We start from the raw sequence: 57671 nt of genomic DNA, 5'->3' as shown, positions 1-57671 counted from the left end.
GGGGATGTCGGAATCGGCCTTCAACGCGCGGGACTTCGAGCGGACCTACCAGTATTCGAGCTTCGGCGTCCCCGACCTCGGGTTGAAGAGGGGCTTGGATAAAAACATCGTCATCGCCCCCTACGCGACGGCGCTGGCCGCGATCTTTGAGCCCGTCAAGGCGGCGCAAAACTTCCGCCGGTTGTGCACGCTCGGGGCGGAGGGCCTCTACGGCTTTTACGAGGCGTTGGATTTCACCCCGAGCCGCCTGCCGGAAAATGAGCGCGTGGCGTTGGTCCGGGCGTATATGGCTCACCACCAGGGAATGAGCCTGGTCTCCTTTTCGAACGTGCTGCAACAGGGGCGCATGCAACGTCGGTTCCATTCCGAGCCGGCCGTGCAGGCGACGGAACTTTTGTTGCAAGAGCGGCTCCCCCGGGAGACTCAGGCGACCCGCGCGCGAGGAGAGGCGGGGGCGGAGACGGACGAGGTCGCGGCTCCCCTCCCCGCGCTGTCTCGCCGGTTTCACACCCCCCATGAAACGCCGCCTCGCACCCAGCTCCTCTCCAACGGGCGCTACAGCGTCATGCTCACCGCCGCCGGGGCCGGATATTCCCAATGGCATGAGCTCGCGGTGACGCGGTGGCGGGAGGACCCGACCCGCGACGCGTACGGAACGTTTGTTTTTCTGCGGGACGTCCGGTCGGGGGAGGTTTGGTCCGTGGGTTATCAGCCGCGAGGCGTCCTCGGGGACAGTTACGCCGTGGATTTCGCGGACGACCGGGCCGTCTTTAAGCGACGGGACGGGGGGCTGGTCACAACCATGGAGGTCGTCGTCTCTCCGGAAGACGACGCGGAAATACGTCGCGTCGAAATAAAAAATGAAAGCGGGGAATCGCGGGAGATCGAAGTGACCTCCTATGCCGAGATCGTTTTGGCCACGCCGGCGGCGGACGCGGCCCACCCGGCCTTTTCAAACTTGTTCGTGCGAACCGAATACGTGCCGGGGGTGAGCGGCCTTTTGTGCTCGCGCCGCCCGCGGTCGCCCGAGGAGCTTCCCCTCTGGGCCGCCCATGTCCTGGCGAGCGAACAACCGTTGGACTCCCCCGTGGAATACGAATCGGACCGGGCCCGTTTCCTGGGGCGGGGGCGCGGTGTCCGCACTCCGATGTGCGTGGTCGATGGCGGGCCGCTCAGCAATACCGCGGGGCCCGTCCTGGACCCCATCGTCAGCCTGCGCCGCCGGCTGCGGGTGGAGCCGGGAGAAACCGCCCGCCTGGCCTACACCACCCTGATTGCGCCCACCCGCGAGGCGGCGCTCGCGTTGGCCGATAAATACCACAACGCGGGCATGTTCGAGCGCACCGCGGCCTTGGCTTGGACCCAGGCCCAAGTCCAGAGATACTACCTGGGCGCCGAACCGGAGGACCTTCACCTTTTCCAGGACCTCGCCGGACGCCTCCTCTATTCCGATCGCGGCCTTCGGGCCTCGGAGGCGGTGTTGGAAGCCAATGCGCGAGGGGCGCCCGGGCTTTGGTCCCATGGCCTCTCGGGGGATTTGCCGATCGTCCTGGTGCGCATCGACGAACCGGAAGACCGGCACATCGTCCGACAGCTGTTGCGCGCCCATGAGTATTGGCGGATGAAAAACCTGGCCGTGGATTTGGTGGTGCTCAATGAGAAAACCGGATCCTACCAACAGGACCTCCAGAAAGCGTTGGAGGATTTGGCCCGCGCCGGGCAACCCGCGTTCCGTCTCGAAACGCACGATCCGCGCGGCGGGATATTCTTGTTGCGGTCGGACCGGCTTTCTCCGGAGGATCGAACGCTCCTCTTGACGGCGGCTCGGGTGGTGCTTTTGAGCCGGCAGGGAACCCTGGCGGACCAGGTGGCCCGCCAAGAGGCCGCCCGCGAGGTCCAAACCCCGCGTTCGACGCCGCCCCGTCCACCGCTTCCCCCCAACAACCCGGAATTGCCGCGCCCCGAGGCGCTTGAATTCTTTAACGGGCTGGGCGGCTTCGCGCGGAACGGCAGGGAATACCGGGTGGCCCTGGGCGCCGGACAATGGACCCCGGCCCCCTGGATCAACGTGATCGCCAACCCCACTTTCGGGTTTCTCGTTTCGGAGTGTGGCGCGGGATATACCTGGGCGGAGAACAGCCGAGAAAACAAATTAACCCCCTGGTCGAACGACCCCGTGAGCGACCCGTCCGGAGAAATCCTCTATGTTCGGGACGAAGACACCGGCGAGGTGTGGACGCCCACGGCGCTCCCCATCCGGGAAGAGGCGAGCCCCTATCGGGCCACTCACGGCCAGGGCTATTCAAGGTTTGAGCACGAATCGCATGGGATCCACCTGGATCTGTTGGCCTTTGTCCCGCTCCACGACCCGGTAAAGATATCCCAGCTGTCCCTGACCAACCGTTCCAACCGTGCCCGGCGGCTGTCCGTGACCGCCTACGTGGAATGGGTCCTGGGCGTCTCTCGGCCCGAATCCGCCCCGCACGTCGTGACGGAGCTGGACGCCGCCACTCGGGCGATTTTCGCCCGCAACCCCTGGAACGCGGATTTCGTCGGGCGGACAGCGTTCGCGGACTTAAGCGGAAAGCAAGCCGCCTGGACCGGCGACCGCCGGGAATTTGTTGGCCGGAACGGAACGCCGGACCATCCCGCGGCCTTGGAACGAGGGAAGGGGCTCTCCGGCCGTCTGGGGGCGGGGCTGGATCCTTGCGCGGCGCTCCAACAGACGGTGTTTCTCCCCGCCGGTGGGAAAGCCGACGTGGTGTTCTTCCTCGGCCAAGCCTCAAGCCGGGAGGAGGCGCGTTCGCTGGTGGGTCGATATCGCCGCGCCGATTTGGAGGCCACCCTCGCGGATGTCCGGGCGCATTGGGACCGGGTTTTCGGCGCCGTCCAGGTTCGCACGCCGGACCGCGCCATGGATATCCTCCTCAACTCCTGGTTGCTCTATCAAACCGTGGCCTGCCGGCTCTGGGCCCGGGCGGGCTTTTATCAGGCCGGCGGAGCCTTCGGCTTCCGCGACCAGCTTCAGGACGTCTTGGCGACGCTCATCTCGCGCCGGGATTGGGCGCGGGAACAAATCCTTCGCGCCGGTTCGCGCCAGTTCCCCGAGGGCGACGTGCAACACTGGTGGCATGCCCCGTCGGGGCGGGGCGTCCGCACCCGTATCTCGGACGATCTTTTCTGGCTGCCTTTTGTTGTGGTCAAGTATCTGGAGGTGACCGCGGACGATTCGGTTTTGAACGAGCCTCTCCCGTTCCTTAGTGGGGGGCCTCTCCCCCCGGGCAAAGACGACGCCTACTTTGCCCCCGGCGCCTCCGGGGAGAGCGCCTCGCTCTTTGAGCATTGCGCCAGGGCGCTCGACCGCGGCCTTGCGGTCGGCGCGCACGGACTTCCGCTGATGGGAAGCGGGGATTGGAATGATGGAATGAATCGCGTCGGCCCTCAGGGAAAGGGGGAGAGCGTTTGGTTGGCCTGGTTCCTTCACACCACGCTTTGGGAATTCGCCAAAATCGCCGAAAAGCGCGGGGAGGCCCAGCGCGCCCAGGCCTGGCGCTTGCACGTCGCCGAGTTGAAGGCGACCGTTGAGCGATCCGGCTGGGATGGGGAATGGTACCGGCGCGCCTTTTTTGACGATGGAACTCCCTTGGGTTCCCGCGAGAACTCGGAATGCAGGATCGACTCGATTGCGCAATCGTGGAGCGTGCTTTCCGGCGCCGCCGACCCCGCGCGGGCCGCGCTCGCCCTTGCGTCCGCCGAAACCCATTTGGTGATGCGCAAGGAAGGCACGGTCCTCTTGTTGGCGCCGCCTTTCGACAAAAGCGATCCGAGCCCCGGTTACATCCAGGGCTATCTGCCGGGGGTGAGAGAGAACGGCGGACAGTATACCCATGCGGCGGTCTGGATGATGATGGCATTCGCCGCTTTGGGCGACGGCGACAAAGCCGGGGATCTCTTCCGCCTGTTGAACCCGATCAACCACGGAAACTCCCGGGCCGGGATCCACCGGTACAAAGTGGAGCCCTACGTCATGGCGGGGGATGTTTACTCCGTGGCGCCGCACAGCGGCCGCGGAGGCTGGACGTGGTACACGGGGTCCGCGGGGTGGATGTATCGAGCGGGGATCGAATCGATCCTCGGGTTTCGCTTGAGGGGCACCACCGCCTTCCTCGATCCCTGCATCCCCAAAAATTGGGTCGGCTTCGATCTCGACTTCCGCTACCACTCGACCCTCTACGAGGTCCGAGTGGCCAACCCCCACCATGTCAGCCGGGGCATCCAATCCGTTCTCTTGGACAACCAACCGGTGCGCGGCGACGCGGCCATTCGCCTGACCGACGACGGCGGAACGCACCGGCTCCAGGTCGTTCTGGGGCCCAGAGGTTAACCCGAAATCCTCATCGTTTTCGTCTTATCGACCCCTGTAAAAATAAGCCCTTGAATACATTCCGAAAAACCAGGAACGGGTTCCCCGGTAAGAAAACCGGACGGATCAAGGGGATACTATCGATGCAGGGGCAAGAACCCAATTGTTCCCGGTTTTAAAGACGGTGAAAGCGCTTGGCCAGGTCTTCGCTCGCCAATTGGAGGAAGGTCGGCCGTCCGTGGGGACACGTCCACGGGTGTTCCACCGACTGCAATTGGACGATCAACCGATCCATCTCGGGAGGGGCCAAGGGGTCCCCCGCTTTGACGGAGCCCCGGCAGGCCGCCCGAACGAGAACCGCGTCCACCCCCCGCGCCAGCCGCCCCTGCAGCATGTCTTCGACCAACCCTTCCAAAACCGGCCGGACCAAGTGTTCGGGCAAGGCCGCCGGCACGGCGCGCACCCGCAGGGCGCCGCCGCCAAAGGGTTCCAGATCAAACCCCAGGGCGTCCCACTCCCCGCGCCGTTCGGTCAACAGGGCGGCCGCTTCCGGCGAGGGTTCCCACACCCAGGGGATCAGCAGGGGTTGCCGCGCCGGGGCGCCGGCCTCGTTGCGACGGCGGAGAGCTTCGTAGAGCACGCGCTCGGCCGCCGCGTGCTGGTCGAAAACGAAACACCGGTCGTCCACGCGGGCGAGGATGTAGGTGGCGTACAACTGGGAAAGGGGCTCGAACCGCGCGGCCTTGAATTCGTCCAGGGGCAAGGGTTCGCCGGAAGCGCGTTCGGCGGCGGGGAGGCCGTCGAGCGAACGGTAAACGCCGCCGAACTCGGCGGCGCGGAACGTCGGCGACGGCGCGACCGCCCTCGGGGGCGGGGTGTCGACGGGCGCGCCGGCCGGGGCCGCCGAAAAGGCGAAGACCGCCCGGGGCGTGGCGCTGTGTTCCAACGCTTCGCGCACCGCGCGGCTCACCAACCCGTGCAATTCCTCTTCGTGCGAAAGGCGCACCTCGCGCTTGGTGGGGTGCACGTTCACGTCCACGAGCGTGGGGTCGATTTCCAAAAAGAGGACCGCCGCCGGGTGTCGGCCCACCAACAGACGGCCGCGGTATCCGTCGTAAAGGGCGTGGAGCAACCGCCGGTTCGTCACCGGCCGATGGTTGATGAACAACCGCTGGTAACGGGCCGTGGCCTGGGGCGAATGGACGTCCGAGACCCAGCCGTGAACGGACGCGTATTTTTGTTCCGCGCGGACGGTTTTGAGGGTGTCGGCCCGCGCCCCGCCCCAAAGGGCGGCCAGCCGGTCCCGGTCCGCGCCCGGGGCGGAGGTCGAAAGGGACCAGACGTCCTTGCCTTCGGCGGAAACGCGCCAGGACACCCCCGGCGCCGCCAGGGCCGCGTCCTCGGCCACGCGCAGCAACTGGCCGCGTTCGGTGGCGTCGGACTTTAGAAATTTAAGCCGCGCCGGGGTGTTGAAAAACAAGTCGGCGACGGTCACGGTGCTCCCCACCGGGGCCCCGGCCGGTCCCTCCGAAACGACGCGGCCCCCGTCCACGGCGATGCGCCAACCGCCGGTGGTTTCCGCGGGGCGGGTCAGCAACTCAAAGCGCGAAACCGCCGCGATGGAGGGCAGCGCCTCGCCGCGGAACCCGTAGGTGCGGACGCGGTCGAGATCGGCCAGTGTCGTGATTTTGGAAGTGGCGTGGCGCTCCAGGGCGAGGCGCGCGTCTTCGGGCGACAGACCGCACCCGTCGTCGGTCACCCGCAGGCGCGTTCGTCCGGCGTCCCGGATTTCAATGTCCAGGCGCGTCGCCCCGGCGTCGAGACTGTTCTCGATGAGTTCTTTGAGGACGGCGGCGGGGCGCTCGACGACCTCGCCCGCGGCGATGCCGCGAACGATGTCCTCGGGAAGTTGATGGACCTTGCCCAAATTAATGTTTGAGTTTAACGGGTTTCGCGCACAGGGAGAAGTAGCCGCACTCCCGGAAACACACGTCTTTGATGCCGAAGGAAAGCTTCAGTTCGCAATCCTGGAAGGCCTCGGCCATGTTGTTGATGCGGTGCAAGGTCTCGTGGGACAAATGATCGAACCGGACCCCGATGGCGGTGGTGTCGCCCTTGGGCTCCGTCCAGGCCACGCGGCCCAGCAGTTCCAAATTCTCCAACCCGTGAATGTCGAGGATCATCTTGAGGCGCGCTTCCCCGGAAACGTGGGCGAACACGACGAGGGACATGCCCCCGCCGGAAAGGTCGGTCAACACCGCCGGCACTTCGCGCGCGGGGTGGTCCATGACGAAGAGATCCACGGGTTCCGCCATGTCCTTCAAAACCGGGAATCGTTTGTGACGCCGCTTTTCCGTTTTCAGCATAATCGCCCCCCCTGTGGTCTTCGACTCATCATAACACAGGCGCGTTGTTCAAAGCAATCGACGGAGTTCCGCCACCAGGGCCAGGGCTTCCAGCGGGGTCAATCGATCGGGATCCACGCCGCGCAGGCGCTCCACCGCCGGGTGCCCGGCGAACAATTCCCCCTGGGCCGACGGAGCGGCCGCCGCGGCGGCCCCCAGGCGCTCCCCGTTTTCCAGCGCCCGCAACAGCGCCCGGGCCCGGGCCACCGCCGCCGCGGGCAGGCCGGCCATTTGAGCCACGTGCACGCCGTAGGACCGGTCCGCCGGCCCGGGCAACACCCGGTGCAAAAACACCAGTTCCGTTTTACCGTCGGGCTTCGTCCATTCGCGCACCGCCGCGTGGACATTGCGCGCCCCGCGGTGCGACGCCGCCAGAGCCGTCAATTCGAAATAGTGGGTCGCGAAGAGGACTTTCGGGGCGGGTTGGTCGGGTCGTCCCAGCAGGTGCTCGGCCACGGCCCAGGCGACCGCCACCCCGTCGTAGGTCGAGGTCCCCCGCCCCACCTCGTCCAGAACGATGAGACTGCGCGCGGTCGCGTTGTTCAGGATGTCCGCCACCTCGCGCATTTCCACCAAAAACGTCGAAGCGCCGCCCGCCAAATTGTCGCCCGCGCCGATACGGGTGAACACCCGGTCCACCAAACCCAAAACCGCTTTTTCCGCGGGCACGTGGGACCCCATTTGCGCGAGGACCGCCGCCAGGGCCGTCTGCCGCAGGAACGTCGATTTGCCACCCATGTTGGGTCCGGTGACGAGCCACAGCCGGTTTTCCCCTCCGTCCAACAACACGTCGTTGGGAACGAAGGGCCCCGCCCCCCGTTCCTCCAGCACCCGTTCCACCACCGGATGCCGGGCTTTTTCCAAAAGGAACCCGTCGCCCGGCACGATTTTGGGGCGCGTCCAGCGGCCCCGTTCGGCCGCCTCCGCGAGGGAAGCCAGCGCGTCCACGCGGCCCAGGGACTCCGCCAACCCCCACAGGGCTTCGCGGTGCGCCACGACCTTGGCGCGGACCTCGGCCAGCAGGTCGCGCTCCAGCGCCTTGGCTTTTTCCTCGGCCCCCAAAATCTTGTCCTCCTGGGCCTTGAGTTCCGGCGTCACGAAACGCTCGGCGTTGGCCAGGGTCTGTTTGCGGATCCATTCCGCGGGGACCTTGGCCAGATTCGCCCGCGACACCTCCAGGTAATACCCGAACACCGACGTAAACCCCACCTTAAGGGAACCGATGCCCGTCCTCCGCCGTTCGTCGGCCTCCAAATCCGACACCCACCCCCGCCCCCGTTTGGCCAGGTCGCGCCATTCGTCCAGGGGCGCCGAATACCCATCGCGGATCACCCCGCCCTCCGAAAGACGGACGGGCGGGTCCTCGGCCAGGGCTATCTCCAGCAATTCCACCAGGGCGGAGGGCGCGGTCAATCCGGCGATCAAGGGGCGCAGGGGGTGTTCGCCGTCCAAGGACGTGGCCCCCCCGAGGATCCGCGCCGCCTCGGGCGTCAAGCGCAGGGTCCGCCGCAGGGCGCCGAGGTCCCGGCCCGTGGCCGTCCCGGCGGAAAGCCGCGCCAGGATCCGTTCCACGTCCGCCGTCCCGCGGCAGAGTTCGCCCAGGGCCCGCCGCTCCCGGCGGGCTTCGAGGAAAAACGCGACCCCCCGTTGCCGTTCCTGAATCGCCGCCGGGTCCATCAACGGGTGCAAAAGCCAATGCTTCAAACGCCGTCCGCCCATGGCCGTCGCCGTGTGGTCCAAGAGGTCCCACAGGCACACCGGTCCGGCCTGCGTCCGGGGCCCCGGCGGCGGCAACAAATCCAACCGTTCAACGGTTTGTTCGTCCAACACCATGAATTCCGCGGCGCGGTGCTCCCGCGGCTCGCGAAAACCCGCGGCCGCCGCGGGCTGGTTGCGTTTCACGTAGGCCAGCACCGCCGCCAGGGCGTCGCCGGCGGCCCGGCGCCCGTTCGTGGACTCCCCGACAAAATATTGCGGCGCCCAGGGGGTGACGGTCTTTTCGATGGCCACGGGGTGGCCTTCGGGCCAGAGGATTTCGCGGGGGTTCAGGCGCCCCAACTCGTCGGCGATTTCCGCCGCGCCCGGGAGCGTCGCCGTCACGAGTTCCCCCGTGGACATGTCCGCCCAGGCCAGTCCCCAGGCTTCCCCGGGGCCGCCGGGGCGGACGGCCGCGAGGAAATTGTTGTCCTTGGCGTTCAACAGTTCGTCTTCCAGGATCGTGCCCGGGGTGACGACCCGCACGACCTCGCGGGTCACCATGCCCTTGGCGGTGGCGGGATCCTCCATTTGTTCGGCGATGGCCACGCGCCATCCGGCGCGGAGCAGTTTCCCGAGGTGGGCGGGCAGGGCGTGGTGCGGCAAGCCGCACATGGGAATTCCCTGCCGTTGCGTCAGGACCAATTCCAAGACAGGGGCCGCCCGGCGGGCGTCGTCCTCAAACAGTTCGTAAAAATCCCCCAGGCGAAAGAACAACAGCGCGTCGGGGTTTTTGGCCTTGAGCGCCGCGTGCTGGCGCATGAGCGGGGTGGGTTCAGCCACGGGCCCTCCCGGCGACCCAGCGCAGACGTTCCTCCGTGCGGTTCACCCGCTCAATCAACGCGCGCGTTTCCGGAAAGGGGATCTTTTCCACGGTCAACGGGCCGGACTTTAACCACTCCCGGGCGTTCTTGGGGCCCGCGTTGTAAGCGGCCAACAAGGCCACACGGTCATCGCCGAATTCGTTTCGCAGAACCGAAAGGTAATAAACGCCGAGACGGATGTTGGTTTCGGGGTCTTCCAAATCCATTTTGTCGGGGGCCAGCCCCAACCGCCGGGCCATGTCGTAACCCGTCTCCGGCATGATTTGCATGAGCCCCACCGCCCCCCGGGGGGACCGGGCCGAACGGGCGAAGCTGGACTCCACCCGCACCAGCGCCATGATGAAAAGGGGATCAAACCCTCGCTCTTTGGCGTAATGATCCACATGGTCCGCGTGAAAGAGCGGGGCCGCCATCCGCCAATAAAAGCCGCGGGGGGTGAAAAAAGCCGCCACGCACAGCGCGGCCACACCGCCCCACAAAAGCGCACGCGTTTTAGGTCGGATCGCCATAAAGTGTTTTTCCCTCGGCCCCGGTCACCCGGACGCGGCGGCGCTCGCCCGGGCGGGCCGCGCGGTCGGCGCGGACGAACATTTTTCGGTTGTGGGCCGTGCGTGTTTCCCATTCCCAGCCCGCGTCGGCGGGGAGGACCGCCTCGACCAACACGTCCTGGATCGTTCCGGCCAGGGCGGCCAGTTTGGCCCGGGCGCGTTCGTCCAAAAGCGCCTGGAGCGCGGCGTGCCGGCGCTCTTTCTCGGCCGGGGGCACGTCGTCGGCCGAACCCGCCGAGGCCGTTCCGGGACGGGGCGAGTATTTGAACACGTAGGCCCCGTCCAAATCGGCCTCCCCCACCAGGGACACCGTCGACTCGAAATCGTCCTCGGTTTCGCCGGGAAACCCCACGATGAAATCCGTGGTAAAGGACATTTCCGGCCGTGCCGTCCGCAAAAGACGTGTTTTCTCCAGGTATTTCGCCCGCGTGTGGTTGCGGCGCATCCGGGACAGGACGGCGTCGGACCCCGACTGCACCGGGAGGTGGAGGTGCGGCGCGATCGCGGGGGTCTCCGCGAAAACAGCCGCGAATTTATCGTCGATGTATTGGGGGTGGGGGCTCATAAAACGCAGGCGCTCCACGCCCGGGAGAGCGGACAGGGCGCGCAACAGGTCCGAAAAATCATTGATGTCGGCGCCGTCGCGTCCGGGGTTGGGCCCCCCGGGCCGGTAGGAGTTCACGGTTTGGCCCAAGAGGGTCAACTCCCATTGGCCCCGGGCGGCGCGGGCGGCGGCCTCGTCCAGAACGCTCAAGGCGGGCCGGTACACCTCCCGTCCGCGCACGGCCGGGACCACGCAATAAGAACAGGAAAAATTGCACCCCCGCATGATGGTCACAAACCCGGCCACCCCTTCGCCGGGCAGGGTTGTGTCGTCCAAGCCCGCGCCCCACCCCCAGGCCTCCTCCCACTCCCGGCGGCCGTCGAAGGCCGTGCGCGGCCAGCGCTCGTCCAATATTTCGTCGAACCGCGCGATGGATTTGGCCCCGATCACGAGGTCCACCTGGGGGAATCGGCGCGAAAGCCGCGGGCCCAGCCGTTCCGCGGCGCACCCCGCCATCACGAGCAATCGCCGCCCGCCGGCCCGCCAATCCGCCAGTCGCCCAAGGCGGGAGAGGGCCTTGTCCTCGGCGTGCTGACGCACGGTGCAGGTGTTGACCAGCACCACGTCGGCCAGGGCGGGGTCGGTCGTGGCTTCAAACCCCCGCGCTTTGAGGCGCCGGCCCATCTCCAGCCCGTCGGCCACGTTCATCTGGCAACCGAATGTCTCGACGTAAAATTTCACGGGACCATTTTATCAGATTAACCTGAACTTCTCAGTTGGCACGAGGACCGAGACGAACGAGGCCGTGGCTTTTTCGACGAAAAAGTGAGGTCGATGCGGTGACATCGGACGAACTTTTTGAAGAAGAAAAAGTCCGGCATCGTTCGTCGAATCCCGCGCCCAACTGAGAAATTCAGGTTAACGCCCTTGACGCCCCTTCCCCTCGGGGTTAGCCTTGAATTGAGCGGCAGCCGGGGAGGAAGCCATGAAACCGATCCAAAAGAAAATCGTGATTTGCGGCGGCGTGCGAACGCCCATCGGCCACGTGGGCAAGAGCCTGGCGGGATACCTCCCCGAACAGCTGATGGAAATCGTGCTTCGGGCCGCCCTTCAGCGGACGTCCCTTTACCCCCACGCGGTGGACGGCGTGTTGGTGGGCTGGGTCGGACAGGGGTCCCACGCGCCCAACATCGCGCGGGTTTCGGCCCTCAAAGCCGGCCTGCCCGAAAAAGTCCAGGCCTACACCATTCAAACCAACTGCATTTCCAGCCTGGAAACCGTGGCCAGCGCCTACCGGCACATCATCATGGGCGAAGGCGAGGTGTATCTGGCCGGGGGCACGGAATCCATGTCCACCTTCCCCTATGTCATCCGCGGGTCCCGCGACACGAAGGCCCTGCGGTCCCTCGAAGCCTTAAAAACCAATTGGGGCGCCCTGTGGGACACCCCCGATATCGCCATCAACGACACCACCGAAGAAGGACTCACCGACCCGATCTGCAAAATCAACATGGCCGCCACCGCGGAAGTTTGCGCCCAAATGTACTCCATTTCCCGCGAGGCCCAGGACAAGTACGCCCACCAGAGCTACGCCCGGGGCCTCGCGGCGGAAAAACGCGGGTTTTACGATTCCCACATCGTCCCCATCGTCCGCGACGGCGTGAAAGTGTTGGACAAGGACGAGTATCCCTTCCTGCGCGAAAGCCTGGTGGAGAAACCCCGCATGCTTGAAAAAGCGCCCACCATTTTCGACGGCCCCTCCTACTCCATCAAGGATTTTTACCGTGACAACGGCCAATTCATTTTGGGGAAAACCTACGAGGAAGGCAAAACCCGGGGAACCCTGTCGCTCTTCAACGCCTGCGCCCGCTCGGACGGGGCGGCCGCCGTGATCGTGACCACCGAAGAGCGCGCCAAAGATCTCGGACTTGAAATCATGGCGGAAATCCATTCCTGGGGGTTCTGGGGCACGAGCCCGGCCTACATGGGCGTGGCCCCGGTGTTCGCCACCGGGGTGGCCCTGGAGCGGGGCGGGATTCCCTTTCACGAACTCGACCAAATCGAGTTGCACGAAGCCTTCGCCGCCACGTGCCTGTCGATTTTCCGCGTCGGCAAGGAGAAATACCGCCAGAACTGGGACGCGGCCTACGAAAAAGGCATCCTCAACCCCAACGGCGGCACGCTGTCGCTGGGGCACCCCCTGGCGGCCACGGGCGTGCGGTTATTGCTCAACGTGATCCACGCCATGAAAGAAAACAGCAACGCCCGCTACGGCTTGGCCACCGCCTGCGCCTCGGGCGGTCTGGGCGGCGCCATGATCCTCAAGCGCCCCGGCGCCTAAATATCCCTATCCCCGCGGGTGGAATTTCCGGTGGGCGTCCTTGAGTCCCTGCCGGTCGACGTGCGTGTAGATTTGCGTGGTGGAAATGTCGGCGTGTCCCAACATCTCCTGAACGGCGCGTAAATCCGCCCCGCCGCGGAGCAGATGGGTGGCGAAGGAGTGACGCAGGGTGTGCGGGCTGAGCGGCCGGTGAACGCCCGCGGCCCTTGCCCAACGCCGCAGTTCGTACCAGAAGGCCACCCGCGTGAGGGGTTTTCCCCCCGGCCCCACAAAAGCGAAGCCGTGGGAGTCGGGCAAGTCCTTCCGGGTGTCCCAGTAGCTTTTGATGGCGTGCACGGCCCGGCGGTTCACGGGCACCACCCGTTCCTTCCCGCCCTTGCCGAAGACCCGCAAAAACCCCAATTCCAAATCCACGCCGTTGGTGGGGAGGCCCACCAATTCGCTCACCCGCAAACCGGAGGCGTACAACACCTCCAGCATGGCCTTGAACCGAAGCGTCCGGGGCGTGGACGATGGGGCGTGGGCGAGCAGGCGGTTCACTTCGTCGACCCCCAACACCTTGGGCAATCGTTGCGGGGTTTTGGGAGAGGAGAGGTTCTCGGTGGGGTCCTGGGCGCAGCGGCCCTCGGATTTGAGGAAACGGTGGAACTGCCGCAGGCTTTCGCCCAGGCGGGCGAGGCTCGTGGCTTTCAGGCGCGATCGCCTCTCCCATAAAAAATCCGTGAGCACGGGCGGCGTCACGGCCTCGAGGCCCAGGCCCCGTTTTTGCAGAAAAGCCACGTAGGGCCGCAAATCGGACCCGTAGGCCGCCACGGTGTTGGCCGCCAACTTCCGCTCGACCCGCAAATGATCGACGAATTCCCTCAGCGGCCCGTCGGGCGTCGCCGGAGCGACCGGGGGCGAATCCGGCATGGGTTCCCGGCGCGGGGGAGGGCCCGCGCGATCAATCCTTGGCGCGGCCCGCCTTGGCCGTTTCGCGTTCCTTGGGTTTGGCCTCGGGCTTCGGCTCCGGCTTTTCCACCAACGCGGCCTCGCCGGGCATGTATTTCGCGCGCACGGCGCGTTCAATGGCGTCGGCGACGCTCGGGTTTTCCTTCAGGAACCCGCGCGCCGCGTCGCGGCCCTGGCCCAGGCGGTCTTCCTTGTGGAGGTACCAGGTGCCGGCCTTTTCCACGATGCCCGCGTTGACGCCCATGTCGAGCAGGCAGTTTTCGCGGGAGATGCCCTCGCCGAACAACATGTCGAACTCGGCCTGCTGGAAGGGCGCGGCCACCTTGTTCTTCACCACTTTCACCCGCACGCGGTTGCCCACCACGCGGTCCCCCTGTTTGATGCTCTCGACCCGGCGAATGTCCAGGCGGACGGAGGAGTAAAATTTCAGCGCCATGCCGCCGGTGGTGGTTTCGGGGTTGCCGTACATGACGCCGATCTTCATGCGCAACTGGTTGATGAAGACGATGAGCGTTTTGGACCGCGCGATGTTGGAAGTGAGCTTCCGCAGGGCCTGGCTCATGAGCCGCGCCTGCAACCCGACGTGGGAATCGCCCATCTCCCCCTCGATTTCGGCGCGGGGCACCAACGCCGCCACCGAATCGACGACGATGATGTCCACGGCGCCGCTGCGCACGAGCTGGTCGGCGATTTCCAAGGCCTGCTCGCCGGAATCGGGCTGGGAAATCAAGAGGTTGTCGATGTCGACGCCGAGTCGTTTGGCGTATTCGGGATCCATCGCGTGCTCGGCGTCGATGTAAGCCGCCGTGCCGCCCAATTTTTGGGCCTGGGCCACCGCGTGCAAGCAAAGCGTCGTTTTCCCAGAGGATTCGGGCCCGTAAACTTCAACAACGCGACCGCGGGGCAACCCGCCCACGCCGAGGACCACGTCCAGGGGCAGCGCGCCCGTGGGAATCACGTCCACCTTCACCTTGGCCGATTTTTCGCCCAACTTCATGATGGCCTCTTTGCCGTGTTGTTTCTCGATGGTGGCCATGGCCAACTGCAGCGCCTTCAATTTATCTTCTTTGGTGGTCATAGGGACTCCTTTTCCCGCGTTAACTTTTCGTCTCTGACCCAAACACTATACAAATAAATAGCCGCCCCACGCCACCGCGCGCAACAGGAGCATCGCCATCAAGGCGGCGGCCAGGTCGTCGGCCACGATCCCCCACCCCCCCGGCAAACGCGCGCTGTGCCGCCCCCAGGGGCCTTTCCACACGTCGAAAACACGGAAAAACAAAAACGCCAAGAGCATCGGGCCCGGAGTCCGCGGCAACCCCGCGCAGGCGAGCCAAACGCCGGCAACCTCATCGATGACGATCCGCGGGTCGTCGTGGTCCATGCGCTTTTCCGCATGGTGGCTGACCCAGACGGCGAAGAGCGCCATCGACAAGCAGGCGAGGGCGTAGGCGGCCGGGTTTGTGGGCAGGAGCCAAACCAAACCCCAGCCCACCGCGGTGCCGAGCAGCCCGCCGCCCTTCCACTTTTTCAGCGGGACGAGGCGATAGGGCAGCGTCCCCACGAATCCCACGGTGGCCGCCGTCAGGAAAAAAGCGTCGCGGCAGCGTCCGCCGTTCACGGTTGTTCCCGCAGCAAGGCCGCGTGCCGCACCAGGTAGCGGACGCCGGTGTGGACCGACACGAGGGTCGCGCCGAACATCATCCAGAAGGGAATGAATTCCAACAACCGCCCGGCGGCCGCGGCCCAGGCGCCGCGCGCGGCCAGGTCCTCCACGCTCACCCCGGCGAATTGCGCCAGGGCCGCGCGGGACATCATCGCCACCAGGATCGTGAGAATGGCCGCGTTCTGAACGGACGTTTTGTATTTCCCCCCGTCGTCCGCCGCTAGGGAGAGGCCGTGGGTGGCCGCCACGCCGCGCAGTCCGGTGATGAGGAATTCGCGCCCCACGATCGCCACCACCATCCAGGCCGGCACGTGAAGCGCGCGCACTTCCACAAACGCGATGAAAGCCCCCGTGATGATGAGCTTGTCGGCCAAGGGGTCCAAGAAGACCCCCAGCGGGGTGATGAGATTGTGCTTGCGGGCCAAATACCCGTCGACCAAATCCGTCACGCCCGCCGCTATGAAAACGAGCAACGCCGCCGTTTGGGAATAGAAATTCTCGTGCAGGACGAACGCCATGAAGACCGGCGTCGCGAACAACCGTCCCAGGGTCAGTTTGTTGGGCAAATTCATGGAACCGGCGCCTCCGCGCTTTTTTTCAATGTCGCCTTCAAGTCGAACCCGTCGACCCCCGTGACCGCCGCGGCGAACAGGCCCGGCCGACGGGGCCAGCGGGCCAATCGAACCCCGCCGTCCACTTCCGGGGCCTGGTGCGCGGCGCGGGCCGACCAACCGGCGGGCCCCCGTTCCACCAAAACCGCGATGGGTCGTCCGATCCGGGCCGCGTCTTTTTTCGCCTTGACCCGCCGGTGCGCGTCCAAGAGGCGTTGCCACCGTTCGTTCACGACCTCCGTGGGCACCAGGCCCGGCAACCGCGCCGACGGGGAGCGCGGCTCGAAGGAGTACGGAAACACCCCCACGTGTTCGAACACCCCCGTGTCCACCAGTTTTTCAAGGCGGCGGAAGTCGGCGTCCGTCTCGCCGGGAAACCCGACGATGAACGTCGTCCGCAACGCCAACCCGGGCACCCGCTTCACCAACCGGTCCAAAAGGCGTCGGGTCTCTTTTTCGCCGCTGTCGCGGGCCATGGCTTTCAACACCGGGTCGGCGATGTGCTGCAACGGCATGTCCAGATACCCCAACAGCTTCGGCTCCCCGGCCAACAGCGCGATCAACGCGTCGTCGACTTCCGACGGGTAGGCGTAGAGGAGGCGCAACCAGTCCAGCTTCGGCCAGGACGCCAGTTCCTCGATCAAAAACGGCAACCGACGGCCCGTGTCCCGGCCGTAATCGGTGGTGTCCTGGGAAATCAACACCAGCTCGCGCACCCCCCGGTCGGTCAGGTCCCGGGCCTCCGCGAAAATGTCCTCCGGCGGCCGGCTCTTGAGGGACCCGCGCAACTGGGGAATGACGCAAAACGTGCAACGGTGGTTGCAACCTTCGGAGATCCGCACGTAGGCGGACAACTGCCCCGGCGGAAGGGGGCGGGGGCGGCTCGCGTCGTGGTAGCCCGCGGGGCCCGACCGGGGAATCGCCGGGGGAGCGGATCGTTTTCGCCGCAGGCCCTCCAAGACGGCGGGCAGTCGGTCAAATTGCCCCGTTCCCAATATCGCGTCCACCCCGGGCAGCCGGCGGCCGTTCAAATATTGGGCGAAACAACCCGTCAGGACCACCGAGGCCTTGGGGGAAGCCCGCCGCACGTTGCCCAGGGTGTCCCGGGCTTCTTGGCGGGCGGCGTCCAAAAATCCGCAGGAATGGACGACCACCAAATTGGCGTTGGGGATGTCGGCGGTGAGGTCCCAACCGTCCCGGGCCAGGCGGGACGACATGCTTTCCGCCTCCACCTGATTTTTGGCGCATCCCAGGACCACAAAGGCCACGCGGCCGAGGGACATAAATTCAGGGTGTCTTGACGGTGTGGGTGGAAACGGGATCCGAAGGGACGATGGCCGCGGTCGCGCTCCGGGACGGCCAAACGAAATCCCCGGGGGCGGTGCTGTCGGACTTGGACGCGAAGGTCCCGTCGATGCTCAACTCCACGCGCGAACTGTTGCCCAAGCGCAAGCGCGCCGCGTTGTTGAAGGGCCATGTGCGCAGGTCGCCCGCTTTCAACGTGCCTTCGAACTTGACCGCGCCGTCCAACCGGACCCGCACCCAAACGGGCAGGGTCGCCTTCAAAACCAACGTGTGGCCGTTGGGGCTCGTCGTTGGGGAAGTTTCGACCGCCGCGGGAGCCCCCCCGGGGACCGTTCCCGTGCTGAACACCACATCGGGCTCCGTGACCTGGTTCAAGGGCATATCCGCGAGGGTGGTGCGAATTTCTTGGTGACGGAAAAAGTAGAACCCCCCCGCCCCGGCCAGGATCAAGGCCACCAACAACAACCCGAATCGAATGGGCGCCAGGGAGGCGTCGTCCAAAGCTTCGGGAACGGGTTTGGGATGGGAAAACGCCGGTTTTTCCACCACGCCCACCGCCTCGCGGACCCGGGCCACCATGTCTTTGGAATCCAGACCCAAAAATTCCGCGTACTTGACCAAAAATCCTTCGAGATAGACCCGGGCGGGAAGGTCCGACCAGCGTTCCTCTTCGAGGGCGTTCAGATAACGGGTGGGCACGCGCAGCGCCCGCGTCACATCTTCAAGGGCCAAGCCTTTTTGGAGACGGCGGTTTTTGAGCGTCTGCCCCAGAAGGCCCGGCGTGTTGGGATCCAGTTCGCTCATGGCGCGATCACCGGCATATCCAGCACCTCCGTGCCGGCGGGGGGTTTGAACCGAAAGAGGGTTTTGGCCAAGCGGGGGTTCACCCGGACGTTGGCCAACGTCACCTCGGTCTTCACGGTTTCGGCGCTCAAGGCGGTTTTCATCGCGACGCCGGTTTTCATGTCGACCCAGAGCCGCACCACGGTGTCCCCCCCGGCTTTGGGGGTCAACACCAAAACCGGCGTCTCGCCGGCGGCATCATCGACGGAGACGTTGAATTCCCTTTTCAAATCGGCCGCCTTCCATTGGAAACTTCCAAGACCGGCGGGCACCCCCTGGGCGCCCAACACGCCTTTCAAAGTGTCCCTGATCACCTGTTTGTGGGCCGGGGTGTGGATCCACAGGTGGGTGCCGTCCGACACCACCGTTTGCGCCGCGGGGCCCGCGGTCTCGATGCGGAAGCGATCGGGGCGTTGAAAGGAAACCCGGCCCGAAACCGCGGTTTCCGTTTTTCCGACGGACAAGCTCGCCGTCTGGCGGTAATCGAACGAAAGGGTTTTGATTTCGCCCTCGGAGCGTTCCAGGCGTCCCAACACGTCTTCGACCGAGGCGGCGGACAACGCCCCCGCGCTCAAGACCAAAGCCATTCCCCACAAGACGCGCATCATTCGGTTTCCTCCGTCGATTCGCCGGCGGTCGCCGCGGACGGCAACCGGAACAGATCCTGGATTTTATCAAAATTGATTTCCCACTTATTGGTGCCCTCGGGCTTGTGAATGTACCCCCGCACCTCGAGCAACGACAACACGTTGGTCGCCCGGGCCGACGACCCGAAATGGGCCTTGAGCAGATCCTGCGAGACCCGCTTGCGCTCCATGATCAGCCGAAGGGCCTGGTCCAGCTCTTGGCGGGTTTCCGCGTCCTCCGCGGCCGCCTGGGTGGCGGCCATCTCGGCGAAAATGTCGGGGTAGCGGGGGCCGCCCTGGGATTTCAAGAATCCCACGACGGCCTCGACCTCTTTTTCCGAGACGAAAGCCCCCTGCAGGCGGATCGGTTGCGGGGCCCCGGCGGGCAAAAAGAGCATGTCGCCGCGGCCCACGAGGGACTCGGCGCCGGGCGTGTCCAAAATGACGCGGCTGTCGGTTTGGGAAGCGACCCGCAGCGCGATGCGCGCGGGCAGGTTCGCCTTGATCACGCCGGTGATCACGTCCACGGAGGGGCGCTGCGTGGCCAGCACGAGGTGGATGCCCACCGCGCGGGCCATCTGGGCGAGGCGTTGGATGCAATCCTCGACCTCCCGGGCGGAAATCAGCATCAAATCCGCCAATTCGTCGATCACGACCACGATGTAAAACTCGGGGGGCAACCCCTGGGCGGCCCTTTTGTCGTTGTACCCTTCGATGTTGCGCACGTTGGCTCGGGCGAATACGTCGTAGCGGTGCTCCATCACTTTCACCAGACGCACCAGGGCCTTGGCGGCCTCCTTGGGCTGCGTGATGACCTGCGCCCCCTCGGCCCCGGTGCGGGGGTCGTAGAGGTGCGGCATGCCTTCGTAAAACGGCAGCTCGAGCCGTTTGGGGTCGATGAGCACGAATTTCACACGGTCCGGCGTGGCCCGCAGCAAGATCGACATAATGAGCGTGTGGATGCACACCGATTTGCCCGTGCCCGTCGCGCCGGCGACGAGCAAGTGCGGCATGGGGGCCAGGTCGGCGAAAAAAGGTTCGCCGGAACTCGATTTGCCGAGGGCGACGGCCAGGGGCGACCGCGTGGACTGGACGCGGGCGTCGGAAAGGATTTCTTTTAACCCGACGGTCACCGTTTCGGGGTTGGGCAGCTCGATGCCCACGGCCCCCTTGCCGGGCACCGGGGCCAGGACGCGCACGCGCGTCGCTTTCATGGCGAGGGCGATGTCGTCGGAGAGATTCACGATGGAACTGATTTTGACGCCGGGCGCGGGCTCCAAATCGAACCGGGTGATCACGGGCCCCGGGTGGATGTCCGTCGTGCGCGCCTGGACGCCGAAATTTTGAAGGGTCTGCTCGAGGAGGCGCGCCTTGGCGACCAAATCCCCCTCGGCGGGCGGCGCCGACGACCCCGTGTAGTCCTGCAACAAAGTGAGGGCCGGCAATCTAAAAACCGGCACCGGGGCCGTTGGGGGCGAGAGGGATCCCGTTGCCGCCGCGGGTTTTTCCTCGGCGGCCGGTTTCGGGGGCGGGGTGTCCAACGCGGGCCGGGGCGCGGGTTTGGGCGGGGCCGCGGGGCGTTCGATGCGCGGCGTTCCCGCCGGCGCGATCGCGACGACGGGGTCGGGCGCCGTTATGGGCCGGGGTTTCACAACGACTTCCCGGGCGACCCGGATTTCCCGGCGCGCGCGCCGCCATTCGTTCAAATCATCCCGGAGCCGGTTCCAGACCCATTCCACCACGGCGGCGGGGGTGACGCGGAAAAGAGCCGTGACCACAAAAGCGGCCCCCGCCAAGGAGACGAGCCAGGCGCCGGGCGCGCCGAACATGCGGGAGAATAAATCCGCCCCCGCCAACCCGACCAGGCCGGCGACGTTGGCCCCGTAGGCCAAACGGGAAAATAAGCTCACAAAGCAAAGTCCGAAAAACAACAGGCCCGACCACAGAGCGGCGCGCAACACCCCCTGGGGCCAAGGGCGCGACAGGGACAACCGCAAACCGACGTAACCCGTTAACAGGGGCACGAAAAAACGGCCGATGCCGAAAGCGGTGGCCAAGGCGCCCTTGATGGGCCGGCCCCAATCGCCGAACGGGAACAACACGGTGTAAAAAGCGATGAGCGAAGCGGAAGCGAGGGCGACGCCGACGAGGGGCATCCGTGACGCCGCGGTCCGGCGGCGGGCGCGTGTGGGCGAAGAGCGGTAGCGGGCGAAGAGTTTCATGAGTTCGTTATTTTACACTTTTGAAGAGGGCAAAAAGCGTCAGTCCCATTGTATAGAGGGCGAAGGGCCACAACCGTCGCGCGGCCAAGAATTTCATCAGCAAAGCCAAAGCGAACCAGCCCACGATGAAGGCGGTGACGAGGCCCACCATCGTTGGGGCCAGGGGCAGGGCCTTCATGTCGCGCGCCGTGAGCAGGGTCGCGCCGGCGATGGCCGGCATGGCCGCCAAAAAACTGAACCGACCGGCCGCCGGCCACGTCCACCCCAACGCCAACGCGACGCTGATGGTGGAGGCGCTCCGGGACAGCCCCGGCCAAACCGCCAGCCCCTGGGCGGCGCCGATCGCGAGCGCGTGCCAAACCGGAACGTTGGAGGGATCCCCCGAACGATCGGTCCGCCGGCCCGCGCGTTCGCCGCGGAGCAAAACGAGGGTTGTGAAAAAAAAGCCGATCGCCGCGGCCCCGTAGGAGGCCGTTAAACGCTCCACGAGCGGCTTGAGGGCCAGGCCGATGACGCCCGTCACAAAGGTCGCCGCCAGGATTAAGACCAGCAACCGGCGGTCCGCCGCCCGGGCCGGATCCCGGGGACCGAGCAATCCGGCGATCACCCGGCCGAGGTCCGCGCGGAAAAAGAGGACCATCGCCAACAGGGTCCCGACGTGAAGGGCCACGTCCAACGCCAAGGTGTGACCATCCAGGTTGAGCGAAGCTTGAAAGAGGGTGAGGTGCCCGTCGGAAGAGACGGGAAGGAATTCGGTGAGGCCTTGCACGACGCCCAGCAAGACCGCCGTGGCCGTGTCGATCATCGTTTGGTCGTCACCCAATACCCCCGGTCGCGATAAACCAAATCCACGCGCCCCTCCCGCGACAACCACCCGAGGGAGAGAAAAAGGAGGGTTTGCGTGATTTTGAGGGACGACCGGATCTGCAGAGTGGAGGCGTCGGGGTGCTCCTCAAGATACTGCACCACGCGCCCCGCCGTCTGGCCGATCTCGTGCCACATGGCGGACGGTTAGGGGAGCGGATCGAGGAGAAACAGGTCCTGGCCGGCGGACACGGGTTTCCCGTTTTCCGCCACGATCTTGCGCAGAACGCCGGGTCGATCGGCGCGAATTTCGTTCATCACTTTCATGGCTTCGACGATGCAGAGCACGTCGCCGAAAGCGACTTTGTCGCCTTCTTTGACGAAGGGGGGCGTGCTGGGGCTGGGTGATCGGTAGAACACGCCCGCTAAGGGCGAAGCCACCGGATGACCCGCGGGCTTGGCCGGAACGGCCGCCGCCGCGGCGGGGGCCGCCGCGACGGCGGCGTGCGTGGGGTGCGCCGGCGGATGCCACGCCATCGGCGCGGCCACGGCCCGCGACAATTTCAAGTAAAAATCGCCGTCACGAATCTCAAGTTCCGAGAGGTCCCGCTCGCGCATCAACGCGTAATACCGTTGCAGCGCGTCGGGACCGCCGGGCGTCGTGTTGTCGGTGGATTCGCTCATGCCTGCACTCCCCCGAATGGTTTTTACAAATACCCGCGTTCGCCGCCGCTCGTGGTTTCCGGACCGCGCCGTTCGACCGGAGCGCGTTGTTCGACCGGAGCGCGCTGTTCCATCCGCTCACCGCCGCGGTCGCCGCCACGGTCGCGGCGTGGGCCGCGATCGAATCGGTCCCGTCCCCCGCGCCGTTCGTCCCCGCCGCGCCCCGCGCCGCGTTGCGATGGCAGGGGCGTTTCGAGTTCGGAGCCCGGTTTGAGGACGGCTTTGCGCGAGAGGTTCACGCGGCCTTGGCTGTCGACCTCGAGGACCTTCACCTCGACCTGGTCGCCGACCTTCACCACGTCCTCCACGCGCTCCACGCGGTTCACGTCGAGCTGGGAGATGTGGATCAATCCGTCCTTGCCGGGAATGACCTCGACGAAGGCGCCGAGGCGCGGCATGATGCGGACCACCGTGCCGGTGTAAATTTTCCCCACTTCAACCTCCGCGCCGTAGGACTCCACCTGGCGTTTGGCGGTCTCCAGGGAGGCGCGGTCCACGGCGGTGATGTACACCTTCCCGTCGTCTTCCACATCCACCTGGGCACCGGTCTCTTCGATGATGCGCCGGATGTTTTTGCCGCCGGGGCCGATGAGGGCGCCGATTTTGTCCACGGGGATCTGGCAGACTTCCATGCGCGGGGCGTGGGCCGCCATATCGGGGCGCGGGGTTGGCAACGCCGCCGCCATCTTATCGAGAATGAAGAGGCGGGCGCGCTTGGCCTGTTCGAGGGCTTTCGTCATGATTTCGATCGAGATGCCCTCGATCTTGATGTCCATTTGAAGGGCCGTCACGCCCTCCGTGGTGCCGGTGACTTTAAAGTCCATGTCCCCCAGGTGGTCTTCCATTCCCAGGATGTCGGTGAGCACCGCCCAGCGGTCGCCTTCCTTGATCAAGCCCATGGCGATCCCGGCGCAGGGGCGCTTCATCGGCACGCCGGCGTCAAACAGAGCCAACGAACCGCCGCACACCGAGGCCATTGAGGAGGACCCGTTGGATTCCAAGATGTCGGAGACGATGCGAATGGTGTACGGGAAGGTGTCCGGTTCGGGCAGCAGGGGCAACAGCGCGCGCCGCGCCAAGGCGCCGTGGCCGATCTCCCGGCGGCCGGGACCGCGCTCGGCTTTGGGCTCGCCCGTGGAGAAACCGGGGAAGTTGTAGTGCAGCATAAAGCGCTCTTTGAACTCCCCTTCCAGTTCGTCCATGATCTGTTGGTCGGCCGGAGACCCCAGGGTCACCGTGGCCAGGGCCTGGGTTTGGCCGCGGGTGAAGATGACGGACCCGTGGGCCCGGGGCAGGACGCCCGTGTCGATGTGGATCGGACGGATTTCCTCGAAACCGCGACCGTCGGTGCGGCGGTTTTCGTTCAAGATCAGTTTGCGGGCTTCCTCGTATTCCAGGGTCGCCAACAAGCCGTTGATGACGCCGGTCTGGTCCGGGAATTCCCCGGCCAGGTTCGCCTGGGTCTCGGCGACGATGGCGTCGATGGCGTTCTCGCGGGCGTGCTTGTCGGCGGTCTTCATGGCCTCCGCGGTGCGGCCGCGGGCCAACTCGCCCACCTTGGCGGCGAGCGTGGCGTCGACGGCGGGCGGGGGCACGGTCATTTTGGGCTTGCCAACTTTCTTGAAAAGTTCGGTCTGGAGGTCGCAAAGCTTGTCGATTTCCTGCTGGGCGATCCGCAGGGCTTCGATCAAAAGCTCTTCGCTCAATTCGTGGCTGCCCGATTCGACCATCAGGATCGAACCTTTTTTACCCGCCACGATGAGGTCAAGCGTGCTGCGCTCCTGCTCATCCAGGGTGGGGTTCAAGATGAAGCGTTCGTCAATCCGCCCGAGGCGGACGGCCCCGATGGGGCCGGCCCAAGGAAGCGACGACATACCGAGCGCCACCGAGGCGCCCAACATGGCGAGGATGTCCGGGTCGTGGGCCCCGTCGTGGGAGACGGGAATCGCCGCGATTGTGACTTCCAAGCGGAGGTGTTCCGGGAAAAGGGGACGGCAGGAGCGGTCGATCAGGCGGCCGGCCAAAATTTCGCTGTCGCGGGCCTTGCCCTCGCGCTTAAAGAACCCGCCGGGGATGCGTCCCGCGGCGTAAGTCCGGCCGCGGTAATCGACGGTCAACGGGAAAAAATCACGGTCTTCGCGGGGCTTGTTGCCGTTCGCCGCGGCCACGAGGACCACGGTGTCGCCCATGCGCACCAGACAGGCGCCGGCGGCCTGCCGGGCCACGCGGCCGACTTCAAATTGAATCGTGCGGTCGCCCACTTGAATGGAAGGTCGTTCAACGTTTTCAAACATCGGTGTGTCTCCTTGGGGTAAAAAAAGAGCGCGGGGCGCGGACTCTCGGGATTTGGGGGAAGGGATTTAATCGCCCGGGCTTTCGCCCCGGCCATTACATCCCTGCTGAGTCCAAACCGCCGATCGCGTCCGCGACCGCCGCGCTACTTTCTGAGGTTAAGCTCTTTTAAAATATCCACGTATCGTTTGGGTTCGTTGTCGCGCAAATGGGCCAAAAGCCGACGGCGCTGACCGACCATCAACAAAAGACCCCGGCGGGACGCGTGGTCCTTGGGGGATTTTCGGAAGTGGTCCATCAAGCCGTTGATCCGCTCGGTCAGGAGCGCGATTTGCACGGCGGGCCGCCCCGTGTCGCGGGGGGTCACGCCGAACTTCGCAACGATCGTGTGTTTGCGTTCTTTAGTAATCATCGGGCGGGATCATAACAGAAATCGCCTTCGCGGTCAATTATTATTTTTTCCGAGGGACGCCCGCCACAGCCGCTCGAGGGCGGCCGCGTCGGGCAAACCCGCCCCGTAACCGGCGGCGAGCGCCGCGTCCAGGTTTTTCCCCGCCCGCAAATTCTCGCAGAAGCGAAGGAACAGCACCGGCGGAAACTCCCGCATCAAATAGCGCGTCACGCTCATGGCCTGCCGGTACCACTTCGTGACGTCCTCCCCTTCGGCCGCGTCGGCGGTCCCGTCGCGGTAGGTGAATTTCAAAAAAGCGTCGAAAGGAATCGGTCCCTCCCGGCTCAACCAAAGGTCCGACTCGCCGGATTGTTTTTCCATTCCGTATTCCCATTCCATCATCTGCGCCACGCCCTCGTTCAGCCACAGGGGCGGCGCGGTGGATTTGAGAAGAAAATAGCCCCCAAAGAAATGGTGCCCCAACTCGTGGGCCAAGGTCTGTTGAAACGCCGGGCTGTCGTACCCGTAAATGGCGTCGCCGCGGATGTGGGCCGCCGCCCAGGGAGACGGCGCCGCGCGGTTTTGGTAACTCGTCGAGCTGGCGTAGAGGTAAACGTCCAAGACGCGGCCGGGGGCCGCCGCCTGGAACAGGCCCAGGTCCAGGGACAAACGGGCGTGGAGGTTTTCGAGCATGTAAACCACCCCCGCGGGGGCCATCCGGTCTTCGTGACGCAAGCGGAAATGAGCCGACAGCACGGGGGCGCCGGAGGCAAAAACCGAGACATCCTCCTTTTTTTCCACGGCGCCCCGGGCCACGCTCCAGGCCGCCAGAACCAACACCGCCACAATCGAATTACGCGCCACGCGCGACCTCCGCCAGTTGCCGGTCGTGGGTCCGACTCAAAAACACCAAAGACGCCGCCGCCCCGATGCCCGCCAGGAACATGTCGGTCTGGGTGTCCCAGGGATCCCCCTGGGTGCCGAGGAACGCGTCGGCCCCCTGCCCCATCACCAGAGCGGCCGCCCACTCGATCAGCTCGTAAACGGCGCTCAAAGCCAGGGCAAAGGAAACCACGACAAAGGGCAACCAGGCCCGCCGGGCCAGGACGCCCCGCCGCCGGAGGATCTCGCGGCACAGCAGCGCCGGCACCAACCCCTGAAAAAAATGGCCCACCCGGTCGTAGTGGTTTCTTTTGAAATGGAAAACGTCGCGGACCCAGTCGAAAACGGGGACCTCGGCGTAGGTGTAATGGCCGCCGACCATCAACACCATCATGTGGAGGGCGACCCAGGCCTGGGCCAGGGGCGTCAAAGAAAACCGCCGCCGCAGGGCGAACAGGACGGCCGCGCCGACAACCGCCGGGGCGACTTCCATGACCCAGGTCAAACCGTCCTTCGGGTCCGCGGCGGACCAAACGAAGACCGCCGCCGTGAGGCCCCACAGGGCTTTGAGTTGAAGTGTCATGTTTTAAGGATAACGAATTTCAGGCGAAAAGCAACCGGCGGGCGCGGGCTTCGTCCCGGGCGATTTGGGCGCGCAACGCCGCGAGGGAGGCGAAACGTTTCTCGGGGCGCAAAAACGCCACCCACTCCAACCGCAGGCGTCGTCCCGTCAGTCGCCCGGTGTAATCGAGGATGTGCACTTCGGCGACGGGGCGGCCCCGCTTCGACACGGTGGGACGGGTTCCGACGTTCAAAACGCCCCCCCGCCGCACCCCGTTGGGCACGTCCACGCGCACGGCGTAGACGCCCGGCGGCAACAATTTCTCACGGTCGACTTTCAAGTTGGCCGTGGGGTAGCCCAACCGACGCCCCAAGCCCCGGCCCCGTTGCACGTCCGCCACGAGCGTGTAGGGATGCCCCAGGGCGCGGTGCGCGGCGGCCAAATCCCCGACGGCGAGCCGGGCGCGAATTCTCCCCGAAGAAACGGTCTCCCCCCGGTCCAGAAGAGCCGGCACCGCGTGCACCCGCAGCCCCCGAGGGGGCCCTTCCTTTTTCAGACACCCGGGGTGCCCTTCGCGGCCCCGGCCAAAAAAGAAATTGAAGCCGACCACGACCTCCCGCGCCTTCCAGCGCCGCAGGATGTCCCTCTCGAGGAATTCGCGCGCGGAGCGGCGGGCAAGCGCGGGCCCGAACCGAAGGTGTTCCACCCGGTCCGCCCCGTACCGCCGAAGCCATTCTTCCTTCTCGGTCGGGGTCGTTAAACCGGGGACGACCGTGTCCGGCCGGAAAAAGACGCGCGGGGGCCTTTCGAAGGCGACCGCCAAAACCTCGCCCTTCAAAGCGTGGGCGCGTTGGCGCGCCCGGGCCAGGAGGGCCTGGTGGCCGCGGTGGACGCCGTCGAAGGTGCCCAGGGTGAGAACAACGGGTTTCACGCGGAAAGTTTTTCGATGGGGATGAAAGACCGTTCGAAGGCCGCCGGGTCCAGCTCCGCCCGGTCCCGCCAGGGGTAGGCGTTTTCGACGCGGTGGGGCCCGATGGTTTCGCGGCGCAGCTCCGCCAGGGTGCCGCCGACGCCGAGGGCTTCGCCCAGATCCCGCGCCAGCGCGCGGACGTAGAACCCCTTGGAGCAGTCCACCCGGAACGCCGCGTCCGGGGATGTGTAGGAAAGCAAAGACAGGGCGTGCACGGCCACCTCTTTGACGGGCCGCTCCACGGGCACTCCTTTGCGCGCCCAATGGTAAAGGGGTTTGCCTTTCCACTTGACGGCCGAGTAGGTGGGGACCTCCTGGCGGAGGGGACCAACGAAACGGGCCAGGGCGGCCCGGACCTCGGCCTCGCTCACTTCCTCGACTTTTTTCGCGAACACCCGGGGCAACGGCGCCCCGTCCAAATCGTCCGTGGTGGTGACCGCGCCCAGGCGGATCACACCGGCGTAGGTCTTACGTTCGGTCATGTAAAGATTCTGAAGCGATCGCGCTTCCCCCACCACCAAAAGCAACAGACCCGTCGCCATGGGGTCGAGGGACCCGCAGTGGCCCACGTCCCCCGTGTCCAACACCCGACGTGCCCAAAGCACGGCGTCGTGGGAGGTGGGCCCCTTGGGTTTGTCGATCAAGAACAAACCCGAAATCACTTTTCGGGACAAAACGGGCCGATTCATCGCTTCCCCAGGGCCCGGGACAGGACACTCAAAAGTTTTTTCTCCACCGCGTCGATCCCCCCCGGCAAGACCGCCCCGGCCGCGTTTTTGTGTCCGCCGCCGCCCAGAGAGACCGCCAACCGGCACAGGTCCACCCGGCTTTTCCCCCGCAGGCTGATTTTCACCTTGCCCCGTTCCTCCGTGTCGCGCAGGAAAAGCGACACCCAGGACGTCGGGGGCAAAAGGCCCATGTTGGGAATGTCTTCGACTTCCGAGGGGTCCGCCCCCGTTTCTTCGAAATCGCGGCGCGTCAAGCGCAACACGGTGACACGCCCCCCGGCCGCCAACCGCGCGCCGGAAAGGGCCCGGCCCATGAGCCGCATGGCGGCCGGGCTGCGCGTGGCGTAAACGTGGCGGTGCACCTCGGCCACGTCCACCCCCGCCGCCAAAAGGCGAGCGGCGGCCGTGTGGCTGCCCACGCGGGTGTTCTCCTGCTGGAATCGCCCCGTGTCGGTCACCAAGCCCAGGTAAAGGGCCGTCGCCTCGGTGACGGTCAAGCGATGTTTCAGCGCGTCGAACACCCGGATCAGTTGCTCCGAATTCGAGGAGGCGTCCACGTCGATCAGGTTGATGTCGCCGTAAAGGGCGTGGTGGGCGTGGTGGTCCACGTTCACCACCGCGCGGGCCTGGCGCTTGAAATCCAGGACATGGCCCGTCCGCTCCGGGCCCGAGCACTCAAAAACGATCGCCGCGTCGTAACGGCCGCCGAAGCGTTTGGCGCTGCCGATCCGCCGAATGCCTTTTAAAAAATGACAATAGGAAGGGACCGGCGAGGCGTTGCCCACGACGACGGATTTGCCCCGGCCGCGCAAATAGGACGCCAGGGCGATCTCGGACCCGACGGTGTCGCCGTCGGGGTTTTCGTGTCCGGTGAGGAAAAACGTGCGCCCGGTGCGCAACAGGCGCGCGAAACGGGCCAGTTCCCGGCGATAAAACAACGACAGCCTCTCGCCGGGAAGGGTCACTGCCCCTCCGGGCGTTTGCGCCGGCGGGGCGCGGGGGGCGGGGGTTCTTCGGTGTGAATCCGCTGGATCAATTCGTTGATGCGCGCGGCGCGTTCGGGTGTTTCGTCCCAGACGAATTCCAGGACGGGAATGCGCCGCAGGCTTTCCAGACGCCGCATGGAGCGGGTGAGATCGTATTTCATGCCGTTCAAGGCTTCGGCGGCGCGGGTTTTTTCGGCGTCCGAGCCGAGCACCGAGTAGAAGACCCGGGCCGACATCAAATCGTCGGTGGTTTTCACGGAGGTGAAAGTCAGGAGGCCGGTGTCCGGGGGTTGGTTTTCGAGGACGAAATTGGCAATTTCCCGGAGCAACAACTCGTTCACGCGCTCCAAGCGTCGGGAGATCATGGGAGGGGTTTTACAACTTTCGGGCTTGTTTTTCGATGGTGAAAAATTCCAGCCGATCCCCGGTTTTGATGTCCTGGAAATTGGCCAGCGTCAGGCCGCACTCGTACCCCTTTTCCACGTCGCGCACGTCGTCCTTGAAGCGTTTCAAGCTGCCGAGCGCCCCTTCGAACACGATGGCGCCGTTGCGGATCAGCCGCGCCTTGCCGGTGCGCATGGCCTTGCCGTCGGTGACCATGCACCCCGCGACAAACCCCACCTTGGGGGCGGAGAAGACTTTCCGAACCTCGGCCCACCCGACCGTGACTTCCTTTTCCTCGGGCTCCAAAAGACCTTCGAGGGCGGCCTTCACGTCGTTGACCATATCGTAAATGATGCGATAGGTTTTGATTTCCACGCCGTCGCGCTGGGCCAGCGATTCGGAGGTCGGGTCGGGGCGGACGTTGAATCCGAGGATGATCGCGTCGGAAGCGTCCGCCAACACGACGTCGGAATTGTTGATGCCCCCCACGCCCGCGTGGATGACGCGGACGGAAATTTCGTTGTTGCCCAGTTTTTGCAGGGATTCCCGAATGGCCTCCAGCGACCCCTGCACGTCGGCCTTGAGGACGATGGGCAAAGCGCGCACCTTGCCCGCCGTGGCTTCATGGTGGAACGCCTCGAGGGTCAGGTGTTGCCGCGCCCTTTTCGATTCGGCGTCGGCCAGGCCTTGGCGACGCTCCGCGATTTCCCGGGCCTCGCGTTCGGTCGGCAGGACCACCAGGGTGTCGCCGGCCTTGGGCGTGCCGGCCAAGCCCATGATTTCCACCGGGAATGACGGCGGGGCCTCTTTCACCCGCTCGCCCCGATCGTTGGTCAAGGCCCGAATTTTGCCGGAATGGACGCCGCAGACGAACGCGTCGCCCAATTTGAGCGTGCCCTTTTGAATCAGGACGGTGGCCACCGGTCCGCGGCGGGGGTCCAAACGCGCCTCCACCACCACACCCTGGGCCGCGCGGTCGGGGTTGGCTTTCAGCTCCAGCAACTCCGCCTCGAGCGCCACCATTTCCAAAAGTTTGTCGATGTTCGTTTTTTGCCGCGCCGAGACTTCCACCATCACGGTCTTCCCCCCCCAATCCTCGGGGGCCAGGTTGAGGTTGGCCAGTTCCTGCTTAATGCGTTGGGCGTTGGCCTGGGGCAAGTCGCACTTGTTGATGGCCACGACGATCGGCACGTCGGCCGCCCGCGCGTGATCGATGGCTTCCACGGTCTGCGGCATGACGCCGTCGTCCGCCGCGACCACCAGAATGACGAGGTCCGTCGCCTTCGCGCCCCGGGCGCGCATGGCGGTGAAGGCCTCGTGACCGGGGGTGTCAAGGAACGTGACGACCCCGCGATCGGTTTTGACCTGGTAGGCGCCGATGTGTTGAGTGATTCCGCCGGCCTCTTTTTCGGCGACGCGCGCCGAGCGGATGGCGTCCAGCAAGGAGGTTTTGCCGTGATCGACGTGGCCCATCACGGTCACCACCGGCGGGCGCGGCCGGAGGGCCCCCGGGTCCTCCGGGGTTGTCAGAGCTTCGTCGGTCAGGACGGATTTCACGTTCACGTCGACATTGAAAGCGTCCGCCACCAAAACCGCGGTGTCGGTGTCGAGCCGTTGGTTTAAATTGGCCATCACCCCGAGTCCCATCAGTTTTTTGATCACATCGGGCAGTTTGGCGTTCAGTTTTTCCGTCAATTCCTTGACGGTGATCGTTTCGTTGATTTCAATCTTGATTCGGGGTGCCGCCGGCCGGGCCTCGGGAACAGGCCGAACCGGGGCCGCGGGTTTGGGTTCCGCTAGCGGGCGGACGACGGTCGGCGCCGCAACGGGCGCGGCGGCCGCCGGGCGGTTTTCCACCGGCTTAAAGACGGGAGCGGCCGGCGTCGGCGAGGGCCCCGCGGGTTTGGCCGCGGGAACCGGCGCCGCAACGGGCGACGGTTTCGTGGCGGCCACCGGGGCGGCGACCGGAACGGAAAGGGGGGCCGCGGGGGCCGCGACGATGGGGGCTTCGGGTTTTTTTCGCAGCGCACGCGTTTTGGCGGCCGTGTCCCCTTCTTTTTTCGGCGCCTTCTTCGCCTTGACCGCCTCTTTGGCCGTGGCGTTTTTCGCCGGGGCCTTTTTCTTTTCCACCGGCGTCTTCACGGCGGCGGCTTTTTTGGCGGTCTTGGGAGCGGATTTCTTTTTGGCGTCGGTCATGGGGTTGTGGTGTCCGTTTCCGCGGGTGTTTCTTGGTCCGCGGGGGTCTCTTCGACGACGGGCGCCGCGGGGGCGGCCTCCGTCGGCTCTTCGGTTGGGGCCGGGGCCGAAATGGCTTTGAGGGCCCGTTTCGCCATCTGGATTTTAGCGGCTTCGATCACGTGTTCGGCCGCTTTTTCGCTGATCCCTTCCAGGGCGGTCAATTCGTCCACCCGGGCGGTGGCCAAGCGGTCAATGTTGTCCCAACCGTTCTGGTGCAAAATTTCGGCCGTCTTCGGCGCGACGCCGTCCAGCCGGGACGGGTCTTCGACCGAGGTCAACGCGTCGGCCTGGGAGGTCGTCCGCGCCTGGCCTTCGGATCGGACGTCCAAGTTCCAACCGGTCAGTTTGTTCGCCAAACGCACGTTTTGACCGGATTTGCCGATGGCCAAGGCCAGCTGGTCGTCGGCCACCAACACCTCGGCCCGTTTGTCTTCGTGACTCAAAATTTTCACCATGAGCGGCTTCACCGGCGACATCGCGTTGCCGATGAAGGTGGCGGCGTCGAGCGCGTGCCCCACCAGGTCGATGCGTTCCCCCTGGAGCTCGTTGATGATCGGCCGCACCCGAGACCCCTTCACGCCCACACAGGCGCCGATGGGATCGACTTTGGGGTTGTTGCTGCGGACCACAACTTTCGATCGGAAACCGGGCTCGCGGACCACGCTCACGACTTCGACGGTTTTTTCGTAAATTTCCGGAACTTCCTGTTCAAACAGGCGTTTGACGAAATCGGGGTGCGCGCGCGACAACAAGATCTCCGGACCACGGGGACCGCGGTCCACTTTCAAAATCAAGGCGCGCACGCGGTCGCCCACCATCCAATGCTCCCGCCGCACTTGCTCGCGCATGGGGATGATGGCTTCGCCGCCCCGGCCCATGTCGACAACGATGTTGCGGCTCAAAAACCGCAAAACGGTGCCGTTGATCAGCGTGCCTTCTTTGGGTTTGTATTCGGTGTAGAGACCCTCGCGCTGCGTTTCGCGCACTTTCTGGATCAAAACCTGCTTGGCGGTTTGGGCGGCAATGCGCGCGAAGTCCTGGGCCTCGACGGGAATGCGGACCTCCGTTTCGGTGACCACCGCGTTGCGCAAACGGTTGGCGTCGGCGGCGGTGATTTCCACGGCGGGGTTCGCCACGGTCTCCACGATCGCCTTCACCACGAACGCCTGGATTTGCCCGGAGTTGGCGTCGATGGAGGCGGTCACGTTGACCTGTTGGCCCACTGTTTTCCGATAGGCCGACACCAGGGCCTGTTCCACCATGTGGAGGATCTCCTCCTTGGGGATGCCCTGGTCCTTCTCGATTTGCTCCAACGCCGAAATCAATTCGCTCTTGCTCACGTCAGTTCCCCTTCGTTCTGTCGTCTAGGGTGATCGGCGGGTCCAGTTTCGCCGAAGCGATGCCCGCCAGGGGCACCCGGACCAAGCCGTTGGTTCGATCCAACAAAATCAAATCTTCGCCTTCGATCTTTTCGATCCGCCCGTGAAAATTGCGCTGGTTGTTGATCGGCGCGAAGGTTTTCACGATGGCCTCGATGCCGGCGAACCGCTCGAAGTCCTCCCGCTTTTTGAGGGGCCTGTTGAGCCCCGGGGAGGAGACCTCCAGGTTGTAGTCGTGGACGATGAGGCCCGAGCCTTCGACCCATTCGCCCAGGCGGTGACTCCATTCGGCGCAATCGGACAGGCCGATGCCGCCGCTCTTGTCCAGGACAAACCGCAACACCCAACCGGCGCCTTCCCGGCGGTACTGGAGTTCCACCAATTCGATCCCCGCTTCCCGCAACAGCGGCAAGGCGCGGGCTTCGATGTCCTCGGCCACACCCATTTTGTCTCCCAACAAACAAAAAAAGTGGCCCGGATTCGGCCACTTTCTTTGACTACCTTACAAAATTATTACGCGTGCGGCAATATTCGGTCTACCCCAATTCCATCAATATATAAGCCATTTTAAGCGGCCCGACATCAATCAGATCCCCCTCTTGCAGGGGCACCTGGGCCTGGTCCATCAGTGGGTTGCCGTTCAGCTTCACCGTTTTGTCTTTCAGGGCGGTCAAATAAAAACCGTCGGGTTTTTTGGAAACGCAGGCCGCCAGATCGGGCTGAAACATCCCCTTGAGTTTGATTTGAGCCTGGGAGGACTTCCCGATGTAGGTGATGAACGCGGTCAAAGGAATCGGTTTTTCCCCCGGGTCGCCCCCCATCAAAATCTTCACGCAACCGACGCGCCCCGCCGCTTGCGGCGCGGGGGCCGGCACGGCCGGGGGCGCCGTCATGATCACCGTGGCGTCGGTGGACACCGGCGCGGGGACCGGCGGCGCGGCCGGGGCGTCGGCGTCCAGGAACAAAACCGTGTGTTTGGCCACCGCGAATTCGTCCTGATGGCGCAGGGGGGCCTTGGTGATTTCCAATCCGCGCAGGAAAGTCCCGTTGGTGCTGTCGAGGTCTTCGATAAAAAAAGCCCCGTTTTCCTTCACCACGCGGCAGTGGCGGCCCGAAACCGCCGGGTTGTCGATGACCAAGTCGCTGTCGGGGTGTCGGCCGATCGCCACCGCGTCTTTTTCCACCGTCAATTCCTTCACCACGGCTCCGTTGTATTTGAGAACAAGTTTGGTCATGGTTGTCGCCTCGTCCGTCGCTGACTCCAACAATTTTTCCACCGCTCCCACCACTGCGACCCGGTGACCCGCGCGGCGGCCACCGTCACGTTGTCCCGACCGCCCCGCTCCACCGCGGCTTTCACCAGCCGTTCGCACATCCCGGCCGCGTCCGCCGTGTCCCGCAGCGTGGCCGCGATGTCCGCGTCCGGCACCATGCGGGTCAAACCGTCCGTGCACAAAAGGAACACATCCGCCCCATCCACCTTCCGTTCCTGCGTGTCCACGTCGACCTCCGCGCCGGTGCCGAGGGCGCGGGTCAAAATGTTTTGGTTCGCGGCCGTCGCGGCCTCGGCGGGGGTCAGGAGGCCGCGCTCCACCTGCTCCGCCACGAACGAATGATCCCGCGTCCATTGCGACAAGCGTTCCCCCCGCCAGAGGTACAACCGACTGTCCCCGACGTTGGCCACCGTCACGCGCCCGCCGTGGAACAAAGCGGCCACGATGGTCGTGCCCATGCCCTTTTGGTCGGGGTTTTCTTGGGCGGAACTAAAAATCATTTGATTCGCGATTCGGATGGAGGATATCAAAAGCCGCTGCCATTCGGTCAAATGAAGGGGCGCCTCCCCTTCCCAGGGGATCTTCCCGCTGTCCAAGCCGCGCGTCACCTCCGCCACCACGGTGTCCACCGCCAGTCGGCTGGCCACCTCGCCCGCCGCGTGCCCGCCCATGCCGTCGGCCACCACAATCAGCCCGTGGGCGGCGTCGATCCCGTAGGCGTCCTGATTGTTGCGCCGGACGCGGCCAACGTCGGTGACGCCGTGCAGGGCCAAGGTCATTGATGGGCCTCCGGGACAGAGCCGGGGTTTCTCTCCGAGAGGGTGCGTTCCAGGGCCGAACGTCCGCTCTCGTTCGCCGGATTTTGGGGCGCCCGGCTGTTCGGGGGCGGCGCGTCCGGAGTTTTCAGCGCTGCCCGCAAGTCGCTCGCCATGTCCGCCCCGCGTTGATACCGCAGATCCGGGTCTTTGGCCATGGCGCGCGTCAACACCGCCCAGAGGGCCGGGGTCACGCGGTCCGGCCGCTTTAAACGGGCGTCGGGCGGCTCTTCGCTGGCGATTTTAAACAACAACGTCGCGATATTTTCCCCCTCGAACGGTTTTTCGCCCACCAACATTTCGTAGAGCATGACCCCCAATGAAAAGAGGTCCGACCGCCCGTCCACTTTTTTCCCCGACAGTTGTTCGGGCGACATGTAACTGGGCGTGCCCAGCACCGTGCCGGTGGCCGTTTTGGAGGAGCCGCTCAACCGCGCGATGCCGAAATCCGTCACCCGCAAGGTCCCGTCGTTCAACCGCATGACGTTGGCGGGTTTGATGTCGCGGTGGACGACCCCGTTGGCGTGGGCGTAGTCGAGCGCGTCGGCGATGAGGGCCACGTCTTCGTGGACCCGGGGCAGGGAAAGGAGGTTCGCTTTCTCCACGCATTTTTTAAAATCCTCCCCCTCCAAGAGTTCCATGGCGATGTAGGAGATTTCGCCGTCTTCCCCCGCGTCGTAAATCCGCACAATGTTGGGATGATTGAGCGTGCCGGCGGACTCGGCCTCGCGGAAAAACCGTTCCCGAAACATTTTGCTCGTTTCAGCGTCCAGGTCGTCTTCGAAGCGCAGTGTTTTGATGGCCACCGGCCGGTTGATTTTGGGGTCTTTTCCCAGGTAAACGATGCCCATGGCCCCGCGGCCGAGTTCCTTTTGAATTTCGTAGCGACCCAGGGTCGGCTTAACGTCCCCGGCCCCCAACACCACGGTGCCGCCGGGTTTGGATTTGAGGGACGCCGCGGCCAGGAGCCCTTCGCCCGCCTGTTTCGCGGTTTTGATTTTGTTCTTCACGTCCTTGAAATTCGGGTTCGCCTTGGCGATGTGCTCGTACACCACGAGGGCCTTGGTGAATTGCCGCTTGCGTTCGAAATCCAATCCCAGGTTGTAAAGAACGCCCTGCATCTCCGGGTCCACCGGGCATTTTTGAAACTTTTCAAAAGCGAGGTCCAGGAGTCCTTGCCCCTGGAACGAAAGCCCCAACATGCGGTTCGTTTCCGCGCTCTGGGCTTCCACCAGATCCTTGCGTTTTTCGGTGAAGAAGAACCGCTTTAACGTAAGCAAGGCGTAGGTGAAGATCAGCAGGGCCAGGGGAAGGAAGATCTTGATCCACCACCCCCGACTCAGAAAGAGGTAAACCCCGCCGCCGGCGATCGCCAGCACGAGGACCAAGGTGGCGACCGCCCCGCCGAGCGCCCGAAACTGCGGAAGCCCGAAGATGACGAAAACCCCGATGAAAACCAGGACCCCCATTTCCACCCCGGAAGTCCAGGGGGGGCGCCGCAGGGGGGTGCCCTCCAACAAGCTGCGAACCGCGGCGAGGATGACGCCCGTGACCGGGTAGAGCGGGCTGGCCGGTGTGGCGAACCGCGGGGCCAGCAGGGGGTCCGTCAAACCGACCAGGACGATTTTGTCCTTGAATATCCGTCTCGAAAAACCCGCGGAATCGCGCAGGACGTCCACGGCCGACACCGCGTGCTTGTCGTCTTCAAAAGTGGGCGGGTAGCGGACCAACAGCCGACTCCGCTCGTCCAAAGGGAAAACCGTTTTTCCCAAGAGGAGGGATTTCCCAAGGTCCACGCGGACCTCGGCGTCCTTGAGGCGCAGAGCCGAACGCGCCATTTCCAGCGCCATTGAGGGATAATATTGCCCGTTGTAACGCATCACCACGGCCTCGGCGCGGAGGGTCCCGTCTGCGTCGGGAAGGATTTGCACATGACCCAGCGTCCGGGGCCCGCGAATGAATTCCGCCAGGGGGATTTTGGGTCGGTGCCCGGTCAAGGCCGCGTCTTTTTTGTCCCCGGTCACTTGCGATTGCAACAGGGCGTGTTCGTTCATTCGGGCCGCGATGTCCGGCGATTCGTCCAGAAGCGTTTGGTTGAGGGCGTCAAAAGAAAAGGGCTGAACGAGATTCCGCGCGTCCTGAAGGGTTTCCGCCAGTTGGGCGTCGGCGTCGAGCATTTCCTCCACCGCCATCAGGCTGCCGTCGAACTCCGCCATCCGGTCCAACCATCGGCGCGGCACCAATTTTTTGTAGCGCACATCTTTTTCCGCGCGGGACAACAACGCGTCAAAGGCTTTTTTCTGGCGATCCACCAGTTTTTCGAAGTCCCGCCGCAACTCCTGCACGGCGGCCAAACCCTGGTTTTCATCCGGGTCGGTGAAGATGATTCCCAACCCGATCACCCGGGGTTTCCCGTCTTCGATGCGGCGAACCAACTCGGCGATCTTGTTCCGGGGCCACGGCCAGCGCCCCTCGGCCTGGATGGACACGTCGTCTATTTTCACCAGACGAATGTTCTCGGCGGGGGCCGGCGTGGGCAACAAATTGTGGCGCAAGTCGTAGAGTTTCAATTCCGGGATTTCCGTGAAAGCCGGGGTCCAATGGGCGCACAACACAGCGATTCCGGTCAGCAAGACCCCCACCGCCAAGTCGGTGCGGTCGATTCGTTTCATGGTTGGCCGGCCGGCGAGGCGCCGGGTTTGGCACGGGCGGTGGCCGCGGCGTTCTGACGGCGTCGCTCGGCCATTTTTTCGCGCAGCGCGAGCTCCAGGGAAGGGTGTTGACGGAGAAACGCGCGGAAGGTGTCCAGCGGGATCATGAGGACGACGGTGTCGTCCTCCACGGCGCGGATGGTGGCGTTGGCGGGGGTGGACTCCAACAGCGACATTTCCCCGAAGAAATCCCCCGGGCCCAGGGTCGACAGGATCACGGTGTCCCCGCCGCTTTTCACGGACACCTCGGCCCGACCGCTCTTTAAAATATTGAAATTGCTGTTGATTTCCCCGCGGAACACGACGGTTTGGCCTTTGTTGAACACTTGCCGGTCGGCGTCCTGGGTGATGGCGCGGATCTGGCCCTCCGTGAAGAAGGACAGGATGTCGACGTTTCGTTTGATGAACAATGTGTCGTCAAATGGCATTCGCCGCGCCCCTCGTGATGTCGTTGTGACTCAGCGGCCCGTCGCACCGCCTTTTCGCATCTCCCGCAACCGCGCCACGGCTTGGTCGATCGGCACATCCTCGGCGGAAGCCGCCCCGCGCCGCTTGATCTCGACCATCCCGAGGGCCAGTTTTTTCTCCCCCACCGTCACCCGGAAGGGAAGCCCCAGGAGGTCCGCGTCTTTAAATTTGACCCCGGCCCGTTGGTCCCGGTCGTCCAGAAGGACGTCCCACCCCTCGGCCTCCAAGGCTTTTTCGATCGCTTCGGCCACCGCCATCACCCGGGGTTCCTGTGTGTTGAGCGGCAGGACCGCCGCGTCGTAGGGCGCCAGGGCCTCCGGCCAAACGATGCCGTTTTCGTCGTTCGACTGCTCGATGGCCGCGGCCACGACCCGGCTCACGCCGATGCCGTAACAACCCATGATGAACGGCGTCTTGGCCCCTTTTTCCGTTAAAAACCCGGCGTCCATGGCCTGAGAGTATTTGGTCCCCAGTTTGAACGTGTGGCCGACCTCGATGCCCTTATGGAAGCTTAACGGGTGATTGCATTTTGGGCAAGGGTCATTTTCCCGGACGTTTCGGATGTCCGCCACCCGACCCGGGGTGAAATCCCGGCCCGGGTTAACGTTTTTTAGGTGCGTGTCGGTTTTGTTGGCGCCGGTCACGGCGTTCACCAGCCCCATCACGCTCGGATCAGCGACCGTGGTCGCCACCAGGCCCACCGGCCCCGCGAAACCCGGCGCGCAGCCGGCGGTTTGACGGTAAACGTCCTCCCCCGCCTTGAACATCAATTTGGCCCCGAGGGCGCGCTGGAGCTTGGGCTCGTTCAAATCAAGATCCCCCCGCACCAGGGCCACCACCGGTTTCCCGTCGGCCACGTAAAACACCGTTTTGATGAAACGGTCCGCGGGGACTTTGAGGAAAGCCGACAGGTCGGCCACGGCGCCCAGGGCGGGAGTGGCGACTTCTTCGATCGGGGCGGGCGTTTCCCCCGACGCCGGGGCCGGGGGCCGGGCTTCCGCCCGTTCGATGTTCGCCGCGTACCCGCAGGCCTCGCAGGAAGCGATGGTTTCCTCGCCGGTGGCGGCCAAGACCATAAACTCGTGGGAGAAATTGCCGCCGATGGCGCCGGTGTCGGCTTCCACGGGTCGGAATTTCAACCCGCAACGGGTGAAAACGCGTTTGTAGGCCTCGAACACGTCTTTGTAAACCGCTTCGGCGCTGGTTTCGTCGGCGTGAAACGAGTAGGCGTCCTTCATGTAAAACTCGCGGGCGCGCATGACCCCGAACCGGGGGCGAATTTCATCCCGGAATTTGGTGCCGAATTGATACAACAACAACGGCAACTCCCGGTAGGAGCGGATTTCCCGCCGCACCAGATCGGTGATCACCTCTTCGGCCGTCGGGGCGAGGCAGAATTCGGTGTCCTTGCGGTCCTTGAATCGCAGCATTTCCCTGCCGTACACCTGCCACCGGCCGGATTCGGACCACAGATCCTTGGGCTGGACCACGGGCAACCAGACCTCCTGCCCCCCCGCGCGGTTCATTTCCTCGCGCACGATGCGCTCCACCTTCCGCAGGGCGCGCAACCCCACGGGCAGCCATTCGAAGAGGCCCGCGGCCACTTTGCGGATCATGCCCGACCGCAACATGAGCCGCGCGGAGGCCGTGTCCGCGTCCGCGGGCAACTCCTTCAGGGTCGGCAACAGCGTTCGGGATTGGCGCATTATTTCGCCTCCCCCGTCGCGACGGGGGTCGGTTCGCTCCGGGCGGAGCGCAGGCGCTGAATGTCGGAATAGGTGGCGAACACCAGAATACCGAGGAGGACGGACAGACCGACCATGTTGGCCGCGACCACCACCCGCCGGCCGGCGGGCCGGCGGAAAATCCCCTCGTAGAGAAAAAACATCAGATGGCCGCCGTCGAGCATGGGAATCGGGAAGAGGTTGAAGAGGCCGATCCCCAGGGAAATCATCGCGATCAGGAAGATGTAGTCTTGAAGACCGCTGCGCGCCGATTTGGAGATCACGCTCGCGATGCCCACGGGGCCCGAGAGTTCGGGTTTTTCCCGTCGCAACAATCGCTCCTTCAAGTAGTCCAGGGTGTGCAGGCTCCAATAGACCGTCTGCTGACCTCCCAACCGGAGGGATTCGACCGCCCCCACCGGGTCGAAAACCGTCGTGGGAGTGACGCCGATCATCCCGCGGCCCGACACGGGATCGCGCCGCGGGATGACCGCGATGGTCAGGGTCTGGCGCGCGTCGCCGGCGGAGCGGTCAACGGTCAAAGCGAGGGATTTTCCCGGGCTCGCGTGGATTTTTTCCGCCAGGCTCGCCCAGGTGGACACCCCGGCGCCGTCGACGGCGACAACGCGGTCCCCCGGTTCGAGGCCCGCCGTCCGCGCGGGAAAACCGTCCGCCAATTCCCCGATCATAGGGTCGGTGGACAACCGCGGGTTGCCGTAGGCGAAGAAAACCAGGGCGAACAGGCCGAACGCCAGGACGTAGTTCATGGCCGGCCCCGCCAAAACGATGGGGACGCGTTTGTACCAGGGCTTGGCGAAAAATTCGCGGGGGTCCCGGTCCGCCTTGGGTTCGGCGCCGGGCTCCATTTCGCCGGCCATGCGCACTTCACCGCCGAGCGGGATCCAGGCCACGCAATAACGGGTTTCCCCCCACTGAAAGCCGAACATTTCCGGGCCGAGGCCGAAGGCAAACCGGTCGACCTTGACGCCGGTTTTTTTCGCCACGATGAAGTGGCCGAATTCGTGAACGAAAATCACCAATCCGAAGGCGAACACCACCCCCAACGCACCGATCATAAATGAAATCATGGTTTCTCCTTTTCCATCATCCGGCGGGCGGCGTCCCGTCCCCAGGCGTCGGCCGCGAGGATCGACGCCAAGGTCCGTCCGTCTTGGACCGGGGTTTTGTCCCAGGCCCGAAGCGTCCGATCGATCACCCGGGGAATGGCCGTGAAGCGCACACGCCCCTCCAGAAAAGCCTTGACCGCGGTTTCGTTGGCGGCGTTAAAAACCGCCGGTCGCAATCCGCCCCGCCGGCCCGATTCCAAAGCCAACGTCAGGCACGGGAACCGGCGAAATTCGGGTTCCGCGAAATCCAAGCGCCGGATTTCCTCCAAAGCCAGCGGCCGCACCGGGGTGGGCCGACGCTCCGGGAAGGTCAGGGCGTATTGAATCGGCAACCGCATGTCGGGATGCGACAGTTGCGCCAACAAAGACCCATCGTCAAATTCCACCAGCGAGTGCACGATGGATTGCGGGTGGATCACGATGTGGATCCGGTCCAGGGGCACGCCGAACAAATGATGCGCCTCGATGGCTTCCAACCCTTTGTTGGTCAAGGTGGCCGAGTCCACCGTGATTTTTTTTCCCATTTTCCAGGTCGGGTGGGCCAGGGCCTCATCCACCGTCACGTTGCGGAGGGATCCGTTTCGACGATAAAACGCCCCGCCCGACGCCGTCAGAATCAACCGGCGAACGCCCGCGCTGGGGCCCGTACGTCCGCCCAGACATTGAAACATCGCCGAATGTTCGCTGTCCACGGGCAGGATCCGCGCGCCCGCGCGGCGGGCGGTGGCCATCAAAAGGTCCCCCGCCACGATGAGCGCTTCCTTGTTGGCCAGGGCCACATCGGTTCCACTCCGCAGGGCGGCCAACAGGGGGGTCAACCCCACCGCGCCCACAACAGCCGACAAGACCAGGTCGGTCCCGGGGCGGGCGGCCAGGGCTTCAAGCCCTTCGACGCCGGACCTCACCCGCAAAGAGATTTTCCGGGCCCGCGCCCAGTCCGCAAAATGAGCCGCCGACGCGGCGTGGCCCAGGACCACCTCTTCGGGCCGGAACGCGCGGACCTGATCCTTCAGTCGATCGACGTTGCCGTGGGCCGACAGCCCGCGCACCCGGAAGGCCCCCGGGGTCGCGCGGTTCAAACGTTGAACCACATCCAGCGCGTTGACGCCGATGGAGCCGGTGGACCCCAAAATGGTCAATCGTTTGGTCATGCCCCTTTGCCCAGGGAGATCATGTAGTAGTAAAAAAACGGTGCGGTGAAAAGGAACGAATCAAACCGATCCAAAACCCCGCCGTGGCCGGGCAGCAGGGCCGAAGAATCCTTGACCCCGAGACACCGCTTGAGAAGGGACTCCGCCAAATCCGACACCTGGGCCAAGACCCCCAGGACCACGGCCAAGAGGATCACTTCCCCCCGGCCGAACAAGGGCCGCAACCAGGCTTCCCGCAAAAAGAGCGAAACCGCCACGGCGGCCACCAGCCCGCCCGCCGCGCCCTCCCAGGATTTTTTAGGGCTCACCGCCGGCGCCAGCCGGTGGCGGCCGAAGGCCATGCCAACGGCCCAGGCCGCCGTGTCCTGGGCCCAGATAAGAGCCACGAGCAGCACCGCGGCGTCCCGCCCCACATGAAAGAATTCGGCTGAATCGCCCCGCAGTTCGCGCAACAGCGTCAAAAAACCGAGAGGCAGCGCCACAAAGAGAAGCCCCGCCGCCGACATGGCGAGCCGAAGGACGGAGACGCCCTTGTCGCGGCGCGCCAATTCCCGCGCCATCCACAGAAAAGTCACGGCCATCGTGGCGAAGGCCGGGGCCTGGGCGCGCCAGGGCGCCTCCGGACGCACGCCGGGGAACGTCAAGGCGGTCACCACGACGAGCCCCCCCAGGATGCCCCACACCCCCTGCGTGGCGTGCCCCCCGAGCTCCCCCATGCGGTGGAACTCCCAAAGCGCCAAGGCCGCCAGGAACCAGACGAAGGCGGCGAAGGGCAGTTGGCCCAAAAACAGGAGCCACAGGAACAAAGGAGCCAACACCACCGCCGTCAAAACGCGCGGCAGCACCATCACTGAACCCCGCCGAATCGGCGCTCGCGCTTTTGGTAATCCAACAACGCTTCGTAAAATTCGCCCTCCCGAAAATCGGGCCACAACACGGGCGTCACGTACAGCTCGGTGTAGGCCGACTGCCACAACAGGAAATTGGACAAACGGTACTCCCCGGACGTGCGGATCATCAAATCCGGATCGGGCAACCCGGCCGTGTAAAGACGTCGGGCCAGGCTTTCCTCGGTGATGGCCTCCCCCGCGGCCGTGACCCGTTGGGCGGCGTCGACGATTTCCTGCCGGCCGCCGTAATTGAGGGCCAACGTTAACACCAAACCCGTGTTGTCCTCCAGGACGGCGACGGCCTTTTTGAGGCCCGCCCGAACGGCGGCGGGCAATCCGTCCAGCCGCCCGATGGCGCGCAACCGCACGTTGTTCTCATCGAGGCGGCGGATTTCCCGCCGCAACGTGCCGACCAACAGGGCCATCAACCCGTTGACCTCCCCCGCCGAGCGGGACCAATTTTCAGTCGAAAACGCGTACAGCGTGAGGACCTTCACGCCCGCGTCGCCAGCGGCCCGCACCACCGCCCGCACGCTCTCCGCCCCCGCCCGATGGCCCCAAAGACGCGGTTTCCCGCGCCGCTGAGCCCACCGCCCGTTGCCGTCCATGATGACGGCGACGTGCGCGGGCACGCGGGCGGGGTCCAAAACGGGAACGTCCACCCGGCGTTGTGACACCACGGGCGGACGTCGATTCAAAAGGGAGGGCATGGCGACGGGGACGGTCAGACGGTGAGGATGTCTTTCTCTTTGGCGGCGAGGGCTTCGTCCACCTGTTTGATGTGGGCGTCGGTGAGGCCTTGCAGGGCGCCTTCGGCGGTTTTCCGTTGGTCCTCCGAAAGAACCTTGTCTTTTTCCCCTTTCTTGAGGCCTTCCATGGCGACCCGGCGGTCGTTGCGGACGGCAACGCGGAAATCCTCGGCGATTTTCCGAACCGTCTTGACCATGTCCTTGCGGCGTTCCTCGGTCAACGTGGGCACGACAAGCCGGATCATTTTCCCGTCGTTGTTGGGGGTCAATCCCAGATCGGAGATGCGCAGGGCCTTTTCAATGGCCGCGAGGGACCCGATGTCCCAGGGTTTGACTTCGATGGTGCGCCCATCGGGGACGCTCACGGCGGCCACCTGTTTCATGGGGACGTGGGACCCGTAATATTCGACTTTGATGTGGTCGAGCAAATTGCCCGTCGCCCGCCCCGTGCGCAGCCCCGCGAATTCCTGGCGGAGCTTCTCGATGGATTTCTTCATGGCGGCTTCGGCCGTCGCGAAAAGCGGTTGGACCGGGGCGGGGATGTTGGACATGGGTGTCTCCTAGGGGGTCACCAGCGTGCCGACGGCTTCGCCCGCGATGGCACGGCGGATGGAACCGACGTCCCGCAGGTTGAAAACGCGGATGGGGATTTTGTTCTCCAGGCACAACGCGAGGGCCGCGGCGTCCATCACGCCCAATCGGTCCCGCAGGGCCTGGTTCAAAGAAAGGGTTTTGTAACGTTTGGCCTTGGGGTGGGTATGCGGGTCGGCGTCGTAAACACCATCCACCTGGGTGGCCTTGAGGACGATGTCGGCCTCGATTTCCGAGGCGCGCAACGCGGCGGCGGTGTCGGTGGAAAAGAAGGGATTGCCGGTCCCGGCGGCGAAGATCACCAGCCGGCCTTTTTCGAGATGGCGAATGGCCCGCCGACGGATGTAGGGCTCGGCCACCTTGGCGACTTCCATGGCCGACATCACCCGGGTCGGCACGCCGAGTTTTTCCAGGGCGTCCTGCAGGGCCAGGGCGTTGACAAGGGTCGCCAGCATGCCCATTTGGTCCGAGATGACGCGGTCCAATTCCCGGCCCCGACCGCGGCCGCCGCGCCAGATGTTGCCCCCCCCGACGACCACCGCGACCTGGTGCCGGGCCTTCTGGGCCGACTTCAGGCTTTGGGCAATCGAGAAAAGGGCGTCGACGTCGATCCCGTTGGCGGAGCGCCCGAGGAGCGCCTCGCCCGAGAGTTTCAGCACCACCCGCCGCACGGCTTTGGGCGCTGACACGGGTTAATCCTCCTCGCCGACCTTCAACCGAACGAAACGGCGGGGGACCAAAGTGAACCCCAGCTTTTTGGAGACAGACTCCACCACCTGCCCAACGAGGGGCGGTTTCGCGCTGCCCTCAACGGGCTTCACGAACACCTGCTCCATGAGGCAGAATTGCTGGTAAAACTGTTGCGTTTTCCCTTGGGCGATCTTGTCCCAAATTTTTTCGGGCTTGTTTTCCCGTTTGGCTTGTTCGACCGCGATTTTCTTTTCGTTCTCCAAGGTGTCCAAGGGCACGTCTTCTTTGCGCACCCAGCGCGGCGTGGCGGCGGCCACTTGCATCGCCAGGTCGCGCGCGAGGGCTTTGGCCTCTTCGGTGGCGAGGGCGGCGGCGCCGTCGCCGGCGACCCCGAGCTCCAACAGCACGCCGACTTTCCCGAAATGACCGGAGGGATGGATGTAAACGGCGAAAATGCCCGGGGACTGACGGTCGAACCGCGCGAAGCGACCGGCCCGCAACTGGACGTTTTCCCCCAGCTTGGCGGCGAGGTCGCGAACGCGGGCCGCCGGGGCGTCATCGGGCGAACGCCAGGCGGGGGCCGCCTTCGCGGCCTCCTGCGAAAGTTCGCTCAACAGTTTTTGGAAGTCGTCGGTCCGCGCCACGAAATCCGTTTCGCAGTTCAATTCCATCAACACCGCGGTCTTCCCGGTCGGATCGATGTAAGAGGAGACCAGGCCGTCCGCGGCCACACGACCGACGCGCTTCGCGGCCGAAGCCGCGCCCTGCTCGCGCAGAATCTGGATCGCCTTGTCCACGTCGCCCGCGGTCTGGGTCAACGCGCGTTTGCAATCCATCAGTCCCGCCCCGGTCGTCGCCCGGAGCTTCGCCACCATCTCGCTGGAAATGTCCGCCATGGAAAAGCCTCCTACTGGGCCGGCGCTTCGGCCGGTTCGGCCGGCGCGGGCGCGGCGTCGGTCAGGGGAATTTCCTGCTCGACCGCTTCTTCGGAAACACCGGCGGGATTTTTGCCCTTCGCCGACTCCACCCCTTCGATGACGCTGTCGGCCACCAGTTTGCAAAACAACCGGACGCTGCGAATGGCGTCGTCGTTGCCCGGCATGGGGTAGTCGATGAGATCCGGGTCGCAGTTGGTGTCGCAAATGGAAACGACGGGAATTTCCATGCGGCGGGACTCCGTCACGGCGGTGATTTCCTGGACCGGATCAACGATGAACACCGCGTCCGGCAACCGCTCCATGTCCTTGATGCCGTCGAGGGATTTCCCGAGCCGTTTGATTTCTTTTTCGCGCAGCATGGCCTCTTTCTTGCTCAAGGAGCTCAACACGCCGCTGGCGCGCATCCGTTCCTGCTCTTGAAGCCGCTTCGCCGACCGGCGGACGGTTTCGAAGTTGGTGAGGGTTCCACCCAACCAACGGTCGCGGATGTAGGGCATGCCGCAGCGCGCCGCTTCCTGCGCGATGGCTTCGCGGGCCTGTTTTTTTGTTCCGACGAAGAGCAAGACTTTCCCGGACGCGGCCAAATCACGGACGTAGGTCAGGGCCTTCTTCAACTCCTTGACGGTCTTTTGCAAATCGATGATGTGGATGTTGTTGCGGGCCCCGAAGATGTATTTCGCCATCTTGGGGTTCCAACGCCGGGTTTGATGTCCGAAGTGGACCCCGGCTTCGAGCAGCGCCTTCATGGATACGGTTGCCATTGTTCCTCCTGAACTTTTGTGTCCGCAAAAAGCAAAGCGGCCGCCCGAAGGCAGCCGCTCTGGGGGACAAAACCTGAAGCGCCCTTGCGGGCGATTGTGAGCGGTTTTTCCCGCCGAACTTCAGCGGCCTCCACCCTCTTCGCCTCGCCGACGGCCCGTTGCCGGGACCCCGTCGACCATCCGAGGGTGTGTGAAAGGGCCCGCGAGGGCCCTTTTGCGCAACGCGGGGGATTTTACTTCATTTCCCCCTCGAAATCAACGGTTATTTCGGGGTGATCTTGATGGCCACCACGGGGCAGACGCTCTCGCAGGCCATGCAGAAAATGCAGGCGTCTTCCTTCGCCGGGGCGGCCTTCTTGGCCGAGGCGGGATGGCCCGGCGTGTCGACCCAGGCGAACACGTTCTCGGGGCAGGCGTCGAGACAGGCCCCGTCGGCGACGCACAGGTCGAAATCAACGGCGACCCAGGTGCCGTGAATGCCTTGCTTCGTCGGAGGCTCGAAGGGGCCCCAAACCTGGTAGCCGTATTTTTCATCTTTCTTGACGACGGTGCGGTTCTTCTGGAAATCGGGATCAATGGCGGACATGTTGAAACTCCCTTCGAATGGATTTAATGAGAAAGCCGACTCTACAACAACGCCCCGCCGGTGTCAAGGTTCCAAAAACCGCGCGAGCGTGACGGAAACCTCGAACAAAACGTAGGTGGGGACGGCCAGGAGCAATTGAGAAAACACGTCGGGTCCGGGCGTCAACACCGCCGCCACGACGAGGATCCCCAAGACCGCGTGCCGGCGGTAGCGCGCCAAGGTCGCCGCGCGCACCCACCCCCACCGCGCCAGCGCCCCCACAACGACCGGCAATTGAAACAACAGGCCCAATCCCAGGGAAGTCCACAAGGCGAACGACACGCAGGCGTGAACGGACAACGTGGGACGCAGGTCCGCCGAGGCGAAGCCCAGCAGGAAGCGCAGGCCGGTGGGAACGATCAAGAACCATCCGAAAGAGGCCCCGAGGAGCAGGAGCAAATAGGAAAACGGCAGCGCGCCCAACAGAACCCGTCGCTCGCTCACCGTGAGGGCCACCCCGACGAAGCGCCAGGCGTGGTAAATAAAAATCGGCGCGCCCAGGGCCAGGGCGAGCACCGCTGAAAGTTTCAGACGCGCCGCGAAGGCTTCCGTCGGCCCGAGAAACACGAGCGGGCCGGTCACGCGGGAAATTTGATGGATCAAGCGCTCGCTCAGGGTCCAACCGGGGATCGCCAGCAGGGCGAACGCGGCGATCGACAGCCACAGACGCCGCCGCAGTTCGAGCAGGTGATCCCCTAAAGGCCGTGCCCGGTCGTTGGGGGTGTCGCTCGGAAGGCGATTCACTGGGAAAACGCGGTCGCTACTGAGGGGTGTGGGGGTCGGATTTCCGGGCGTCGTCGTCGCCTTCCTTCAAACCCTTTTTGAAGGCGCCGATGGCTTTGCCCAGACTTTTGCCCAGTTCGGGCAGTTTGTTCGGACCAAAAAACAAAACGGCGATCAACAACACCAAAAGCAATTCCTGCCAACCCATGCCGAACATAGAACCTCCCGCGTTACAATTTCCGGTCCGACAACCGACGAGCGACATCCAAAAGCAGCGCCCGCGCCGGACGGTCCGGCAGGACGGCCAGGGCCGCCTCCGCCTCCGCCAACAGCGCGCGCACCTTTTGCTTGGAACGTTCGAGCACGCCGGAGCGGCGCAAATCCGCGATCAGCGCGTCCACGCGCCCGTGGGGGGATCGCAAGGTGTCGTGAAAGGCCTCGCGTGCCTTGGCGTCGGTCAAGCCCGCGGCGTAATCAATGAGGGGCAGGGTCATTTTGCCGTGGGTGATGTCGGTGTGCAGGGTCTTGCCCACCACGGCCTCATCGCCTTCCACGTCCAAGATGTCGTCGACAATTTGGAAGGCGATCCCGAGTTTGTCGCCGAAGGTTTCGAGGGCGCGGGTTTGCTCGTCGGGCAAACCCGACAAAAGGCCCCCGGTTCGGCACGCGGCCGCCATGAGCGAGGCGGTTTTCCGCTTCAAAAAGGTCAAATAAGTGGCTTCGTCCAAATCGAATTTGTAACGGGCTTCGTATTGGGCGATTTCCCCCTCGCACATCGCCATGGTCGTGTCGGCCAACAACGACAGGAGATCCGGCCGATTCAGCCGGCTCAAGCGCCGAAACGCCTCGGCGTAGACGTGGTCGCCGAGCAGGACCGCCGCGCCCTCGCCGAACTTGACGCCCACCGTCGGCCGCTGGCGCCGGATGACCGCTTCGTCCACAAGGTCGTCGTGCACCAAGGTCGCGATGTGAATCATTTCCATGGCCAGGGCCGCGTCCAGGAGGGCTCCCCGGTCGAACCGGCCGAACTGGGCCGCCAAAAAAACAAGCCCCGGCCGCACCCGCTTGCCGGAGCCCGTCATGACGTACTCGCTCAAACGAGACAAAAAGCCATTTTTCAATCCGGCCACGCCGGCCAAAGCGGCTTCCACCTCGGCCAGAAAAACGGCCAAATCCCTCGCCTCCCCCGCGCGCAGGATCGGTTCGAGCACGCGGAGCGCCGGATGGCTCATTAGGGGACGATCCTTTGAACCCAAGCCAAGAGGGGGGCGGGGTACAGGCCCAGCAACACCGTGGCGGCCAACGTCACCCCCAGGACAGCCGTTAACGGACGGGACAGAAAAGGCGCCCCGGCCTGTTGCGGTTCCCGGAAAAACATGGCCCGCACGATGGAAAAGTAGTACGCGAAGGACACCACGCTGTTCACCACGCCCACAACGGCGAGCCACATCAACCCCTTGGCTTGGACGGCGGCGGCGAATATCGAGAACTTCCCGATGAACCCCAAAAACGGCGGAAGGCCCGTCAGCGACAAAAGGAAAAAGGTCGTTGTCAGGGCCAAGGGCAGCGACCGGGCGGCCAAACCGTCGAAAGACCCGACGTCCTCGCGGCCGGCGTCGTCCGCCACGGCGATGACCACGGCGAAAGCGCCGAGGTTCATTAACACGTACGCCGCCAAATACAAAAGGATCGCCCGGGACCCCAGAGCACTCGCCGCCACAAAAGCGATCGCCACGTAGCCCATCTGGGCGATGGAAGAGTACCCCAACAAGCGTTTGACGTTGTCCTGCCGCAGGGCGCCCAGGTTGCCCACCGTCATGGTGATCGCGGCCAGCAGCGCCATCAACGGCAAGATCCGCAAGTCCGCCGCGTGGGAGAAAAGGCGCATCAACAAACCAAAGGCCGCGGCCTTGGGGGCGACGGACAGGAACGCGGTGACCGGGGTGGGCGCGCCCTCGTAGACGTCCGGCACCCACATATGAAAAGGGGCCAGAGCCAATTTAAAACCGAATCCCACCAGAACGAAAAGGAGCGCCGCGGTCAACGGCAGGGCGGCCACCCGACCGGCGGTGTCCGCGTTTAATGCCGCGGCCGATGTCCCCCCCGTCAAACCGTAAAACAAAGAAATTCCATACACCATGAGCCCCGAGGCAAAAGCCCCCATGAGGAAGTACTTGATGGCCGCTTCGCTGGAGCGGCGGTCTTTGCGCGTGAACCCCACAAGCACGAAGGAGCTTACGCTCACGATTTCAAGGGCGATGAGCGCCATCAGGAAGTCCGAGGCCGACGCGAGGAACAGGAGGCCGACGGTGGAGATCAACAGCAATCCCAAATAGGTGCCCCAGGCGAAGCGTTCTTCCCGGTCCGCGAAACCTTTGAAGGAGGCCGAGAGCGCGGTGACCAACACGACCGCGCCCAGCAACACGATCTTCAGGAACCGGGCGGTTCCGTCGACAACGAACACCCCGTAAGCGACGGTGTCCGGCGTCCGGGCGGCGACCCAGGCCGCGGCGGCCAAAGCCAAAACCGAAAACGCCAACGGTCCCCGACGCGCGGCGGGTCGCACAGCGTCCCACATTAAAAGGACGAGGGCCGCTCCGGTCAGGAGCAACTCCGCTGAAAGAGCGCAAAGACCGCCGAGCGAACAGGTCAAGGTTATCCCCCCACCACCCGTCGCACCAGTTCGGCGATGGTCGGGTCCATCATGTTCAAAAGCAACGCGGGGTAAACGCCCAGCGCGATCGTCAAAATGACGAGCGGCACCACCGTCACAAGTTCCCGCGCGTTCATCTCGGAAAGTTTCCCTTCCCAGCGCGGGTTGAAGGGGCCAAGGAAAACGTCCTTGATGAGTTTAAGAAAGAACGCGGCCGTCACCAAAATGCCGATCACCGACAAGCCGACCCAAATTCGGCTCGCGACCTGGCCGAACCCGCCCAGGAAGCACAGGAATTCCCCCACGAATCCCGCGAGACCGGGCAGTCCCAGGGACGCCATGGCCTGCACGGTCATGATCCCGGCGAAAACGGGCAGCCGGGCGCCGAGGCCGCCGAAGTCGTCGATGTTGCGGGTGTGGGCCTGGTCGTAGATCACGCCCACCAAAAGAAAGAGACTCCCGGTGATAATCCCGTGGGTCACCATTTGAAACACCGCGCCCGAAAGGCCGGCCGCGGCGTTGGTGCCCGTCACCGCCGCCATGCCCAACAGACAGTACCCCATGTGATTGACGGAGGAGTAGGCGACCATGCGCTTGATGTCTTTTTGACTCAACGCGCAGAAAGCGCCGTAGACGATATTGATGAAGGCGATGATGATCAGGATCGGCATAAACCAGCGCGTCGCCTCGGGCAGGATGGGGTAACACACCCGCAAAATGCCGTAGGTGCCCATCTTAAGCAAAACGCCCGCCAGAATCACGGACACCGCCGTGGGGGCCTCCACGTGGGCCAAAGGCAACCAGGTGTGGAACGGGAACGCCGGCACTTTGACCGCGAAACCGACGAAGAGCGCCAGGAACACGAAGATGAACCGCGCTCCGACGAAATTGGACGATTGGTTGGCCAAGGCCAGCATGTCGAACGTGCGCGGTGCGCTTGAAAAGTAAAGAGCCAAAATGGCCAGAAGCATGAAAACGCTGCCCGACAGGGTGTAGAGGAAGAACTTCACCGCGGCGTATTCTTTTTTGGGGCCGCCCCAAATCCCGATCAGGAAGTACATGGGCACCAGGGTGATTTCCCAGAACACGTAAAACAGGAACATATCGAGGGACACGAACACGCCCAGCATGCCCGCTTCAAGAACCAGGAACCAGAAAAAATATTCCTTCAGCCGGTTTTCGATGCCGTAAGAGGCGATGATCGACACCAGCGAAAGGAAGGTCGTCAACAACACCATCGGCATCGACAGGCCGTCAACGCCGAGGAAGTACTGCACCCCGAGGGTCGGGATCCAGGACGCCCGTTCCACCAGTTGAAACGCGGGCGATGCCGCGTCAAAGGATTTCCAGGCGACCAGGGAGGCCCCGAAGGCCAGCGCGGCCGTCAACGTCGCCGCGCCGCGTAGGAGCGCTTTGTTGTCCTTGGGCAGCAGCATCAAGGCCACGGCCCCCACCATCGGCAAAAATGTAATGAGACTCAGCATACGTTGCTCCTCGCCCGAATTATCCGAACACGCCGACGGCCCACAGCACCAGGGCGAACACGCCCACCGCCGTCGCCAACAAATACGTCTGCGCGGCGCCCGTTTGGAGCGCCCGCACCCCGGCGCCGAGTTTCTGCGCCGCCCAGCCGAACCCGTTCACGAACACGCCGTCCACCACGACATCGTCCCACCAGCGGTGGATCCGCGAAAGAAGATTCCCCAAACGTCCCACGCCGTCCACGATCCCTTGATCGATCACGATGTAATCGAAGGCCGCCAAAAAGCGCGCGGGCAGGAAGCACAGGGCCTCGGACACTTTAAGGTAAAAAGGGTCGAACAGGCGATCGGTCAAGAGTCGGTGGACCCCGGGCAAGGCCGCGGCCAGCCGCGCGGGATCCGGAGTTTTGAACACATACATGGCGATCGCCAAAACCAGCCCCAATGTCACCGCGGTCAAGGAAGCCCCCAAAACAACGAAATGCCCCCCGTGGGCGGCGGCCGCTTCCGCGACGGGGGCCGCGTGTTCGGCGACTTTTCCCGTCAGTTGGACCCATTTGTCAAAAGAGAGCGCGTGCGAGTGGAAAAGCAGTCCCAAAATGGCCGAGGGGACGGCCAACACCATCAGGGGGATCGTCATGGTCGGACCGCTTTCGTGGGCGTGACCGAACCGGTGGGCGTCGCGGGGCGTTCCGTAAAACGTCAAAATCATCATGCGGGTCATATAAAACGTGGTCAAAAACGCCGAAAAGGCGGCGATGCCGAACAGGGTGTACTGGTGCTTTTCGTAGACGGCGCCCAAAATGGCTTCCTTGCTGTAGAATCCCGAAGTGAAGGGGAACCCGATGATGGCCAGCCAGGCGACCCCCATGGTGATGGCCGTAAAAACCATTTTTTTGGCCAAACCCCCCATGAGCGGCATCTCGTTGGTGTGCACGGCGTGAATCACGGAACCCGCCCCGAGGAACAACAACGCTTTGAAGTAGGCGTGGGTGGTCAGATGGAACAGGCCCGCGGTGGGGTTGCCCACCCCCATCCCCAACACCATGAACCCCAATTGGCTGATGGTCGAGTAGGCCAACACTTTTTTAATGTCGGTGGCGGTCAAGGCGCTGAGCGCCGCCCCGAGGGCGGTGATGCCCCCCACCCAGGCGGTGACGGTGAGAGCCACCTCCGACAGGGCGAACACGAAATGGAACCGGGCCAAAAGGAAAACGCCCGCCGCCACCATCGTCGCCGCGTGGATCAAGGCGGACACCGGGGTGGGGCCCTCCATGGCGTCCGGCAACCAGACGTGCAAGGGCAACTGGGCCGACTTTCCAATGGTTCCACAGAGCAACAGCAGGGCGATGACCGTGGCCACGGGGGTCAGGGTGCCGATGTGCTCGCTGCCGATGATGTTAAAATTAAGGCTCCCGGTGGTGGTGAAGAGGAGAAGCAGACCCAGGTAAAACCCGAGATCGCCGATGCGCGTGGTGATGAAAGCTTTGCGGCCCGCTTGGGCCGCGGCCGGACGCTCAAACTCAAAACCGATCAAGAGATAGGAACAGAGTCCCATCAATTCCCAGCCCATGAAAAATTGGAAGAGGTTGTTGGAGACAACCAAGATCAACATGGCCGCGGTGAAGAAGGAGATGTAGGCGAAGAACCGGCCGAACCGTTCTTTCCCGTGTTGGTAGCCCACCGAGTACACCTGCACCAGGAAAGACACCAGGGTCACGACGACGAGCATCATGGCCGACATGCCGTCGATCAAGACGCCGACTTCCAAGCGGGTGAACCCGACGCTGAACCAATCCCAGCTCTTTTCAAAAAAGGGCCCCGAGGCGCCGAGATTATTCAAGAGGTGCGGGTGAGCGTAAATGGAAATCAAAATACCCAGGGATTGCACCAGCCCCCAACCCGCCGCCAGGATGCCCAAAAACGCCCCTTCCAAGGGCAGCCGCTTCCCGAAAAAGAGGATCAGGAGCGAGGCCGCCAGGGGCAAAAGAGGAATGAGGTAAGCGTGTTCGAGCATTTTAACCCTTTAACAAATTCAGATCTTCGGACAGGACGGTCCGGAAATTGCGATAGATGGTGAGCACCAGGGCCAAGCCCACCACCGCCTCGGCCGCCGCCAGGGCGATCACAAAAATGGCCGCCGCCTGACCGAGCGGTTGGCCCGGGTGCAAATACCGGTTCAAGGCGACGAAGTTGATGTTGGCCGCGTTGAAAATCAACTCAATGCCGATGAGCACCCCCAACAGGTTCCGCCGGGCCAGGGCGCCGTAGACACCCAAAGCCAACAGCACCGCGCCCACGACCAGATAACCGAACAGGCCGCTCACCGGGACCGCCCCTTTGAGAAATGCACCGCACCCACCAGGGCGGCCAACAAAACCAAGGACACCGCTTCAAAGGGCAGGACCCAATCGCGGATCAACACCAACCCCAGGGCGGCCGTGGTCGGCGCCGCGGGGGGCAGGGTTTCGGCAACGGGCATTTGTTTGAAAACGGCCGCCAAGAGTCCCACGAACATGCCGGACAACAAAAGCCCGATAATCCATTGGGCGTTGACCTGCCGGGCCACCCAATCCTTGGGACTGCCGGAAAGCAAAACCACGAACAAGAGCAAAACGGTGATCCCCCCCGCGTAAACCAACAATTGGGTGACGAACAAAAAGTCGGCGCCGAGCATGGCGAAGAGACCCGCCACCCCCGTCAAGGAAAGCACGAGGAAGAGCGCGCAATGAAAAACACTTTTCAAGGTCACGGCCAGCGCCGCCGGAACGATGACGAGGAAAGCCAAAAGACCGAAAACGGTTTTTTCAATCATGGAACATTCCCGCCGGGGTGGACGGCGTCGCCGACGCGTTGGTGGCCGGGTTGGGGCCGAGCTTCTGGCCCAGTGTCAAATGTTTGCTCCAGATTTGCCCGGGCTCCGAAGCCTGGGGTTGAGAAACGGCGGTCTTCCATTCCTGCATGAAATCCGACCGGTCGTTGAACGTCAATTCGTATTCCTTCGTGTGGTGGACGGATTTCGGTTTTGTCGGGCAAATTTCCTCGCAGAGCCGGCAATAGTTGCACTTGCCGAAGTCGATTTTGTACCAGGCGAGGTCTTTTTTCTTGGTTTCCTCGTTGCGTTTGGCCTCGAGGGAAATGCAATTCGACGGACAGGCCCGAACGCACATCTCACAGGAAATACAGATGTCCGGGTGGAAGGCCAGGGCGCCGCGGTAGCGGTCCGACAGGGTCAGCTTTTCGTAGGGGTACTGAACGGTGATGGCGGGCGTGAAGAGGTATTTCAAGGTGATGCCCAGCCCTTTGATCAAACCCCAGGAATTGACGGCGACGGTTTTAAAGTAGCTCATGAGCGCATGAGGAACACAAACCCCGCCAGGGCCACGTTGACCAAGGCCCAGGGGAGCAGGAATTTCCAGCAAAACTCCATCAGGCGGTCCACCCGCATGCGTGGGTAGGTCCACCGCACCCAGATGAACACGAACACCAGGGCAAAAACCTTCAAGAAAAACCAGGCGTAGGACGGAATGAAACTCAAGGAAGGATGGATCGGAGCCCCGCCGCCGAGGAACACCACCGCGCCCAGGGCGCAGGCGAGGAACATGTAGGCGTATTCGGCCATAAAGAACATCGCCCACTTCATGCCGGAGTATTCCGTGTGGAAGCCCGAGGTCAGTTCCGACTCGGCCTCGGCCAAGTCAAAGGGGGTGCGGTTGGTCTCGGCGATGGAACTGATGAGATAAATGATGAAAGCGATTTGGCCGACCACCGGGTAAAACAGGAACCAGCGGGGCAAAAAGCCGTGCCACATCCCCGCCTGGGCGTCCATGATGCCCCCCAGGGACAACGTGCCCGCCCACATGACCACCGGTACCAGCGCGATCACCCGGGGAATTTCGTAAGACACCATTTGCGCCGCCGCGCGCAGGCCGCCCAGGGCCGAGAATTTGCTGTTGGACCCCCAACCGGCCATCAAAAGCCCGATGACGGACAACCCCGATACCCCCAAAATAAAGAGCAACCCCACATCCAAATTGATGGGCGCGAATTCCGGCCGCCCGAAGGGAATGGGCGCGAAACAAACATAGGCCGGGGCCACGACGACGATGGGCGCCAAAAAGTGGAGCTTCCGGTCGGCGTCCTTGGGCACGATGTCTTCCTTCAAAAGCAGTTTGATGCCGTCGGCGATGGTCTGCAGGGCGCCGTGAAACCGCCCCACCCACATGGGGCCCATGCGGATTTGAATGTGCGCCGCGATTTTCATTTCCCACCAAACGAGAAAAATCGGGGCCACTTGCATGAGGGCGATGACGAAAACGAAGGGCAGAACCGTGGCGACGACGTCCAGGTGCCAGGCGGGGATTTGGAAGCCGGCCAGGGCGGCCGCTTTGTTGGAGAGGGCGAAAACGTCTTCGATCAACCGCCACGGTCGATCGCCCAGGTAGGCGATGAGCCCCACGAGGGGCAAGAGCAACATCCCCAGGACGACGAAGGACAGGACGTAACGCTTCCGCAACGCCGCCGGCGTCTGGCTCGGGACCCAGGGTCCCGTGACCGCCCAGGGACCTTTGGCCATTAGCGGTCCACCTCGCCCAACACGATGTCGATGGAGCCCAAAATCGCCACCACGTCGGCCACTTTCCAGCCGACCAAAATTTCCTGCAGGGCCGCGAGGTTGATGAAAGAGGGCGCCCGCACGTGCAACCGGTAGGGGCTCAGGCCCCCGTCCGAGACCAGGTAGATGCCCAACCAACCGCGGGCGCCTTCCAACTGGGCGTAGGCTTCGCCCGCGGGGGGCCGCAGGTTTGCCCGGGGGACTTTGCCCAAAATTTCACCCGCCGCCGGGAAGCTATCGAGGGCCTGATCCAAAATCCGGCAGGATTGTTCGATTTCATCCCGGCGGACCATGTAGCGATCCCAGCAGTCGCCGTTGGGGCGAACGGGAATGTCAAATTGA

The 57671-nt window shown here is 64.2% G+C and carries 54 protein-coding genes (2 of these 54 running past the window's edge); 2 read left to right on the top strand and 52 right to left on the bottom strand.

From position 1 onward, the window contains the following. Positions 1 to 4384: the 3' portion of a hypothetical protein gene (locus IPI56_05550; protein MBK7545201.1), read on the top strand. 4280 nt of this gene lie to the left of the window's left edge; the window shows 4384 of its 8664 coding nt (coding positions 4281-8664); its start codon lies off the left edge, out of view; its stop codon occupies positions 4382 to 4384. A 154-nt stretch (positions 4385 to 4538) separates the two neighbouring features. Here the strand turns inward: IPI56_05550 and mutL are convergent, their stop codons facing one another. From mutL to miaB, 5 genes are read right to left on the bottom strand one after another with little or no spacing between them, the layout of a single operon-like run. Then, positions 4539 to 6290, bottom strand: a complete 1752-nt coding sequence (mutL, locus tag IPI56_05545) for a DNA mismatch repair endonuclease MutL (GenBank protein ID MBK7545200.1) — start codon at positions 6288 to 6290, stop codon at positions 4539 to 4541. Between the two features lies 1 nt (position 6291). Beyond that, positions 6292 to 6729 (bottom strand): PilZ domain-containing protein, encoded by a 438-nt coding sequence (locus tag IPI56_05540; GenBank protein ID MBK7545199.1) that lies wholly within the window; start codon positions 6727 to 6729, stop codon positions 6292 to 6294. Positions 6730 to 6777: 48 nt separating this feature from the next. Next, on the bottom strand, positions 6778 to 9306 hold the full coding sequence (gene mutS / locus IPI56_05535; GenBank protein ID MBK7545198.1) for a DNA mismatch repair protein MutS: 2529 nt from the start codon (positions 9304 to 9306) through the stop codon (positions 6778 to 6780). Then, positions 9299 to 9856 (bottom strand): lytic transglycosylase domain-containing protein, encoded by a 558-nt coding sequence (locus IPI56_05530; protein MBK7545197.1) that lies wholly within the window; start codon positions 9854 to 9856, stop codon positions 9299 to 9301. Before IPI56_05530 ends, mutS begins: the two co-directional genes overlap by 8 nt. Continuing rightward, positions 9840 to 11180 (bottom strand): tRNA (N6-isopentenyl adenosine(37)-C2)-methylthiotransferase MiaB, encoded by a 1341-nt coding sequence (miaB, locus tag IPI56_05525; protein ID MBK7545196.1) that lies wholly within the window; start codon positions 11178 to 11180, stop codon positions 9840 to 9842. Before miaB ends, IPI56_05530 begins: the two co-directional genes overlap by 17 nt. Before the next feature lie 244 nt (positions 11181 to 11424). Between miaB and IPI56_05520 the strand changes: the two genes are divergently transcribed. Continuing rightward, the gene (locus IPI56_05520; GenBank protein ID MBK7545195.1) at positions 11425 to 12780 is read left to right on the top strand and encodes a thiolase family protein; all 1356 of its coding nucleotides are present in this window, start codon (positions 11425 to 11427) and stop codon (positions 12778 to 12780) included. 6 nt (positions 12781 to 12786) lie between these two features. On the opposite strand, the gene xerD is transcribed toward IPI56_05520, so the two are convergent. The 47 genes from xerD to IPI56_05285 form a co-directional block, all read right to left on the bottom strand. Further along, positions 12787 to 13692: a site-specific tyrosine recombinase XerD gene (xerD, locus tag IPI56_05515; GenBank protein ID MBK7545194.1), complete on the bottom strand. Its 906-nt coding sequence runs from the start codon at positions 13690 to 13692 to the stop codon at positions 12787 to 12789. Between the two features lie 31 nt (positions 13693 to 13723). Beyond that, a complete protein-coding gene (gene recA, locus IPI56_05510; protein ID MBK7545193.1) occupies positions 13724 to 14809 on the bottom strand; it encodes a recombinase RecA in 1086 nt (361 codons plus the stop codon). Positions 14810 to 14854: 45 nt separating this feature from the next. Beyond that, on the bottom strand, positions 14855 to 15352 hold the full coding sequence (locus tag IPI56_05505; protein ID MBK7545192.1) for a phosphatidylglycerophosphatase A: 498 nt from the start codon (positions 15350 to 15352) through the stop codon (positions 14855 to 14857). Then, entirely contained in the window at positions 15349 to 15969 is a 621-nt protein-coding gene (gene pgsA / locus IPI56_05500) for a CDP-diacylglycerol--glycerol-3-phosphate 3-phosphatidyltransferase (protein ID MBK7545191.1), read from the bottom strand. Before pgsA ends, IPI56_05505 begins: the two co-directional genes overlap by 4 nt. Then, positions 15966 to 17291, bottom strand: coding sequence for a 30S ribosomal protein S12 methylthiotransferase RimO (gene rimO, locus IPI56_05495; GenBank protein ID MBK7545190.1), 1326 nt, complete (start codon positions 17289 to 17291; stop codon positions 15966 to 15968). Before rimO ends, pgsA begins: the two co-directional genes overlap by 4 nt. A 4-nt stretch (positions 17292 to 17295) precedes the next feature. Then, positions 17296 to 18117: a helix-turn-helix domain-containing protein gene (locus tag IPI56_05490; GenBank protein MBK7545189.1), complete on the bottom strand. Its 822-nt coding sequence runs from the start codon at positions 18115 to 18117 to the stop codon at positions 17296 to 17298. Further along, positions 18114 to 18764 carry an outer membrane lipoprotein carrier protein LolA gene (locus tag IPI56_05485; protein MBK7545188.1) on the bottom strand — a complete coding sequence of 217 codons (651 nt, stop codon included), beginning with the start codon at positions 18762 to 18764 and terminating at the stop codon, positions 18114 to 18116. Before IPI56_05485 ends, IPI56_05490 begins: the two co-directional genes overlap by 4 nt. Further along, the gene (locus IPI56_05480; GenBank protein MBK7545187.1) at positions 18761 to 21004 is read right to left on the bottom strand and encodes a hypothetical protein; all 2244 of its coding nucleotides are present in this window, start codon (positions 21002 to 21004) and stop codon (positions 18761 to 18763) included. Before IPI56_05480 ends, IPI56_05485 begins: the two co-directional genes overlap by 4 nt. Positions 21005 to 21011: 7 nt before the next feature. Continuing rightward, positions 21012 to 21809 carry an undecaprenyl-diphosphate phosphatase gene (locus tag IPI56_05475; GenBank protein MBK7545186.1) on the bottom strand — a complete coding sequence of 266 codons (798 nt, stop codon included), beginning with the start codon at positions 21807 to 21809 and terminating at the stop codon, positions 21012 to 21014. Further along, positions 21806 to 22006, bottom strand: coding sequence for a winged helix-turn-helix domain-containing protein (locus IPI56_05470; protein ID MBK7545185.1), 201 nt, complete (start codon positions 22004 to 22006; stop codon positions 21806 to 21808). The genes IPI56_05475 and IPI56_05470 overlap by 4 nt, the downstream gene beginning before the upstream one ends. Before the next feature lie 9 nt (positions 22007 to 22015). Beyond that, positions 22016 to 22492 carry an acetyl-CoA carboxylase biotin carboxyl carrier protein gene (gene accB / locus IPI56_05465; GenBank protein MBK7545184.1) on the bottom strand — a complete coding sequence of 159 codons (477 nt, stop codon included), beginning with the start codon at positions 22490 to 22492 and terminating at the stop codon, positions 22016 to 22018. A 23-nt stretch (positions 22493 to 22515) separates the two neighbouring features. Then, complete coding sequence (gene pnp / locus IPI56_05460) at positions 22516 to 24825, bottom strand: polyribonucleotide nucleotidyltransferase (GenBank protein MBK7545183.1); 2310 nt, start codon at positions 24823 to 24825, stop codon at positions 22516 to 22518. A 143-nt stretch (positions 24826 to 24968) separates the two neighbouring features. Further along, entirely contained in the window at positions 24969 to 25235 is a 267-nt protein-coding gene (gene rpsO, locus IPI56_05455) for a 30S ribosomal protein S15 (GenBank protein MBK7545182.1), read from the bottom strand. 33 nt (positions 25236 to 25268) lie between these two features. Next, positions 25269 to 26078 (bottom strand): hypothetical protein, encoded by an 810-nt coding sequence (locus IPI56_05450; protein MBK7545181.1) that lies wholly within the window; start codon positions 26076 to 26078, stop codon positions 25269 to 25271. Then, positions 26068 to 26679, bottom strand: a complete 612-nt coding sequence (locus tag IPI56_05445) for a DUF2238 domain-containing protein (GenBank protein MBK7545180.1) — start codon at positions 26677 to 26679, stop codon at positions 26068 to 26070. Before IPI56_05445 ends, IPI56_05450 begins: the two co-directional genes overlap by 11 nt. Before the next feature lie 19 nt (positions 26680 to 26698). Then, positions 26699 to 27589: a riboflavin biosynthesis protein RibF gene (gene ribF / locus IPI56_05440; protein ID MBK7545179.1), complete on the bottom strand. Its 891-nt coding sequence runs from the start codon at positions 27587 to 27589 to the stop codon at positions 26699 to 26701. Continuing rightward, entirely contained in the window at positions 27586 to 28317 is a 732-nt protein-coding gene (gene truB, locus IPI56_05435) for a tRNA pseudouridine(55) synthase TruB (protein MBK7545178.1), read from the bottom strand. The genes ribF and truB overlap by 4 nt, the downstream gene beginning before the upstream one ends. Next, a complete protein-coding gene (locus IPI56_05430) occupies positions 28314 to 29321 on the bottom strand; it encodes a bifunctional oligoribonuclease/PAP phosphatase NrnA (protein MBK7545177.1) in 1008 nt (335 codons plus the stop codon). The genes truB and IPI56_05430 overlap by 4 nt, the downstream gene beginning before the upstream one ends. Continuing rightward, positions 29318 to 29707 carry a 30S ribosome-binding factor RbfA gene (gene rbfA, locus IPI56_05425; protein ID MBK7545176.1) on the bottom strand — a complete coding sequence of 130 codons (390 nt, stop codon included), beginning with the start codon at positions 29705 to 29707 and terminating at the stop codon, positions 29318 to 29320. The genes IPI56_05430 and rbfA overlap by 4 nt, the downstream gene beginning before the upstream one ends. Positions 29708 to 29717: 10 nt before the next feature. Then, a complete protein-coding gene (gene infB / locus IPI56_05420) occupies positions 29718 to 31922 on the bottom strand; it encodes a translation initiation factor IF-2 (protein MBK7545175.1) in 2205 nt (734 codons plus the stop codon). Then, positions 31919 to 33304 carry a transcription termination/antitermination protein NusA gene (nusA, locus tag IPI56_05415; protein MBK7545174.1) on the bottom strand — a complete coding sequence of 462 codons (1386 nt, stop codon included), beginning with the start codon at positions 33302 to 33304 and terminating at the stop codon, positions 31919 to 31921. The genes infB and nusA overlap by 4 nt, the downstream gene beginning before the upstream one ends. Before the next feature lies 1 nt (position 33305). Next, on the bottom strand, positions 33306 to 33788 hold the full coding sequence (locus IPI56_05410; protein ID MBK7545173.1) for a ribosome maturation factor RimP: 483 nt from the start codon (positions 33786 to 33788) through the stop codon (positions 33306 to 33308). 91 nt (positions 33789 to 33879) lie between these two features. Then, positions 33880 to 34578 (bottom strand): FHA domain-containing protein, encoded by a 699-nt coding sequence (locus IPI56_05405; GenBank protein ID MBK7545172.1) that lies wholly within the window; start codon positions 34576 to 34578, stop codon positions 33880 to 33882. Next, the gene (locus IPI56_05400) at positions 34575 to 35396 is read right to left on the bottom strand and encodes a Stp1/IreP family PP2C-type Ser/Thr phosphatase (GenBank protein ID MBK7545171.1); all 822 of its coding nucleotides are present in this window, start codon (positions 35394 to 35396) and stop codon (positions 34575 to 34577) included. Before IPI56_05400 ends, IPI56_05405 begins: the two co-directional genes overlap by 4 nt. Then, on the bottom strand, positions 35393 to 38104 hold the full coding sequence (locus IPI56_05395; protein MBK7545170.1) for a CHASE2 domain-containing protein: 2712 nt from the start codon (positions 38102 to 38104) through the stop codon (positions 35393 to 35395). Before IPI56_05395 ends, IPI56_05400 begins: the two co-directional genes overlap by 4 nt. Further along, positions 38101 to 38571: a cyclic nucleotide-binding domain-containing protein gene (locus IPI56_05390; GenBank protein ID MBK7545169.1), complete on the bottom strand. Its 471-nt coding sequence runs from the start codon at positions 38569 to 38571 to the stop codon at positions 38101 to 38103. Before IPI56_05390 ends, IPI56_05395 begins: the two co-directional genes overlap by 4 nt. A 30-nt stretch (positions 38572 to 38601) precedes the next feature. Next, positions 38602 to 40317: a proline--tRNA ligase gene (locus IPI56_05385; GenBank protein ID MBK7545168.1), complete on the bottom strand. Its 1716-nt coding sequence runs from the start codon at positions 40315 to 40317 to the stop codon at positions 38602 to 38604. After that, positions 40317 to 41423 (bottom strand): RIP metalloprotease, encoded by a 1107-nt coding sequence (locus IPI56_05380; GenBank protein ID MBK7545167.1) that lies wholly within the window; start codon positions 41421 to 41423, stop codon positions 40317 to 40319. Before IPI56_05380 ends, IPI56_05385 begins: the two co-directional genes overlap by 1 nt. Then, a complete protein-coding gene (locus tag IPI56_05375; protein MBK7545166.1) occupies positions 41420 to 42613 on the bottom strand; it encodes a 1-deoxy-D-xylulose-5-phosphate reductoisomerase in 1194 nt (397 codons plus the stop codon). Before IPI56_05375 ends, IPI56_05380 begins: the two co-directional genes overlap by 4 nt. Next, complete coding sequence (locus IPI56_05370) at positions 42610 to 43461, bottom strand: phosphatidate cytidylyltransferase (GenBank protein MBK7545165.1); 852 nt, start codon at positions 43459 to 43461, stop codon at positions 42610 to 42612. Before IPI56_05370 ends, IPI56_05375 begins: the two co-directional genes overlap by 4 nt. Continuing rightward, positions 43461 to 44213, bottom strand: a complete 753-nt coding sequence (locus IPI56_05365) for an isoprenyl transferase (protein MBK7545164.1) — start codon at positions 44211 to 44213, stop codon at positions 43461 to 43463. Before IPI56_05365 ends, IPI56_05370 begins: the two co-directional genes overlap by 1 nt. Positions 44214 to 44227: 14 nt before the next feature. Continuing rightward, a complete protein-coding gene (gene frr, locus IPI56_05360; protein ID MBK7545163.1) occupies positions 44228 to 44803 on the bottom strand; it encodes a ribosome recycling factor in 576 nt (191 codons plus the stop codon). Positions 44804 to 44812: 9 nt separating this feature from the next. Next, positions 44813 to 45532: a UMP kinase gene (locus IPI56_05355; protein ID MBK7545162.1), complete on the bottom strand. Its 720-nt coding sequence runs from the start codon at positions 45530 to 45532 to the stop codon at positions 44813 to 44815. A gap of 3 nt (positions 45533 to 45535) precedes the next feature. After that, positions 45536 to 46429 (bottom strand): translation elongation factor Ts, encoded by an 894-nt coding sequence (gene tsf / locus IPI56_05350; protein ID MBK7545161.1) that lies wholly within the window; start codon positions 46427 to 46429, stop codon positions 45536 to 45538. An 11-nt stretch (positions 46430 to 46440) separates the two neighbouring features. Continuing rightward, the gene (gene rpsB / locus IPI56_05345; GenBank protein ID MBK7545160.1) at positions 46441 to 47232 is read right to left on the bottom strand and encodes a 30S ribosomal protein S2; all 792 of its coding nucleotides are present in this window, start codon (positions 47230 to 47232) and stop codon (positions 46441 to 46443) included. A gap of 262 nt (positions 47233 to 47494) precedes the next feature. Further along, entirely contained in the window at positions 47495 to 47818 is a 324-nt protein-coding gene (locus tag IPI56_05340) for a 4Fe-4S binding protein (GenBank protein ID MBK7545159.1), read from the bottom strand. A 63-nt stretch (positions 47819 to 47881) separates the two neighbouring features. After that, positions 47882 to 48601, bottom strand: coding sequence for a twin-arginine translocase subunit TatC (tatC, locus tag IPI56_05335; protein ID MBK7545158.1), 720 nt, complete (start codon positions 48599 to 48601; stop codon positions 47882 to 47884). Positions 48602 to 48617: 16 nt separating this feature from the next. Then, the gene (locus tag IPI56_05330; GenBank protein MBK7545157.1) at positions 48618 to 48797 is read right to left on the bottom strand and encodes a twin-arginine translocase TatA/TatE family subunit; all 180 of its coding nucleotides are present in this window, start codon (positions 48795 to 48797) and stop codon (positions 48618 to 48620) included. Positions 48798 to 48810: 13 nt separating this feature from the next. Continuing rightward, positions 48811 to 49812: a polyprenyl synthetase family protein gene (locus IPI56_05325; protein MBK7545156.1), complete on the bottom strand. Its 1002-nt coding sequence runs from the start codon at positions 49810 to 49812 to the stop codon at positions 48811 to 48813. Next, positions 49812 to 51233: an NADH-quinone oxidoreductase subunit N gene (locus IPI56_05320; protein ID MBK7545155.1), complete on the bottom strand. Its 1422-nt coding sequence runs from the start codon at positions 51231 to 51233 to the stop codon at positions 49812 to 49814. Before IPI56_05320 ends, IPI56_05325 begins: the two co-directional genes overlap by 1 nt. Positions 51234 to 51235: 2 nt before the next feature. After that, positions 51236 to 52717 carry an NADH-quinone oxidoreductase subunit M gene (locus tag IPI56_05315; protein ID MBK7545154.1) on the bottom strand — a complete coding sequence of 494 codons (1482 nt, stop codon included), beginning with the start codon at positions 52715 to 52717 and terminating at the stop codon, positions 51236 to 51238. Between the two features lie 19 nt (positions 52718 to 52736). Beyond that, the gene (gene nuoL / locus IPI56_05310) at positions 52737 to 54731 is read right to left on the bottom strand and encodes an NADH-quinone oxidoreductase subunit L (GenBank protein MBK7545153.1); all 1995 of its coding nucleotides are present in this window, start codon (positions 54729 to 54731) and stop codon (positions 52737 to 52739) included. Position 54732: 1 nt separating this feature from the next. Then, positions 54733 to 55041, bottom strand: coding sequence for an NADH-quinone oxidoreductase subunit NuoK (nuoK, locus tag IPI56_05305; GenBank protein MBK7545152.1), 309 nt, complete (start codon positions 55039 to 55041; stop codon positions 54733 to 54735). Then, positions 55038 to 55529, bottom strand: coding sequence for an NADH-quinone oxidoreductase subunit J (locus tag IPI56_05300; protein MBK7545151.1), 492 nt, complete (start codon positions 55527 to 55529; stop codon positions 55038 to 55040). Before IPI56_05300 ends, nuoK begins: the two co-directional genes overlap by 4 nt. Next, complete coding sequence (locus IPI56_05295) at positions 55522 to 56064, bottom strand: NADH-quinone oxidoreductase subunit I (GenBank protein MBK7545150.1); 543 nt, start codon at positions 56062 to 56064, stop codon at positions 55522 to 55524. Before IPI56_05295 ends, IPI56_05300 begins: the two co-directional genes overlap by 8 nt. Continuing rightward, positions 56061 to 57290, bottom strand: a complete 1230-nt coding sequence (gene nuoH / locus IPI56_05290; GenBank protein ID MBK7545149.1) for an NADH-quinone oxidoreductase subunit NuoH — start codon at positions 57288 to 57290, stop codon at positions 56061 to 56063. The genes IPI56_05295 and nuoH overlap by 4 nt, the downstream gene beginning before the upstream one ends. Further along, positions 57290 to 57671 carry the 3' portion of an NADH-quinone oxidoreductase subunit D gene (locus IPI56_05285; protein MBK7545148.1) on the bottom strand. The gene runs 731 nt beyond the window's last position, so the window shows 382 of its 1113 coding nt (coding positions 732-1113); its start codon lies beyond the right edge, outside the window; its stop codon occupies positions 57290 to 57292. The genes nuoH and IPI56_05285 overlap by 1 nt, the downstream gene beginning before the upstream one ends.

This window comes from Elusimicrobiota bacterium (assembly GCA_016706425.1).
Taxonomy (GTDB): domain Bacteria; phylum Elusimicrobiota; class Elusimicrobia; order FEN-1173; family FEN-1173; genus JADJJR01.
The sequence above is the reverse complement of the archived record's forward strand: the minus strand, read 5'-3'. Positions and strand labels throughout refer to the sequence as shown.

Excerpts from the sequence above, each read along its gene's own strand:
- IPI56_05540 (MBK7545199.1), bottom strand. The coding sequence starts at position 6,729 with ATGCTGAAAACGGAAAAGCGGCGTCACAAACGATTCCCGGTTTTGAAG.
- IPI56_05530 (MBK7545197.1), bottom strand. The coding sequence starts at position 9,856 with ATGGCGATCCGACCTAAAACGCGTGCGCTTTTGTGGGGCGGTGTGGCC.
- IPI56_05520 (MBK7545195.1), top strand. The coding sequence starts at position 11,425 with ATGAAACCGATCCAAAAGAAAATCGTGATTTGCGGCGGCGTGCGAACG.
- xerD (MBK7545194.1), bottom strand. The coding sequence starts at position 13,692 with ATGCCGGATTCGCCCCCGGTCGCTCCGGCGACGCCCGACGGGCCGCTG.
- recA (MBK7545193.1), bottom strand. The coding sequence starts at position 14,809 with ATGACCACCAAAGAAGATAAATTGAAGGCGCTGCAGTTGGCCATGGCC.
- pgsA (MBK7545191.1), bottom strand. The coding sequence starts at position 15,969 with ATGAATTTGCCCAACAAACTGACCCTGGGACGGTTGTTCGCGACGCCG.
- rimO (MBK7545190.1), bottom strand. The coding sequence starts at position 17,291 with ATGTCCCTCGGCCGCGTGGCCTTTGTGGTCCTGGGATGCGCCAAAAAT.
- IPI56_05490 (MBK7545189.1), bottom strand. The coding sequence starts at position 18,117 with ATGAGCGAACTGGATCCCAACACGCCGGGCCTTCTGGGGCAGACGCTC.
- IPI56_05485 (MBK7545188.1), bottom strand. The coding sequence starts at position 18,764 with ATGATGCGCGTCTTGTGGGGAATGGCTTTGGTCTTGAGCGCGGGGGCG.
- IPI56_05480 (MBK7545187.1), bottom strand. The coding sequence starts at position 21,004 with ATGAAACTCTTCGCCCGCTACCGCTCTTCGCCCACACGCGCCCGCCGC.
- IPI56_05475 (MBK7545186.1), bottom strand. The coding sequence starts at position 21,809 with ATGATCGACACGGCCACGGCGGTCTTGCTGGGCGTCGTGCAAGGCCTC.
- IPI56_05470 (MBK7545185.1), bottom strand. The coding sequence starts at position 22,006 with ATGTGGCACGAGATCGGCCAGACGGCGGGGCGCGTGGTGCAGTATCTT.
- accB (MBK7545184.1), bottom strand. The coding sequence starts at position 22,492 with ATGAGCGAATCCACCGACAACACGACGCCCGGCGGTCCCGACGCGCTG.
- pnp (MBK7545183.1), bottom strand. The coding sequence starts at position 24,825 with ATGTTTGAAAACGTTGAACGACCTTCCATTCAAGTGGGCGACCGCACG.
- rpsO (MBK7545182.1), bottom strand. The coding sequence starts at position 25,235 with ATGATTACTAAAGAACGCAAACACACGATCGTTGCGAAGTTCGGCGTG.
- IPI56_05445 (MBK7545180.1), bottom strand. The coding sequence starts at position 26,679 with ATGACACTTCAACTCAAAGCCCTGTGGGGCCTCACGGCGGCGGTCTTC.
- truB (MBK7545178.1), bottom strand. The coding sequence starts at position 28,317 with ATGAATCGGCCCGTTTTGTCCCGAAAAGTGATTTCGGGTTTGTTCTTG.
- rbfA (MBK7545176.1), bottom strand. The coding sequence starts at position 29,707 with ATGATCTCCCGACGCTTGGAGCGCGTGAACGAGTTGTTGCTCCGGGAA.
- infB (MBK7545175.1), bottom strand. The coding sequence starts at position 31,922 with ATGACCGACGCCAAAAAGAAATCCGCTCCCAAGACCGCCAAAAAAGCC.
- IPI56_05410 (MBK7545173.1), bottom strand. The coding sequence starts at position 33,788 with ATGGGTGTGGCCGAGGACATCGAAGCCCGCGCCTTGCCGCTGTTGCGG.
- IPI56_05405 (MBK7545172.1), bottom strand. The coding sequence starts at position 34,578 with ATGACCAAACTTGTTCTCAAATACAACGGAGCCGTGGTGAAGGAATTG.
- IPI56_05400 (MBK7545171.1), bottom strand. The coding sequence starts at position 35,396 with ATGACCTTGGCCCTGCACGGCGTCACCGACGTTGGCCGCGTCCGGCGC.
- IPI56_05395 (MBK7545170.1), bottom strand. The coding sequence starts at position 38,104 with ATGAAACGAATCGACCGCACCGACTTGGCGGTGGGGGTCTTGCTGACC.
- IPI56_05390 (MBK7545169.1), bottom strand. The coding sequence starts at position 38,571 with ATGCCATTTGACGACACATTGTTCATCAAACGAAACGTCGACATCCTG.
- IPI56_05385 (MBK7545168.1), bottom strand. The coding sequence starts at position 40,317 with ATGCGCCAATCCCGAACGCTGTTGCCGACCCTGAAGGAGTTGCCCGCG.
- IPI56_05380 (MBK7545167.1), bottom strand. The coding sequence starts at position 41,423 with ATGATTTCATTTATGATCGGTGCGTTGGGGGTGGTGTTCGCCTTCGGA.
- IPI56_05375 (MBK7545166.1), bottom strand. The coding sequence starts at position 42,613 with ATGACCAAACGATTGACCATTTTGGGGTCCACCGGCTCCATCGGCGTC.
- IPI56_05370 (MBK7545165.1), bottom strand. The coding sequence starts at position 43,461 with ATGGTGCTGCCGCGCGTTTTGACGGCGGTGGTGTTGGCTCCTTTGTTC.
- IPI56_05365 (MBK7545164.1), bottom strand. The coding sequence starts at position 44,213 with ATGCCCTCCCTTTTGAATCGACGTCCGCCCGTGGTGTCACAACGCCGG.
- frr (MBK7545163.1), bottom strand. The coding sequence starts at position 44,803 with ATGTCCAACATCCCCGCCCCGGTCCAACCGCTTTTCGCGACGGCCGAA.
- tsf (MBK7545161.1), bottom strand. The coding sequence starts at position 46,429 with ATGGCGGACATTTCCAGCGAGATGGTGGCGAAGCTCCGGGCGACGACC.
- rpsB (MBK7545160.1), bottom strand. The coding sequence starts at position 47,232 with ATGGCAACCGTATCCATGAAGGCGCTGCTCGAAGCCGGGGTCCACTTC.
- IPI56_05340 (MBK7545159.1), bottom strand. The coding sequence starts at position 47,818 with ATGTCCGCCATTGATCCCGATTTCCAGAAGAACCGCACCGTCGTCAAG.
- IPI56_05330 (MBK7545157.1), bottom strand. The coding sequence starts at position 48,797 with ATGTTCGGCATGGGTTGGCAGGAATTGCTTTTGGTGTTGTTGATCGCC.
- IPI56_05325 (MBK7545156.1), bottom strand. The coding sequence starts at position 49,812 with ATGAGCCATCCGGCGCTCCGCGTGCTCGAACCGATCCTGCGCGCGGGG.
- IPI56_05315 (MBK7545154.1), bottom strand. The coding sequence starts at position 52,717 with ATGCTGAGTCTCATTACATTTTTGCCGATGGTGGGGGCCGTGGCCTTG.
- nuoL (MBK7545153.1), bottom strand. The coding sequence starts at position 54,731 with ATGCTCGAACACGCTTACCTCATTCCTCTTTTGCCCCTGGCGGCCTCG.
- IPI56_05300 (MBK7545151.1), bottom strand. The coding sequence starts at position 55,529 with ATGATTGAAAAAACCGTTTTCGGTCTTTTGGCTTTCCTCGTCATCGTT.
- IPI56_05295 (MBK7545150.1), bottom strand. The coding sequence starts at position 56,064 with ATGAGCTACTTTAAAACCGTCGCCGTCAATTCCTGGGGTTTGATCAAA.
- nuoH (MBK7545149.1), bottom strand. The coding sequence starts at position 57,290 with ATGGCCAAAGGTCCCTGGGCGGTCACGGGACCCTGGGTCCCGAGCCAG.